Annotated in this window: 56 protein-coding genes and 1 tRNA gene; 31 read left to right on the forward strand and 26 right to left on the reverse strand. The window is 66.5% G+C overall.

Annotation, left to right across the window (positions count from 1 at the left end):
- From GSQ76_RS31590 to tatC, 11 genes are all read left to right on the forward strand, one after another.
- Positions 1–652 (forward strand): ABC transporter substrate-binding protein (locus GSQ76_RS31590; protein ID WP_254070204.1); only part of this gene is annotated, 652 nt, incomplete at its 5' end.
- A gap of 4 nt (positions 653–656) precedes the next feature.
- The gene (locus GSQ76_RS02555; protein WP_158742345.1) at positions 657–1,664 is read left to right on the forward strand and encodes an ABC transporter permease subunit; all 1,008 of its coding nucleotides are present in this window, start codon (positions 657–659) and stop codon (positions 1,662–1,664) included.
- On the forward strand, positions 1,661–2,527 hold the full coding sequence (locus GSQ76_RS02560) for an ABC transporter permease subunit (protein WP_158742346.1): 867 nt from the start codon (positions 1,661–1,663) through the stop codon (positions 2,525–2,527). The genes GSQ76_RS02555 and GSQ76_RS02560 overlap by 4 nt, the downstream gene beginning before the upstream one ends.
- On the forward strand, positions 2,524–3,528 hold the full coding sequence (locus tag GSQ76_RS02565; protein WP_158742347.1) for an ABC transporter ATP-binding protein: 1,005 nt from the start codon (positions 2,524–2,526) through the stop codon (positions 3,526–3,528). The genes GSQ76_RS02560 and GSQ76_RS02565 overlap by 4 nt, the downstream gene beginning before the upstream one ends.
- A complete protein-coding gene (locus GSQ76_RS02570; protein WP_158742348.1) occupies positions 3,525–4,475 on the forward strand; it encodes a dipeptide ABC transporter ATP-binding protein in 951 nt (316 codons plus the stop codon). The genes GSQ76_RS02565 and GSQ76_RS02570 overlap by 4 nt, the downstream gene beginning before the upstream one ends.
- Positions 4,476–4,527: 52 nt before the next feature.
- Positions 4,528–5,517 (forward strand): beta-N-acetylhexosaminidase, encoded by a 990-nt coding sequence (gene nagZ / locus GSQ76_RS02575; protein WP_158742349.1) that lies wholly within the window; start codon positions 4,528–4,530, stop codon positions 5,515–5,517.
- Entirely contained in the window at positions 5,514–6,215 is a 702-nt protein-coding gene (locus GSQ76_RS02580; protein ID WP_158742350.1) for a site-2 protease family protein, read from the forward strand. Before nagZ ends, GSQ76_RS02580 begins: the two co-directional genes overlap by 4 nt.
- Positions 6,205–6,987 (forward strand): ScpA family protein, encoded by a 783-nt coding sequence (locus GSQ76_RS02585; protein ID WP_158742351.1) that lies wholly within the window; start codon positions 6,205–6,207, stop codon positions 6,985–6,987. Before GSQ76_RS02580 ends, GSQ76_RS02585 begins: the two co-directional genes overlap by 11 nt.
- A complete protein-coding gene (scpB, locus tag GSQ76_RS02590) occupies positions 6,977–7,582 on the forward strand; it encodes an SMC-Scp complex subunit ScpB (RefSeq protein ID WP_158742352.1) in 606 nt (201 codons plus the stop codon). Before GSQ76_RS02585 ends, scpB begins: the two co-directional genes overlap by 11 nt.
- A gap of 33 nt (positions 7,583–7,615) precedes the next feature.
- Positions 7,616–8,155 carry a Sec-independent protein translocase protein TatB gene (gene tatB / locus GSQ76_RS02595; RefSeq protein ID WP_158742353.1) on the forward strand — a complete coding sequence of 180 codons (540 nt, stop codon included), beginning with the start codon at positions 7,616–7,618 and terminating at the stop codon, positions 8,153–8,155.
- Between the two features lie 63 nt (positions 8,156–8,218).
- The gene (tatC, locus tag GSQ76_RS02600) at positions 8,219–8,962 is read left to right on the forward strand and encodes a twin-arginine translocase subunit TatC (RefSeq protein ID WP_158742412.1); all 744 of its coding nucleotides are present in this window, start codon (positions 8,219–8,221) and stop codon (positions 8,960–8,962) included.
- Positions 8,963–9,007: 45 nt separating this feature from the next.
- On the opposite strand, the gene hpf is transcribed toward tatC, so the two are convergent.
- The 9 genes from hpf to GSQ76_RS02645 form a co-directional block, all read right to left on the reverse strand.
- Positions 9,008–9,595, reverse strand: coding sequence for a ribosome hibernation-promoting factor, HPF/YfiA family (hpf, locus tag GSQ76_RS02605; RefSeq protein WP_158742354.1), 588 nt, complete (start codon positions 9,593–9,595; stop codon positions 9,008–9,010).
- Positions 9,596–9,630: 35 nt separating this feature from the next.
- On the reverse strand, positions 9,631–11,121 hold the full coding sequence (gene rpoN / locus GSQ76_RS02610) for an RNA polymerase factor sigma-54 (protein WP_158742355.1): 1,491 nt from the start codon (positions 11,119–11,121) through the stop codon (positions 9,631–9,633).
- A gap of 11 nt (positions 11,122–11,132) precedes the next feature.
- Complete coding sequence (lptB, locus tag GSQ76_RS02615; RefSeq protein WP_158742356.1) at positions 11,133–11,885, reverse strand: LPS export ABC transporter ATP-binding protein; 753 nt, start codon at positions 11,883–11,885, stop codon at positions 11,133–11,135.
- Positions 11,882–12,886 (reverse strand): LptA/OstA family protein, encoded by a 1,005-nt coding sequence (locus GSQ76_RS02620; protein ID WP_158742357.1) that lies wholly within the window; start codon positions 12,884–12,886, stop codon positions 11,882–11,884. Before GSQ76_RS02620 ends, lptB begins: the two co-directional genes overlap by 4 nt.
- Entirely contained in the window at positions 12,883–13,557 is a 675-nt protein-coding gene (locus GSQ76_RS02625; RefSeq protein ID WP_158742358.1) for an LPS export ABC transporter periplasmic protein LptC, read from the reverse strand. Before GSQ76_RS02625 ends, GSQ76_RS02620 begins: the two co-directional genes overlap by 4 nt.
- Complete coding sequence (locus tag GSQ76_RS02630; RefSeq protein ID WP_158742359.1) at positions 13,554–14,531, reverse strand: SIS domain-containing protein; 978 nt, start codon at positions 14,529–14,531, stop codon at positions 13,554–13,556. Before GSQ76_RS02630 ends, GSQ76_RS02625 begins: the two co-directional genes overlap by 4 nt.
- A gap of 93 nt (positions 14,532–14,624) precedes the next feature.
- Entirely contained in the window at positions 14,625–15,275 is a 651-nt protein-coding gene (locus tag GSQ76_RS02635; protein ID WP_158742360.1) for a ribonuclease D, read from the reverse strand.
- A 51-nt stretch (positions 15,276–15,326) separates the two neighbouring features.
- Positions 15,327–15,413: transfer RNA gene (locus tag GSQ76_RS02640), tRNA-Leu, on the reverse strand.
- A 51-nt stretch (positions 15,414–15,464) separates the two neighbouring features.
- Positions 15,465–15,803 (reverse strand): hypothetical protein, encoded by a 339-nt coding sequence (locus GSQ76_RS02645; RefSeq protein WP_158742361.1) that lies wholly within the window; start codon positions 15,801–15,803, stop codon positions 15,465–15,467.
- Between the two features lie 111 nt (positions 15,804–15,914).
- Here GSQ76_RS02645 and GSQ76_RS02650 point away from each other — a divergent pair, with 111 nt between their 5' ends.
- The 4 genes from GSQ76_RS02650 (at position 15,915) to GSQ76_RS02665 (ending at position 23,765) form a co-directional block, all read left to right on the forward strand.
- The gene (locus GSQ76_RS02650; RefSeq protein ID WP_158742362.1) at positions 15,915–16,868 is read left to right on the forward strand and encodes a complex I NDUFA9 subunit family protein; all 954 of its coding nucleotides are present in this window, start codon (positions 15,915–15,917) and stop codon (positions 16,866–16,868) included.
- 164 nt (positions 16,869–17,032) lie between these two features.
- Positions 17,033–18,463, forward strand: a complete 1,431-nt coding sequence (locus GSQ76_RS02655) for an NAD(P)-dependent oxidoreductase (protein ID WP_158742363.1) — start codon at positions 17,033–17,035, stop codon at positions 18,461–18,463.
- 15 nt (positions 18,464–18,478) lie between these two features.
- Complete coding sequence (gltB, locus tag GSQ76_RS02660; protein WP_158742364.1) at positions 18,479–22,987, forward strand: glutamate synthase large subunit; 4,509 nt, start codon at positions 18,479–18,481, stop codon at positions 22,985–22,987.
- 109 nt (positions 22,988–23,096) lie between these two features.
- On the forward strand, positions 23,097–23,765 hold the full coding sequence (locus tag GSQ76_RS02665; RefSeq protein WP_158742365.1) for a glutathione S-transferase family protein: 669 nt from the start codon (positions 23,097–23,099) through the stop codon (positions 23,763–23,765).
- A gap of 9 nt (positions 23,766–23,774) precedes the next feature.
- On the opposite strand, the gene GSQ76_RS02670 is transcribed toward GSQ76_RS02665, so the two are convergent.
- A complete protein-coding gene (locus GSQ76_RS02670) occupies positions 23,775–24,176 on the reverse strand; it encodes a response regulator (RefSeq protein WP_158742366.1) in 402 nt (133 codons plus the stop codon).
- Between the two features lie 78 nt (positions 24,177–24,254).
- On the opposite strand from GSQ76_RS02670, the gene GSQ76_RS02675 reads away from it, so the two are divergent.
- Both GSQ76_RS02675 and GSQ76_RS02680 read left to right on the forward strand, forming a co-directional pair.
- On the forward strand, positions 24,255–24,758 hold the full coding sequence (locus GSQ76_RS02675) for a hypothetical protein (protein WP_158742367.1): 504 nt from the start codon (positions 24,255–24,257) through the stop codon (positions 24,756–24,758).
- A gap of 45 nt (positions 24,759–24,803) precedes the next feature.
- A complete protein-coding gene (locus tag GSQ76_RS02680; RefSeq protein WP_158742368.1) occupies positions 24,804–25,586 on the forward strand; it encodes a DUF3060 domain-containing protein in 783 nt (260 codons plus the stop codon).
- Positions 25,587–25,596: 10 nt separating this feature from the next.
- On the opposite strand, the gene GSQ76_RS02685 is transcribed toward GSQ76_RS02680, so the two are convergent.
- Complete coding sequence (locus GSQ76_RS02685) at positions 25,597–25,785, reverse strand: hypothetical protein (protein ID WP_158742369.1); 189 nt, start codon at positions 25,783–25,785, stop codon at positions 25,597–25,599.
- Between the two features lie 153 nt (positions 25,786–25,938).
- Here GSQ76_RS02685 and GSQ76_RS02690 point away from each other — a divergent pair, with 153 nt between their 5' ends.
- Together GSQ76_RS02690 and GSQ76_RS02695 are read left to right on the forward strand one after the other, a co-directional pair.
- Positions 25,939–26,910 (forward strand): PQQ-binding-like beta-propeller repeat protein, encoded by a 972-nt coding sequence (locus tag GSQ76_RS02690; protein ID WP_158742370.1) that lies wholly within the window; start codon positions 25,939–25,941, stop codon positions 26,908–26,910.
- A complete protein-coding gene (locus tag GSQ76_RS02695) occupies positions 26,910–27,881 on the forward strand; it encodes a sterol desaturase family protein (protein ID WP_335904877.1) in 972 nt (323 codons plus the stop codon). Before GSQ76_RS02690 ends, GSQ76_RS02695 begins: the two co-directional genes overlap by 1 nt.
- Here GSQ76_RS02695 and GSQ76_RS02700 read toward each other — a convergent pair.
- Complete coding sequence (locus GSQ76_RS02700; RefSeq protein WP_158742371.1) at positions 27,878–28,885, reverse strand: cysteine synthase A; 1,008 nt, start codon at positions 28,883–28,885, stop codon at positions 27,878–27,880. The genes GSQ76_RS02695 and GSQ76_RS02700 overlap by 4 nt on opposite strands.
- Before the next feature lie 39 nt (positions 28,886–28,924).
- On the opposite strand from GSQ76_RS02700, the gene GSQ76_RS02705 reads away from it, so the two are divergent.
- The gene (locus tag GSQ76_RS02705; protein WP_158742372.1) at positions 28,925–29,335 is read left to right on the forward strand and encodes a rhodanese-like domain-containing protein; all 411 of its coding nucleotides are present in this window, start codon (positions 28,925–28,927) and stop codon (positions 29,333–29,335) included.
- A gap of 8 nt (positions 29,336–29,343) precedes the next feature.
- On the opposite strand, the gene GSQ76_RS02710 is transcribed toward GSQ76_RS02705, so the two are convergent.
- The 6 genes from GSQ76_RS02710 to GSQ76_RS02735 all read right to left on the reverse strand — a co-directional run bounded on the left by GSQ76_RS02710 (position 29,344) and on the right by GSQ76_RS02735 (position 33,868).
- Positions 29,344–30,192, reverse strand: coding sequence for a DUF2272 domain-containing protein (locus tag GSQ76_RS02710; RefSeq protein ID WP_158742373.1), 849 nt, complete (start codon positions 30,190–30,192; stop codon positions 29,344–29,346).
- Positions 30,193–30,203: 11 nt separating this feature from the next.
- On the reverse strand, positions 30,204–31,295 hold the full coding sequence (gene mtnA / locus GSQ76_RS02715; RefSeq protein WP_158742374.1) for an S-methyl-5-thioribose-1-phosphate isomerase: 1,092 nt from the start codon (positions 31,293–31,295) through the stop codon (positions 30,204–30,206).
- Positions 31,296–31,304: 9 nt separating this feature from the next.
- Positions 31,305–31,790 carry a UPF0262 family protein gene (locus tag GSQ76_RS02720; protein ID WP_158742375.1) on the reverse strand — a complete coding sequence of 162 codons (486 nt, stop codon included), beginning with the start codon at positions 31,788–31,790 and terminating at the stop codon, positions 31,305–31,307.
- Positions 31,791–31,803: 13 nt separating this feature from the next.
- Positions 31,804–32,229 (reverse strand): DUF983 domain-containing protein, encoded by a 426-nt coding sequence (locus tag GSQ76_RS02725; protein WP_254070205.1) that lies wholly within the window; start codon positions 32,227–32,229, stop codon positions 31,804–31,806.
- Between the two features lie 62 nt (positions 32,230–32,291).
- Positions 32,292–33,143, reverse strand: coding sequence for a prephenate dehydratase (locus GSQ76_RS02730; RefSeq protein ID WP_158742376.1), 852 nt, complete (start codon positions 33,141–33,143; stop codon positions 32,292–32,294).
- On the reverse strand, positions 33,140–33,868 hold the full coding sequence (locus GSQ76_RS02735; RefSeq protein ID WP_158742377.1) for a 3-deoxy-manno-octulosonate cytidylyltransferase: 729 nt from the start codon (positions 33,866–33,868) through the stop codon (positions 33,140–33,142). Before GSQ76_RS02735 ends, GSQ76_RS02730 begins: the two co-directional genes overlap by 4 nt.
- A 98-nt stretch (positions 33,869–33,966) precedes the next feature.
- On the opposite strand from GSQ76_RS02735, the gene GSQ76_RS02740 reads away from it, so the two are divergent.
- From GSQ76_RS02740 to GSQ76_RS02760, 5 genes are read left to right on the forward strand one after another with little or no spacing between them, the layout of a single operon-like run.
- Positions 33,967–34,797 (forward strand): inositol monophosphatase family protein, encoded by an 831-nt coding sequence (locus GSQ76_RS02740; RefSeq protein ID WP_408836157.1) that lies wholly within the window; start codon positions 33,967–33,969, stop codon positions 34,795–34,797.
- Positions 34,794–36,599 (forward strand): extracellular solute-binding protein, encoded by a 1,806-nt coding sequence (locus GSQ76_RS02745; protein WP_158742378.1) that lies wholly within the window; start codon positions 34,794–34,796, stop codon positions 36,597–36,599. The genes GSQ76_RS02740 and GSQ76_RS02745 overlap by 4 nt, the downstream gene beginning before the upstream one ends.
- The gene (locus tag GSQ76_RS02750; protein WP_158742379.1) at positions 36,599–37,678 is read left to right on the forward strand and encodes a microcin C ABC transporter permease YejB; all 1,080 of its coding nucleotides are present in this window, start codon (positions 36,599–36,601) and stop codon (positions 37,676–37,678) included. Before GSQ76_RS02745 ends, GSQ76_RS02750 begins: the two co-directional genes overlap by 1 nt.
- Positions 37,679–37,682: 4 nt before the next feature.
- Positions 37,683–38,705 carry an ABC transporter permease gene (locus GSQ76_RS02755; protein WP_158742380.1) on the forward strand — a complete coding sequence of 341 codons (1,023 nt, stop codon included), beginning with the start codon at positions 37,683–37,685 and terminating at the stop codon, positions 38,703–38,705.
- Positions 38,702–40,264, forward strand: a complete 1,563-nt coding sequence (locus tag GSQ76_RS02760) for an ABC transporter ATP-binding protein (protein ID WP_158742381.1) — start codon at positions 38,702–38,704, stop codon at positions 40,262–40,264. Before GSQ76_RS02755 ends, GSQ76_RS02760 begins: the two co-directional genes overlap by 4 nt.
- On the opposite strand, the gene GSQ76_RS02765 is transcribed toward GSQ76_RS02760, so the two are convergent.
- From GSQ76_RS02765 to GSQ76_RS02775, 3 genes are all read right to left on the reverse strand, one after another.
- Complete coding sequence (locus GSQ76_RS02765; RefSeq protein WP_158742382.1) at positions 40,225–41,472, reverse strand: MFS transporter; 1,248 nt, start codon at positions 41,470–41,472, stop codon at positions 40,225–40,227. The genes GSQ76_RS02760 and GSQ76_RS02765 overlap by 40 nt on opposite strands.
- An 80-nt stretch (positions 41,473–41,552) precedes the next feature.
- Positions 41,553–42,863 (reverse strand): ATP-binding protein, encoded by a 1,311-nt coding sequence (locus GSQ76_RS02770; protein ID WP_158742383.1) that lies wholly within the window; start codon positions 42,861–42,863, stop codon positions 41,553–41,555.
- 38 nt (positions 42,864–42,901) lie between these two features.
- Positions 42,902–44,095, reverse strand: a complete 1,194-nt coding sequence (locus tag GSQ76_RS02775) for a penicillin-binding protein activator (protein WP_254070211.1) — start codon at positions 44,093–44,095, stop codon at positions 42,902–42,904.
- Between the two features lie 19 nt (positions 44,096–44,114).
- On the opposite strand from GSQ76_RS02775, the gene rsmI reads away from it, so the two are divergent.
- Both rsmI and GSQ76_RS02785 read left to right on the forward strand, forming a co-directional pair.
- Positions 44,115–44,999: a 16S rRNA (cytidine(1402)-2'-O)-methyltransferase gene (gene rsmI, locus GSQ76_RS02780; RefSeq protein ID WP_158742385.1), complete on the forward strand. Its 885-nt coding sequence runs from the start codon at positions 44,115–44,117 to the stop codon at positions 44,997–44,999.
- Positions 45,000–45,014: 15 nt separating this feature from the next.
- On the forward strand, positions 45,015–45,584 hold the full coding sequence (locus GSQ76_RS02785; RefSeq protein WP_158742386.1) for a DUF4337 family protein: 570 nt from the start codon (positions 45,015–45,017) through the stop codon (positions 45,582–45,584).
- Here the strand turns inward: GSQ76_RS02785 and hemW are convergent.
- On the reverse strand, positions 45,581–46,732 hold the full coding sequence (gene hemW / locus GSQ76_RS02790; protein WP_158742387.1) for a radical SAM family heme chaperone HemW: 1,152 nt from the start codon (positions 46,730–46,732) through the stop codon (positions 45,581–45,583). The two genes, GSQ76_RS02785 and hemW, sit on opposite strands and share 4 nt — an antisense overlap.
- 108 nt (positions 46,733–46,840) lie before the next feature.
- Here hemW and GSQ76_RS02795 point away from each other — a divergent pair, with 108 nt between their 5' ends.
- Positions 46,841–47,044 carry a hypothetical protein gene (locus GSQ76_RS02795; protein WP_158742388.1) on the forward strand — a complete coding sequence of 68 codons (204 nt, stop codon included), beginning with the start codon at positions 46,841–46,843 and terminating at the stop codon, positions 47,042–47,044.
- Between the two features lies 1 nt (position 47,045).
- Positions 47,046–48,437: an amidase gene (locus GSQ76_RS02800; protein WP_158742389.1), complete on the forward strand. Its 1,392-nt coding sequence runs from the start codon at positions 47,046–47,048 to the stop codon at positions 48,435–48,437.
- Positions 48,438–48,474: 37 nt separating this feature from the next.
- On the opposite strand, the gene GSQ76_RS02805 is transcribed toward GSQ76_RS02800, so the two are convergent.
- The 3 genes from GSQ76_RS02805 to GSQ76_RS02815 are packed head-to-tail and all read right to left on the reverse strand — an operon-like array spanning position 48,475 to position 51,986.
- A complete protein-coding gene (locus tag GSQ76_RS02805) occupies positions 48,475–50,106 on the reverse strand; it encodes an ABC transporter substrate-binding protein (protein WP_216850860.1) in 1,632 nt (543 codons plus the stop codon).
- Positions 50,107–50,116: 10 nt separating this feature from the next.
- Complete coding sequence (locus GSQ76_RS02810) at positions 50,117–50,755, reverse strand: RraA family protein (RefSeq protein ID WP_158742391.1); 639 nt, start codon at positions 50,753–50,755, stop codon at positions 50,117–50,119.
- A gap of 19 nt (positions 50,756–50,774) precedes the next feature.
- Positions 50,775–51,986, reverse strand: coding sequence for an FAD-binding oxidoreductase (locus tag GSQ76_RS02815; RefSeq protein ID WP_254070206.1), 1,212 nt, complete (start codon positions 51,984–51,986; stop codon positions 50,775–50,777).
- A 78-nt stretch (positions 51,987–52,064) separates the two neighbouring features.
- Here GSQ76_RS02815 and GSQ76_RS02820 point away from each other — a divergent pair, with 78 nt between their 5' ends.
- A complete protein-coding gene (locus tag GSQ76_RS02820; RefSeq protein WP_158742392.1) occupies positions 52,065–53,096 on the forward strand; it encodes an LLM class flavin-dependent oxidoreductase in 1,032 nt (343 codons plus the stop codon).
- Here the strand turns inward: GSQ76_RS02820 and GSQ76_RS02825 are convergent.
- Positions 53,093–53,503: an MmcQ/YjbR family DNA-binding protein gene (locus GSQ76_RS02825; protein ID WP_254070207.1), complete on the reverse strand. Its 411-nt coding sequence runs from the start codon at positions 53,501–53,503 to the stop codon at positions 53,093–53,095. The two genes, GSQ76_RS02820 and GSQ76_RS02825, sit on opposite strands and share 4 nt — an antisense overlap.
- Positions 53,504–53,611: 108 nt before the next feature.
- Here GSQ76_RS02825 and GSQ76_RS02830 point away from each other — a divergent pair, with 108 nt between their 5' ends.
- The gene (locus GSQ76_RS02830) at positions 53,612–55,855 is read left to right on the forward strand and encodes a helicase-related protein (protein WP_158742393.1); all 2,244 of its coding nucleotides are present in this window, start codon (positions 53,612–53,614) and stop codon (positions 55,853–55,855) included.
- The last annotated feature ends 27 nt before the right edge of the window (positions 55,856–55,882 follow it).

The following is a 55,882-nucleotide window of genomic DNA, read 5'->3' on the forward strand; positions in this document are numbered from 1 at the left end:
GGCGATCCTAGACGCGGTGTATGGCGGCGCCGGGCAGCCGGCCAAGAACCTGATCCCGCCGATCATGTGGTCCTACAACGACAGCATCCAGGACTACCCGCACGACCCCGAAGCCGCGAAGAAGCTGCTGGCCGACGCCGGCTATCCGAACGGGTTCGACACCGATTTGTGGGCGATGCCCGTGCAGCGCCCCTACAACCCCGATGCCCGCCGCATCGCCGAACTGATGCAGGCGGACCTGATGAAGATCGGCGTGCGGGCCAAGATCGTCACCTACGAGTGGGGCGAATACCGCAAGCGCGTGCAGGCCGGTGAGCACCAGATGGCCGAACTCGGCTGGAGCGGCGACAATGGTGACCCGGACAATTTCTTCACGCCTCTGGCCAGCTGCGCCGCTGCCCGGGTCGGAGGCGGCAGTGCCTCCAAATGGTGCAACAAGGATTTCGATGCATTGCTGGAGAAGGCGGTCGGCTTGTCCGACCAGGCGGAGCGGGCGAAGCTCTACGAGCAGGCGCAGGTGATCATGCACGAGGAAGCGCCGTTCTTCTTCATCGCGCATTCCGTCACCTTCCAGCCGATCCGCAAGGAGGTGACGGGCTTCGTCATGCTGCCGATCGGCTCGCAATCCTGGAACACCGTCGATCTGAACTGACGGCGTGATCCGTCACTTCGCCCGGCGGCTGGCGCTGATCGTCCCGACCTTGGTCGGCGTCACGCTGCTGGGGTTCATCCTGGTCCACGCCGTCCCGGGTGACCCGGTCGAGGTCCGCACCGGGGAACGCGGCATATCGCCCGAACGGCTGGCCTATTTCCGGCATGAACTGGGGCTGGACCAGCCGCTGTGGAAGCAATTCGCCGACTACGAGTGGCAATTGCTGCACGGCAATCTCGGCCGCTCCCTGGTGACGCAGGAGAGTGTTTGGACGGAGTTCACAACCTTCTTCCCAGCGACGCTGGAACTGGGCATCTGCGCGCTCACCTTCGCCCTGGTGATCGGCCTGCCATTGGGCGTCATCGCGGCGGTGCGGCGCGGCTCGGCACTGGATTACGGGCTGATCGGGATTTCCGTCACTGGCGCGTCCATGCCGATCTTCTGGTGGGGGCTGATGGTGATCCTGGTCTTCTCCGTGGCGCTGGGCTGGACGCCGGTGTCGGGCCGGATCGACGAGCTATATTATATCGAGCCGCATACCGGCTTCCTGCTGATCGACAGCCTGTTCTTCAGCGACGACAAGGGCGCGTTCATTTCCACGGTGCGCCACCTGATTCTGCCGACCATCGTGCTGGGCACGATTCCGCTGGCCACCATCGCGCGCATGACCCGCTCTGCCATGCTGGAGGTTTTGGGCGAGGATTACGTCCGCACGGCCCGCGCCAAGGGCCTGGCGCCAAGCCGGGTCGTGGTGGTGCATGCCCTGCGCAACGCCTTGATCCCCGTGGTGACGGTGCTGGGCCTGCAAGTCGGGGCGCTGCTGGGCGGCGCGATCCTGACGGAGACCGTATTTTCGTGGCCCGGCGTCGGTCACTGGCTGGTGGAGAGCGTGCAGCGCCGTGATTACAACGTGTTACAGGGGGGCACGCTGCTGATCGCGATCCTGGTGATGCTGGTGAATCTGGGCGTGGACGTGCTGTACGGCGTGCTGAACCCGAGGCTGCGGCGATGAGCGGCACCATCGCCCGCCGCCCGCCACGCTTTATGCTGGCGCGCCGCCTGCTGGAAAATCGCGGTGCAATCGCCGGGCTAGTGGTGATGGTGGTGCTGATCCTGCTGGCCATCGCCGCCCCCCTGGTGGCGCCGCACGGCCCGGCGGAGCAGTTCCGCGACTCCTTCCTCGCCCCGCCGTTCGAACAGGCGACCTTCCCACTGGGCACCGACAGCTTGGGCCGCGATATCCTGACGCGGCTGATCTACGGTGCCCGCCTGTCGCTGGTGATCGGCGCGGTGGTGGTGGCGCTATCGCTCTCTGTCGGCACGTTGTTGGGACTGGCGGCCGCCTTTGCTGGCGGCATCACCGACGTGGTGATCATGCGGCTGATGGACGTGCTGCTGGTGTTCCCCTCGCTGCTGCTGGCCATCGTGGTGGTGGCGATCCTCGGCCCAGGGCTCACCAACGCGATGCTCGCGGTCGCAGTGGTGCTGTTACCCGCCTATGTGCGGCTGGCGCGTGCCGCGGCGCTGGGGGAACTGGCGCGCGAATACGTCATCGCTACCCGCTCCGCCGGGGCAGGGGTGGGGCGGCTGATGCTGCTGGTGGTGCTGCCCAACTGCCTTGCCCCACTGATCGTGCAGGCCACGCTCGGCTTTTCATCCGCGATCCTGGATGCTGCCGCGCTCGGCTTCCTGGGCCTGGGTGCGCAACCGCCGACGCCGGAATGGGGCACGATGCTGGCGGATGCGCTGCAATTCTATCAGCGGGCCTGGTGGCTGCTGGCCTTCCCGGGCATCTCGATCCTGGTGACGGTGATGGCGTTCAACCTGCTGGGCGACGGCCTGCGCGACGCGCTCGACCCAAAGTTGCGCCGATGAGCAGCCTGCTGGACGTGCGCGACCTCTCCGTCGCCTTCGACACTGCGGCAGGCCGGTTCAACGCCGTGCAATCGGTCGACCTCACGGTGGCGTCGGGTGAAGTGTTGTGCGTCGTCGGTGAATCTGGTTCGGGCAAAAGCGTGTCAGTGCTGGCGGTGATGGGGCTGCTGCCCCCCACCGGCCGGGTGACCTCGCAAGAAATCCGGTTTCGCGGCGAGGACCTGCGCACCGCAACCCCACGCGCCCGCCGCCGCCTGATCGGGCGGGACGTGGCGATGGTGTTTCAGGAGCCGACATCGTCCCTGAACCCCTGCTACACGATTGGCTGGCAGATCGGCGAGGCACTGCGCGTCCACGGCGCCACTGCGCCCAGCCAAGTGCGCCGCCGGGTGCTGGATCTGCTGGGCCAGGTGGGCGTGCCGGCGCCGGAGCAGCGGATGCGGTCCTTCCCCCACCAACTATCGGGCGGCCTGAACCAGCGTGTGATGATCGCCATGGCCATCGCCTGCGACCCGGCCCTACTGATCGCGGACGAACCGACTACGGCGCTGGACGTGACGGTGCAGCAGGGCGTGTTGGACCTGTTGGTCGGCCTACAACGCGACCGCGGCATGGGCCTGGTGCTGATCACCCACGACATGGGCGTCGTCGCCCAAACCGCGCAACGCGTGCAGGTCATGTACGCCGGCCAGGTAATGGAGGAGCAGCCGGCCGACCCGCTATTTGCCCATCCGCGCCACCCCTACACCGCCGCCCTGTTGGACGCGCTGCCCGAACGGGCGGAGGGCAAGCTGCGTTTGCCGACCATTCCCGGCATGGTGCCGGGCATCGACGACCGCCCCGGCGGCTGTCTGTTCGCGCCACGCTGCCGCTTCACCACGCCAAAATGCACCGCCGACCGGCCGGCGCTGCGACCGGTGAACGGCGCCAAGGTCCGTTGCCACTACCCCCTGGACGACGCCGGGCAGCCGACCGGCTGGACCCTTGGAGGCTCTACATGAGCGTCCTGGCCGCCGACAACGTCACCCGCCATTACAAGATCGGTGGCCGCCACGTGTTGAAGGCAGTGGATGGCGTGTCGTTCGAACTGCTTGCAGGGCGTACCTTGGCGGTGGTGGGCGAATCGGGCTGCGGCAAATCCACGCTCGCCCGGCTGTGCGCGCTGATGGAGCCGCCGACCGCCGGCGCCATCTCCATCGCCGGCAAACCCACCGCCGCCAACCAGTCGCTGCAACTGCAGAACCAGATGGTGTTTCAGAACCCGTACGGGTCGCTGAACCCCCGCCGCACGATCGGCGCCATCCTGGTGGAACCGCTGACCATCAACAATCGCGGCAGCAAGCCCGAGCGTATCGCCGCCGCCCGGCGCATGCTGGACCGCGTCGGTTTACGGCCGGAGGCGTTCGATCGCTACCCGCATATGTTCAGCGGCGGCCAGCGCCAGCGCGTCGCCATCGCCCGCGCCCTGATGTTGAGCCCGGCGGTGGTGACGGCGGACGAACCGGTCAGCGCGCTGGACGTGTCGGTGCAGGCGCAGGTGCTAAACCTGATGCGCGACCTGCAGGACGAGTTGGGCATCGCCTATCTGTTCATCAGCCACGACATCTCCGTCGTGCGGCACATGGCCCAAGACGTCTTGGTCATGTATTGCGGCCGGCCGGCGGAGCAGGGGCTGCGCGGCGAAGTATTGGACCGGCCGCTGCACCCGTATACGCGGATGCTGCTGTCCTCCACCCCGTTCGTGGACCCGGCGCGTCGCCGGATGACGATGCCGGTGCGGGGGGAGCTACCGTCTCCGATCGACCCACCGCCGGGCTGTGCCTTCAACACCCGCTGCCCCTACGCCGCCGACCGATGCACGGTGGAGCGCCCGGCGCTGCGTTCGGTGGAAAGCCGCCTGGTCGCCTGCCACTTCGCGGAGAAGATTGCGACCGAGGCGCCGATTTAGTGCGCGCTCGGGTAGCCTTGGCGCGATCCACCGTCCCGCTTATACGCGGCACATGAAAGCGGCCATTATCGGTATAGCTGGGCCGGAGCTGAATGCGGCCGAAATCGCCCTGATTCGGCAGCATCGCCCCGCCGGCGTGATCCTGTTCGGCCGCAACGTGGTCGACCCGCAGCAGCTTGCCGCGCTCACGGGCCATCTCGCCCGAGTGCTGCCGCCACTAGCCGTCATCATGGTCGACCAGGAGGGGGGGCGCGTCGCCCGCATGCGCCCGCCGCACTGGCTGGGCCACCCGGCCGCCGGCGTGCTGGGCGCGCTGCAAGCCATTAACCGCCCGGCCGGGCTGCGGGCCGCCTGGCTGACCGGCGCACTGATCGGCATGGAAGCCGCTGCCGCCGGGTTCGACGTCGTATGCGCCCCGGTGCTGGACCTGGCCGTGCCCGGCGCCAGCAATGTCGTGGGCGACCGTTCCTATTCCTCCGACCCGGCCATTGTGGGGGAGATGGCGGCAACCGTCGCCGCCGGCATGCTGGCGGCTGGGGTGCAGCCGGTTGGCAAGCACTGCCCCGGCCATGGGCGTGCCACCGTGGACAGCCACGCTGGCCTGCCGCTTCTGCCGGATATCGACGAAGCCGATCTGGTGCCGTTCGCTCGCTGCGCCCATCTGCCATGGATGATGACTGCCCACATCGTCTACGAGGCCGCTGACCCTAGTCATCCGGCCACCCAATCGCCCACCATCATCGCCGAGGTTATCCGCGACCGGCTGGGCTATGGCGGGCTGTTGGTCAGCGACGATCTGGCGATGGGCGCGCTCACTGGCTCCCCCGCTGAGCGCGCGATCGGCGCGCTGGCCGCCGGGTGCGACCTGGCGCTGCATTGCTCAGGCGTGCTGGAAGATAGTGCGGGCGTGCTGGAGGCATGCGCCGAACCGACCGAGGCGGCGCTCGGCCGCATGCGCACCGCATTGTTCCTGGCCGACCGGTCCCGCCAGGCGCTGGACCCATCCGCGATGCTGGCGGAGCGGGATGCGCTGCTGGCATGACATCCACCTGGATCGATATCGGGCTAACGGTGGTGGCCGCCATCGGCGCCATCACCCTGCACGAGGCGGCACACGGTTTCGCCGCCTGGGCGCTGGGTGACGACACCGCGAAGCTGGCAGGGCGGCTGTCGCTGAATCCACTGCGCCACGTCGATCGCGTCGGTACCATCCTGCTGCCTGGCTTCCTGATGATCGCGCAATTGCTGACCATTCGGCATGTCGCGTTCATGTTCGGCTGGGCCAAGCCCGTGCCGGTGAACGCATTCCGGTTCCGTCACCCGCGGCAGGACATGGCGTTGGTGGCCGCCGCCGGGCCGATCATGAACTTCCTGCTCGCATGGCTGGCCGCGCTGGCCCTGCACATCACCGATACCTGGACCGGGCTGGCCGGGGATGTGGCAGTGAACTTCCTCTACATGTTCATTCTCACCAATTTGGCGCTCGGTCTGTTCAACCTGCTGCCAATCCCGCCGATGGATGGCGGCCGCATCGTCATCGGCGTGCTGCCGCTGCGCCTGGCCGCCGCCTGGGCGCGCGTGGAGCGGGCAGGGATCATCCTGGTGCTGCTGGGCGTATTCCTGCTGCCACAGATCCTGCGTTCGTTCGGGATCGAGTTCGACCCGGTCGGCTCCGCGCTGAACACCGCCATTCCCCGCGCCATGGATCTGGTGCTGCGCCTGGCGGGCCATGACTCCTGAGCCCACCCCGGAGACGCTGCCCGAATCACTCCCCGAATCGCTGCGGCTGGATGTGCAGTTGGATGGGTTCGAGGGACCGCTGGACCTGCTGCTCGAGTTAGCCCGGGCGCAGAAGGTCGACATGACCAAGATCTCGATCCTGCGCCTGGTGGAGCAGTTCTTGATCGCGGTCGACGGCGCTCGGCGTGTGCGCCTGGAACTGGCTGCCGACTGGCTAGTGATGGCGGCGTGGCTGACTTGGCTGAAATCCCGCCTGCTGCTGCCCGATGACGTGCCGGAGGCAGAGGAGGGGCTGGAGGCGGCGGAGGTTCTGGCGGCTCGGCTGCTGGCCCTGCAACGCGTGCGCGCTGCCGCAGCCTGGCTGAACGACCGGCCGCAACTGGGCCGCGACGTCTGGGCTCGGCCATACTCGGAGAATTTCACCGATATCGACCGGTCCGGCCTGGCCGCCGACACCGCCGGGCTGCTGCGCGGCTACCTGGCGGCGATGCGCCGTGGTGGCGGGCGGCGCACCTACACCCCGGCCGCGTTACCGCTGTGGAGCGTGCAGGATGCGCTGGCCCGCCTCGGGGCGATGATCGGGCGCATCCCCGAATGGACGGTGCTGGAGCAGTTTTTGCCGGAGGCGACGTCGGACCCGCTGGCCCGGCGGGCTGCCACGGCATCGACCTTGCTGGCAGGATTGGAACTGGCGCGCGACGGCCGCGCGCGCATTCGGCAAGATACGGCGTTCGGCCCGATCTTGTTCGCAGGAGCGATGGATGGTGGATGAGGAACAATTGCGCCTGGCGGAGGCCCTGGTATTCGCCAGTGCCGACCCGGTGCCGGCCCGCGCGTTGCAGCAATTGCTGCCGCCCGATTCCGATGCGGAGGCGATACTGGCCGCGTTGCGCGACCGCTGCACCGGCCGCGGTGTGATGCTGGTGGAGGTTGCGGGCGGCTGGCAGTTCCGCACTGCGCCGGACCTGGCGCCGATGCTGCGCAAGGTGGTCACGCAACCCCGCCGCCTGCCGCGCGCCGCCATGGAGACGCTGGCCATCATCGCCTACCACCAACCGGTCACCCGGCCGGAGATCGAGGAGATGCGTGGCACCAGCCTGTCGCAGCAAACCATGGATGCGCTGCTGGAGGCAGGGTTGATCGCCGCTGGCGGCCGCCGCGAAGTGCCGGGCCGTCCGACGTTGTGGGGCACCACGCCTGCCTTCCTTGCCCAGTTCGGCCTGCGCGACCTGCGCGACCTGCCGAAGCGGGAGGACCTGTTGGTCGAGCCCCCGCCCGTCGTCCCCGTTCCCATGCAGGAAGCCGCCGAACCGGAGGTCGAGATCGACCCGGCGGGCGCCACCGCGGATTTCCCACCCCGGGATTGACGTGCTAGAGCCGGGTTAAGAGGTGCGGCTGCTATGTTTGATTTTGCCTGGTCCGAAATCGCTCTGGTCGGCGTCGTGGCGCTGGTCCTGATCGGGCCAAAGGACATGCCGATCGCCCTGAAGGCCATCACCGGCATGGTGAAGAAGGCACGGCGGATGGCTGCCGAATTCCAGACCCATGTCGACGACATGGTGCGCGATGCCGACCTGACGGAGGTGCGCGACCAGTTTCGCCAAATCCGCAGCCTGGATATTCGCGGCACCATTGCCCGCGCCGTGGATAGCGATGGCAGCATCCGCAACGCATTAAAGGACCCGATGCGCGACCCACCGCCGGTGGTCACGACGCCGGTCGACACTCTGCCGGAACACAGCATCGCCGCGCCGGAGCCGGAACCCGCAACGTACGAATATCCTACCCCATCCGAGCCCGCGATCACCGCGCTGCCCTATTCCAATGCCCCGGCGTTCATTCCGCCGGCGGATGCGGTGCCGCCGGTGCCAGCCCCCGCTTTCATCCCACCCGAAGCCGCAAAGCACGGAGCGGCAAAGCCGCATTCGTTCGGCGTCTGATCCGGGTTGTCAGGAAACTCCTCAGTGGCCGACGAGACGGAAGACACGATCAACGACACTCCGATGCCGCTGCTTGCGCATCTGGTGGAGCTCCGCAAACGCCTGATGTGGTCGGGCGCAGCGCTCGCAGTTTCCTTTGTGATTTGCTACCATTTTTCGACGGATATCTACTCGTTCTTGGCGCGGCCGCTGGCCGACATCCTGGAAAGCCGCAGCGGCTCCGATCGCCGGCTGATCTATACGGCGCTGTACGAGGCGTTCTTCACCTATATCCGCGTCGCCTTCTTCGGCGGGGCTTTCCTTGCCTTCCCGGTGATCGCCTCGCAGGTTTACATGTTCGTCGCGCCGGGCTTGTATCGCAGCGAGAAACGCGCGTTCCTGCCGTTCCTCATCGCGTCCCCGATCCTTTTCGTGATGGGCGCGGCGCTGGCGTACTATTTCATCTTTCCGGTGGCGTGGCGCTTCTTCTTGTCGTTCGAAACGCCAACCGGCGCGGGTGGTTTGCCGATCGAATTGCAGGCCAAGGTCAGCGAATACCTGGACCTGGTGATGAAGCTGATCTTCGCGTTTGGCCTGGCGTTTCAATTGCCAGTATTGCTGACCTTGCTGGCCAAGGTCGGCATCGTGTCATCCAAATCGCTGCGGAAAATGCGGCGCTACGCCTATGTCGGGATGTTCGTGGTCGCCGCGATCCTGACGCCGCCGGACATCATCACCCAGTGCGGCCTGGCACTGCCGTTGATCGGGCTGTATGAAATTTCGATCTTCGCCGCGGGCTTGGTCGAAACCAAGCCGGTCGAAGTCTAGACCGCCAAGCCCTCCCCCGCGGGCGCGGGAGAGGGCGGCGGTAGGTCAGGCGGTTTTGGTCGCCGGGTCGATCCAGCCGATATGGCCGTCGGTGCGACGATAGACCACGTTCAGCTGGCCGGTGGTGCTGTTGTGGAACATCATCACCTGCTGGTCTGCGAGGTCCAGCCGCATCACCGCCTCACTCACGCTCAGATGGTCGATCGTGGTTGCGGTCTCCGCGATGACGGTAGCGAAGGCCTGGGTATGACCGTCCGGCGGGGTGGCGACCGCCTCATCCTCCTGGCGGAGGATATACTGGCGGGCGGCCTGTGGGCGTTCACGGTTGGCGAGGTCGCGAGCGTGCTCGTTCACCCGGCGTCGATAGCGCCGCAGACGTTTGGCAATGTGCTCCGCCGCGTCATCGAACGCGCTATTGGCGTCGGCTGCTTCGCCTTCGCCGCGAAGCGTCAAGCCGCGCCCGGCGTGCACGTTGATGTCACAGGTGAAAAACGATCGAGCCCGGCTGAACGTAACATTGGCCTCGAGCGCACCATCGAAATACTTTCCGGCGATCGTATCGAGCCCATCGGATACGCGGGTACGCAGCGCGTCCGATAGGTCGACCTGCTTGCCAGAAACCGTGATCTGCATTCGCATTGCCTCCGTTGTTGACGGGAGACGCTTGCTCAGGCTGGCAACGCCTTTTCCCGTTTGCGCTGCACAGAACTTGGTATGCGCAGCGCATCCCGGTATTTGGCCACTGTTCTTCGTGCGATGTCCACGCCTTCGCGACGGAGGGCCGCCACGATGGCGTCATCCGACAGGACGTCTTCCGCCGCCTCCGCGTCCACCATGCTGCGGATGCGTTGCCGTACGGCCTCGGCGCTGTGGCTCTCGCCACTGGTTCCGGCGATGGCAGTTGTGAAAAAGTATTTAAGCTCGAACGTGCCACGAGGTGTCGCAATATACTTGTTTGCGGTGACCCGGCTGACCGTACTTTCGTGCATTTCCACGGCATCTGCGATGTCGCGCAGGATCAGCGGACGCAAATAGGCGACGCCATGGTGAAAGAACGCATCCTGCCGGCGGACGATCTCTGCCGAAACTTTAAGGATTGTTTGCGCTCGCTGCTGCAGCGATTTCACGAGCCAGTTGGCGGAGGAAAGCTGCTCGCCGAGGAAAACCTTGTCCTCCCGCTTGGCGCGCGTGATGATCCGGGCGTGAAAACCCTGGTTCACTAAAACGCGAGGCATGGTTTCCGGGTTCAATTCCAACAGCCACTCGCTGCCTTCCTCGGTTTTGATCGGCGCGCGACGCATCAGAACGTCCGGCAGGATGGCCGCGACAGGTCCGCTCTCGAACGCCGCGCCAGGCTTCGGATCCAGCATGCGGATCTCGGCGATCATGTCCGACAGATCCTCGGAGTCCACGTCGCAGAGCTCGCGCAGGCGGCGCAGGTCGCGCTTTGCCAAAAGGTCCAGATTGTCCAGCAGCGCCTGCATCGCCGGGTCCAGCCGGTTCTTGTCGGCAAGCTGGGCGGATAGGCATTCCCGCAGGTCGCGGCAGAACAGCCCAGCCGGGTCGAAACGCTGCATCCGGCCGCGCACCTGTTCTACCCGCGCGGGCTCGATCCCCAGCGCATCCGCCAGCGTGGCGCTGTCGACGGCGACGCGGCCCGCCGGGTCCAGCAGGGCGATCAGGTGGGCGCCGATCATGCAGTCGACCGGGTCGGTGAAGCTGAGGCGAAGTTGTTGGCTGAGATATTCGCGTAGCGATCGCGGCGCTTCCGCCAGGTCGTCCATCCCGCGGTCGTCGCCATCGAAGCCACGACCGCTGCCGCCATCGCGACTGAACGCAGCGGCGCCGTCGCTCAGGCTGCCGGCGTCGTAGCTATTCGAATGGTCCGCTTCGGCCGCGTCCGGCAGTTTTTCGCGCCGCAGCAGGTCGGCCGTGTCCATATTGTCCAGCGCTTCGACCCGTTGGTCCGGCGCCGGGCGCTCCGGCGTGCTGTCGCCCTTGTCGTCGCGTTCCAGGAGGGGGTTTCGCTCCAGCTCCTCCTCGATATAGGCCGCAACCTCGATATTAGAAAACTGCAACAACTTGATGGCCTGCCGCAGCTGCGGCGTCATCACCAGTGATTGCGATTGCCTAAATTCGAGCCGCGGACCGATCGCCATGGGTCTGGAGCCTAAAGACTAAATCTTTCCCCAAGGTACACGCGCCGCACGTCTTCGTGCTGCACGACCTCCTGGGGTCGGCCTTCCATCAGCAGCTGGCCGTCATGCATGATGTAGGCGCGATCGATGATCTCCAGCGTTTCGCGCACGTTGTGGTCGGTGATCAGCACGCCGATGCCGCGATCCTTCAGATGCCCGACCAGGTCACGGATTTCGCCGACCGCGATCGGGTCGATGCCAGCCAATGGCTCGTCCAGCAGGATATAGCCGGGCTGCGTGGCCAGGGCGCGGGCGATCTCGACCCGGCGACGCTCACCACCCGACAGCGCCAGGGCAGGGGTGCGGCGCAGATGGCCGATGCCGAATTCGGCCAGCAACTCGTCCAGCATGGTGTCGCGCTTGTCGCCATCCGGTTCCACCACTTCCAACGCGGCCATGATGTTGCCCTCCACGGTCAATCCGCGAAACACGCTGGCCTCCTGCGGCAGGTAGCCGATGCCCAACCGGGCGCGGCGATACATCGGCAGATTGGTGATGTCGTGCCCATCGAGGCTGATCGAGCCGGTATCCGGCCGTACCAGCCCCACGATCATGTAGAAGGTGGTGGTCTTGCCGGCGCCGTTCGGCCCCAGCAGGCCAACCGCCTCCCCACGGCGCACGTTCACCGAGACGTTCCGAACCACGGGACGCTTCTTGTAGGTCTTGCCGACCCCGTTCGCCGTCAAGCCGGCGCCGCCGTCGATCACCCGTAAAGACCCACTCACTTCGTTTTGTCTCCTGGCTTTGCCGTTTTGGGAGCACCGGGAGGTGCCCCGGCGTCATTTGGCACGACCAGGCCCTCGACCCGCTGGCCGGGGTTCCGCGATAGGGTGGACACGCCGGTGCGCAGGTTGATGACGGCCTGGTCGCCGTTCAACTGGTTCTGCCCGCGCGTCAGATGGACGTTGCCCGCCAGCCGCGCGATACCGGTGTCCGGCACGTAGACGCCCTTATCGGCCTTGATGATTTCGGTCGCGGTCCGCACTTCCACGTGCCCGAACGCATCGACCCGTTGCAACTTGCCGCTGGCGCCGCCCAGCGGATCGGCGCCGGGCTTGGCTGCGGGCGCGACGACTTTCTGCACCGGTGCAGCGGTCGGGGGTGCATTCGGGTCGGCGGTGTAGCCCACCAAAACATCCGCCGTCAGCCGCCGTCCGTCGCTAGTGTTCACCACGGCATTGCCGCGCCCGACCGCCATGTGCTTCTGCGACCAGTATTCCAGCGTGTCGCGAGCGGACATGGTTTGCTGCGGGGTCACGATATGCAAGTCGTGCCCGGTCATTACCAAGACAGACTGGTCGATGTCGTAGATCGCCTTGTCGCCGAATGCCTGGTCGGTGGGGGTGTAGATGTGGACCTTGCCCACGGCCTCCAACCGGTAGATCTCGTTATTGCCAGTATCCGGCGTGGCGCTTGCCCCCGCGGCTCCGGGCGCGGGGGCCGCAGGATTTGGCGCAGCGCCCAGTGTGGCGGCAGCGCCCGGCGCTGGCGGTGTCCCGGTGCCAGCCTTCTTGCGGTAATGCGCGATCAACTGGTCGGCCGTCACCGTCACGGTGCCACGCACTGCCTTGGCGTCGCCCTTGGCGACGATGATCTGCTCGTCCTGATGCCACTCCATCCCATCACGGGACGTGACTTCGACTGGACCACCCTTGGTCATGTCGATGCCCTGCGCGTGTCCGGCAACGGGCGCAAGCAGCAGGGCGGCGAGAAGAAGCTTCCTCATGGATGCGATCCGTTCAGCAAAAGGCGCGACTTGCCGTCGAATTGGATGATGTTGCCCTTATCCACCAGCGTGAACCCGCCCTGCGCGTCCAGCGTCCCGAATGGACCCTCGGCATGGGTCGGAACGCTGCTGCTCGCCACGCCCGCCTTCAAATCCATCGCCACCGACTGGGTCTGCATGGTCACGCCGCTATCGCGATACAGCGTCACGTTCCCAGACATATCCATCAACCCGGCATGCTGGATGTAGACGCCGTTTTCCGACTGCGCATACGTCCACGATCCGTTTTCGCTCACCACATCGCCCTTCGGCGCCACCAGGTTGATCCGTTCCGTCCCAGCCTGCAGCGCCTGATCGGCGGTCACGGTGTAGGGGCGGTTGCGCAGATCGACGCCGTGATACCGCACGTTCAGCAGCTTGCCCGCCTGCATGTCCGCCGACAGGCCACCCTTGTGGATGCTGATGCGCGCAGAGTCGAACTGGCGGGCAAGTTCGGGCCACGCCGCGATGCTGCCCAGCAGCAGCACTGCGGCCACCGGTAACAGCCGCTTCGCCCAGATGATCGTGCGTCGGTTGCCGACCAATTGCCGCTCGGTCGGGGCGGCGCGAATCCGAGGCGCCGTTGCCTCCAGGCGATCGGGCCCGCGACGTGGCAGCGGGGCCACGGTCATGCCACACCTGCCCGCAGCAGATCGTGCACGTGCAAGACGCCCAGCGGCGCACCCGCGGCGTCGACGACGAACAGGCTGGTAATCCGGCGCTCCCCCTCATTCATCAGCCAGAGTGCATCGGCGGCCAGGGCGTCGGCCCGGATCGTGCGTGGCTTGGCGGTCATCACCGCGCGCACCGGCTGGTCCAGCAGGTCCGGGCCCATTGCGCGCCGCAAATCGCCATCGGTCACGATGCCGACCAGCACACCGTGCTCTACCACGCCGACACAGCCGAACCCCTTGCCGGTCATCAGCAGCAGGGCCTGCTGCATGGGTGTGCCTGGCTCGGCAAGCGGAACGGCATCGCCCTCGTGCATCAACTCGCCAACCCGGCGCAGTTGCGCGCCCAACCGGCCACCCGGGTGAAACGCGCGGAAATCGGTCGCGGTGAAGCCACGCCGGGTCAACAACACCACCGCCAGCGCGTCGCCCAAGGCCATCTGCATTGTGGTGCTGGTGGTGGGGGCGGAGGTGACGGCACATGCCTCGGGCGCAGCCGGCAGCAGCAGCACGACATCGGCCGCCTGCGCCAGCGTGGACTGCGCGCGCCCGGTGATGGCGATCAGCGGCAGGCGGAAGCGGTGGGCGTGGGCGACCAGATCGGCCAGTTCAGTGGTTTCCCCGCTATTGGAGAACAGCAGCAGCGCGTCCGCCGGCTGCACCATGCCAAGGTCACCATGCGACGCTTCCGCCGGGTGAACGAAGAACGCCGGGCTGCCAGTCGACGCCAGGGTGGCCGCCGTTTTGCGGGCGACGTGGCCGGACTTGCCCATCCCCGACACGGCGATCCGCCCGGTGCAATCCGACAGCAGTAGCACCGCGCGATCGAACGAGCCATCCAGGGAGGCAGCGAGTGCGCGCAGTCCAGCAGCCTCGGTTCCGAGGACGGAGCGGGCGACATCAAGGTCGGTGCTGGAAGCTACGACGGCGCTCATGCAGCAAAGGTATGGCCAGACGAGCATGTCCGGTCAATGCGCGTGTGTAATTCTGGACTAGTTGACATACAAAAATCATGCCAGCAACGCAGCTTAGTGCGAAAAGATGTCCGGCTCGTCATAGCCCATTGCGTCCAGCGTGGTGCGGGTGGGCAAGAAGGCGAAGCACGCCTCGGCAAGCTCGAACCGGTGCTCGCGCCGTAGGAGTGCCTCCAGCTTGGCCCAGAGTGCATGCAGATGCAGCACGTCCGACGCAGCGTAGGCCAGTTGCTCCGGCGTCAATTCCAGTGCGCCCCAATCGGAGGTCTGCTGCTGCTTGCTGATGTCGACACCCAGCAATTCCCGGCACAGATCGCGCAGCCCATGCCGTTCGGTGAAGGTGCGCACCAGTTTGGCGGCAATCTTGGTGCAGCGGATCGGCGTGACGGGGATACCCAGTGTCTTCTGCAAAATTCCCACATCGAAGCGAGCAAAATGCATCAGTTTGACCACGGTCGGGTCGGAAAGGAGTTGCTTCAGGTTGGGGCAATCGGCGCCGGTACCGCCCAGCGATGGTGGGATGATCTGCACCAGATGCGCGGTGCCGTCGCCGGCCGATAGCTGAACCAGGCATAAACGATCACGGTGCCAATTCAGCCCCATCGTCTCGGTATCGACGGCCACGGCCGGGCCGAAGCTGATCCCTAGCGGGAGGTCGCCCTTATGCAGATGTATCGTGGCGTTGGGCTGGAACTGCGTGGCCACTGCATCTCGCGATTTCGGCGCCGAACCCCTCTACTGCGGGTTCGGCGCGGGTGGTGCCCAGGAAAAGACTCGAACTTTCACGTCCTTTCGGACACAGGTACCTGAAACCTGCGCGTCTACCAATTCCGCCACCTGGGCATGCACTCGCCGTGCAGTGGAGCGGCGATGTAGCGGCCGGGTCGGGGTGCGTCAATGGGCATTCGACGCCAATGCCGTCCAATACTGCCATGCGAAGCCGGCAGCCCCAATTGCGGCCAGCGCCAGGCCGCAGCGGCCGAAGAACCGAAGCGGCGCGAGGTTGGCCTCCCGCTCGGCAAACAGCGCCGCGCGGTCCTCCGGTCGGTGTGGGGTGCCCCCGCTGCGCGACTCTGCCAGCGCAGCCCGGGTGCAGATCATAGCGGTGGCGCCGCCGAGGATGACCAGGCCGAGAAAACCGAGCACGTCCGCCATGACGATGGCGAGCGCGAAGAGCAAGGCGAACACGCCCCAGGCCACGGCATTGCCAACGCGGTGCGCGGATATCTTCATCAGGCAAAGGCTACGATTCCCGGCGATATGCATCAATCACGCGTGCAGGGCGGCTTGAGGGATGGGCCTGCGCCGCATATGGGTGAGTGACGGATTGGAGAGGATGATTTCATGACGGCGACGCGCAGCGTAGCGACCGTGTTCGGCGGGACCGGGTTTCTTGGGCGCTACGTCGTCAAGCGGCTGGCCAATGCGGGCTACGTCACCCGCGTGGCCGTGCGCGACCCCGAAGGCGCGATGTTCCTCAAGCCGATGGGCCGCGTGGGCCAGGTCGTCCCGATGTTCTCCTCCCTCGGGCAGGAGGCGACGATCGCCCGCGCCGTCGAGGCTGCCGAACTGGTCGTGAACCTGATCGGCATGTTGGCCGAGCGGAAGGCCGGCGACTTCCAGCGCATCCAGGCCGAAGGCGCCGGGCGCATCGCTAGACTGGCTGCCGCAGCGGGTGCCAAGCGCATGGTGCAGATCTCTGCCATTGGCGCCGATACCGCCAGCCCCAGCATCTATGCGCGGACCAAGGCGGAGGGGGAGCAATCGGTTCTGGCCGCAATGCCGTCCGCCACCATTCTTCGGCCATCGCTGGTGTTCGGGATGGAGGACAAGTTTTTCAATCGCTTTGCCGCCATGGCAAGCGTGCTGCCCTTCATGCCGGTCATTTCCGGCGATACCGAGATGCAGCCGGTCTATGTCGGCGACGTGTCGGACGCGGTGATGGCCGGGCTGACGCTGGATAGCGCTCCCGGCAAGACCTACGAACTCGGCGGACCGCAGATTTGGACGTTCCGCGAAATCCTCGCCTATATTCTGAAGGAGACCCGGCGTAACCGCCGGCTGGTAAATATTCCCATGGGCATGGCCCGGTTCCAGGCGTCGATTGCGGAGAAAATCCCGACGAAGCCGTTCACCCGGGATCAATTGCTGATGCTCTCGCGCAACAATGTGGTATCCGCCGACATGCCGGGCCTGCCGCAACTCGGGATCGTTCCGACGCCACTCGAACTGGTCGTGCCCGAATATCTCAACCGCTATCGTCCCGGGGGCGGTAAGCTGGAGAGAATTCCCGCATAAGGCCGATCCGGACCAAATATTATGCGTTTCGCGCAAGCCTGCATTGCGATGGACTTGAATCGCGGTTAATATAGGCAGTAAGGCTGTCCTATCTGCTAGTTTTACCCTCGCAATGGCTAAATTGTGGCCGTATATGCGTCGAAGCCCCGGAGGGAACCGACGCTATGGCCGACCGCATGCTGCAATTCGTCCGCCTGCCACAGCAGACGCCCGAGAAGCGTGCCGCGCCGGAGCGTCGGGAGGATTTCGCCGAGATCTATCGTCGCTTCGACCCGGCGGCCGCCAGCGCGCAGGCCAGCCGGTGCAGCCAGTGTGGCATTCCGTTCTGCTCGATCCACTGCCCGCTCTCCAACAACATCCCAGACTGGCTGAAGCTGACGGCCGAGGGGCGGTTGGAGGAGGCATACGAGGTTAGCTCCGCCACCAACAACTTTCCGGAGATTTGCGGCCGCATCTGCCCGCAGGACCGGCTGTGTGAGGGCAACTGCGTGATCGAGAAGGGCTTCGAGAGCGTCACGATCGGCGCCGTGGAGCGCCACATCACCGACACCGCCTTTGCCAATGGCTGGGTCAAGCCGCTTCGCCCGAAGCATGAGCGGCCGCAATCCGTCGGCATCATCGGCGCCGGGCCGGGCGGCCTGGCCGCGGCCGAGATGCTGCGCGCCAAGGGCTACGAGGTGCATGTCTACGACCGCTACGACCGCGTCGGCGGCCTGATGATCTACGGCATCCCCGGTTTCAAGCTGGAGAAGGAGATCGTCATCCGCCGCTGGAAGCTGCTGGAAGCAGGCGGCATCAAATTCCACCTCGGCGTCGGGGTGGGCGAGGGGATCGCCTGGAACGAATTGCGCGCCCGGCACGACACGATCCTGATCGCCACCGGCGTCTATAACTCGCGTGACATCGGCGGCCCCGGCGCCGGGCTGGGCGGGATCGTGAAGGCGCTGGATTACCTCACCACGTCCAATCGTCAGGGCCTCGGCGACAGCGTGCCCGACTATAACAGCGGTGCGATGAATGCCGCCGGCAAGCACGTGGTGGTGATCGGCGGGGGTGACACGGCGATGGATTGCGTGCGGACCGCCGTCCGGCAGGGTGCCGCCTCCGTCAAGTGCCTCTATCGGCGCGACCAGGCCAACATGCCAGGCTCCACCCGCGAGGTGAAGAATGCGCAGGAGGAGGGGGTCGAGTTCGTATGGCTCTCTGCGCCCGAGGCGTTCCTGGGCGACGACACGGTCACCGGCGTGCGCGTGCAGCGGATGCGGCTGGGGATGCCGGACGCATCCGGGCGCCAATCGGTCGAGCCGTCGGGTGAACGCTTCACGGTCGAGGCGGATCTGGTCATCAAGGCGCTGGGCTTCGATCCGGAGGAATTGCCGCTTCTATGGGGCGTGCCGGATCTGGAAGTCAGTCGCTGGGGAACGCTGGCGGTCGATCACCGCACGCAGATGACCAACCTGCCCGGCGTGTTCGCCGCCGGCGACATCGTGCGTGGCGCGAGCCTTGTGGTGTGGGCGATCAAGGATGGCCGCGACGCCGCTGCCAAGATGCACGACTACATGCAGCAGGCGGCGCTGGCCGTCGCTGCGGAATAAGTGGGGAGCCTTAGGATGGACCATATCGCCGATTGGAACGCCAACGCCGCCCTGCTGCACGAGACCTATCGACCGGAAGACGAGCACGCCAATTGCGGCGTCGGCCTGGTCGCGGCCCTGGATGGCCGCGCCCGGCGCGACGTGGTGCAGGCCGGCATCGATGCGCTACGTGCCGTCTGGCACCGCGGCGCCGTGGATGCGGACGGCAAGACCGGCGACGGCGCCGGCATCCACATCGAGATCCCGCAGGATTTCTTCGCCGCCGTCATCAAGAGCGGTGGCGCCGCCCTGCCGGACCGGCGCATCGCCGTCGGCCAGGTCTTCCTGCCCAAGACCGACCTGGCCGCGCAGGAGCGTTGCCGCCAGATCGTCGAAACCGAGATCCTGAATTTCGGCCACACCATCCATGGCTGGCGCCAGGTGCCGATCGACGTCGCCTGCATCGGTGAGAAGGCCAACGCCACCCGGCCCGAGATCGAGCAGATCATGGTCCGCAACGGCACCGGCGCCGATGACGCGCTGTTCGAGCGGGACCTATACGTCATCCGCCGCCGGATCGAGAAGCAGGCGATCGCGGCGCAGATCAGCGAGCTGTACATCTGCTCCCTGTCCTGCCGGTCGATTATCTACAAGGGCATGTTCCTGGCGGAGAACCTGACCGACTTCTATCCAGACCTGCTGGATGAGCGGTTCGTCAGCCGGTTCGCGATCTATCACCAGCGCTATTCCACCAACACCTTCCCCACCTGGCGGCTGGCGCAGCCGTTCCGCATGCTGGCGCATAACGGTGAGATCAACACGATCAGCGGCAACATCAACTGGATGAAGAGCCACGAGACCCGGCTGTCCGAAGCCTCGCTGGACCCGTATATCGAGGACATCAAGCCTGTCATCCAGGCCGGCAGCAGCGACACCGCCGCGCTGGACAGCGCGTTCGAACTGCTGGTGCGCGCCGGGCGCGATGCGCCGATGGCCAAGGCGCTGCTGATCCCCGCCTCCATCAGTGTCGACGCGACGATGAAGCAGTCGCACAAGGAGATGTTCCTCTACTGCAACGCGGTGATGGAGCCGTGGGACGGCCCGGCAGCCGTGGCCGCCACCGACGGTCGCTGGATGGTCGCCGGGTTGGACCGCAATGGCCTGCGCCCGCTGCGTTACAGCCTTACGCATACCGGGCTGCTTGTCGTCGGGTCCGAGGCCGGGATGGTGCAATTCGACGAGCGGGACATTCGCGCTAAGGGTCGCGTCGGTCCAGGCCAGTCCATCGCGGTCGACCTGGATAGCGGCCAATTCTTCTCCGACGAGGAGGTGAAGGACATGCTGTCCAGCCGCCAGGATTACGGCGCCTGGATCAAGCGGATCACCGAGATCGACCAGATCGTCAAATCCCATGCACCCGAGCCGACGATGTTTGCGGGCGACATCCTGCGCCGTCGCCAACTCGCCGTCGGGCTGACGCTGGAGGAGCTGGAGCTGATCCTGCACCCGATGGTGGAGGATTCGGCTGAAGCCGTGGGCTCGATGGGTGACGACACGCCGCTGGCCGTGCTGTCGGAGAAGTATCGCGGCCTGCACCACTATTTCCGCCAGGCGTTCAGCCAGGTGACCAACCCGCCGATCGACAGTTTGCGCGAGGCGCGGGTGATGTCGCTGAAGACGCGGCTGGGCAACCTTGGCAACGTGCTGGACGAGGCGAGCGAGCAGTGCGACCTGCTGCAGTTGGAAAGCCCGGTGCTGTCCAATGCCGAGTTCGCAGCCATGCGCGACTTCATGGGCAAGAACGCCTGCGTCATCGACTGCACGGTGGCCGTGGCGGACGGCGCGATCGACCTGCGCGCCGGGTTGGAGCGGATCCGGCGGGAGGCGGAGGAGGGGGTGCGCGCTGGCTGCACCCACATCATCGCCACGGACGAGCATCAGGGCGCCGACCGGGCCGCTATCCCGATGATCCTGGCGACTGCGGCGATCCATACCCACCTGGTCCGCTCGTCCCTGCGCACCTTTACCAGCCTGAACGTGCGCGCTGCCGAGTGTATCGACGTGCATTCCTTCGCAGTGCTGATCGGCGTCGGTGCGACCACGATCAACGCCTATCTTGCCCAGGAAAGCATCGCCGACCGCCATCGCCGGGGCCTGTTCGGCGCCATCTCGATGGACGAGGCGGTGAAGCACTACAAGAAGGCGGTCGATAAGGGGCTGCTGAAGGTCATGTCCAAGATGGGCATCTCCGTCGTGTCGTCCTATCGCGGCGGCTATAACTTTGAGGCGATCGGCCTGTCGCGGGCGTTGGTGGCGGAGTTCTTCCCCGGCATGCAGTCCCGCATCAGCGGCATCGGCATGCCCGGCATCGCCCGGTCCGTCCTGGCGCTGCACAACACGGCCTGGGGGGAGGACGCGGTGACACTGCCGGTGGGTGGCATCTACAAGATGCGGCGCAAGGGGGAGGCACATGCCTTCGACGGCACGCTCATTCACACGCTGCAGACCGCCGTCGCCAATGACAGTTTCCAGACCTACATGCGCTACAGCGAGGCGGTACGTCGCCAGCCCCCGGTGGCCTTGCGCGACCTGCTGGACTTCACCGAAGGCCACAAGGCCATTCCGGTGGAGGACGTGGAAAGCATCACCGAGATCCGCAAGCATCTTATCGCGCCCGGTATCTCCCTGGGCGCGCTGAGCCCGGAGGCGCATGAGACGCTGGCGATCGCGATGAACCGCATCGGTGCCCGTTCCGACAGCGGCGAGGGCGGTGAGGATGCGGAGCGCTACAAGCCCCGCGCCAATGGCGACAACGCCAATTCCGCCATCAAGCAGGTGTCCTCCGGCCGCTTCGGCGTCACCGCGGAATATCTGAACGCCTGCACCGAGATCGAGATCAAGGTCGCCCAGGGCGCCAAGCCCGGCGAGGGCGGCCAGTTGCCCGGCTTCAAGGTGACCGAACTGATCGCCAAACTGCGGCATTCGACGCCGGGTGTGACGCTGATCAGCCCGCCGCCACACCACGACATCTACTCGATCGAGGATCTGGCCCAGCTCATCTACGACCTGAAGCAGATCAACCCCAATGCGACGGTCTGCGTGAAGCTGGTGGCGCGTTCCGGCATCGGCACGATTGCGGCCGGCGTGGCAAAGGCGAAGGCGGACGCGATCCTGATCTCCGGCCATTCCGGCGGCACGGGTGCGGCGCCGCAGACAAGCGTGAAGTATGTCGGCGCGCCCTGGGAAATGGGGCTGACCGAGGCGCACCAGGTGCTGATGCTGAACCGGCTGCGCCACCGGGTGAAGCTGCGCACCGATGGCGGCATCAAGACGGGGCGCGACGTGGTGATCGCGGCCATGCTGGGCGCCGAGGAATTCGGCATCGGCACCGCCAGCCTGGTCGCCATGGGCTGCATCATGGTCCGCCAGTGCCACAGCAACACCTGCCCCGTCGGCGTCTGCTCCCAGGACCCGGCGATGCGCGCCAAGTTCGAGGGTACGCCGGAGAAGGTGATCAACCTGTTCTCCTTCGTGGCGGAGGAGGTGCGCAACATCCTGGCCAGCTTGGGCGTGCGCCGCCTGCGCGACGTCATCGGGCGCACCGAATACCTGCGCCAGGTCAGCCGTGGTGCGGAGTGGCTGGACGACCTCGACCTGAACCCCCTGCTGGTGCAGGCGGACCCGGGCGGCCACGAGCGGTATTGCACCGAGGGCCGCAACGAGGTGCCGGAGACGTTGGACGCGCAGATGATCGCCGACGCGGCGCCGCTGTTCGAGCGGGGCGAGAAGATGCAGTTGCAATACAACGTCCGCAACACGCATCGCGCGATCGGGACCAAGCTTTCCCACCGCATCACCAAGCAATACGGCATGGCCACGCTGCAACCCGGCCACATCACCGTGCGGCTACGTGGCTCGGCCGGCCAGTCGCTGGGTGCCTTCGCGGTTCAGGGCCTGAAGCTGGAAGTGCTGGGCGACGCCAACGACTACGTGGGCAAGGGCCTGTCCGGCGCCACCATCGCGGTGCGGCCGGCGCCGTCCTCCACGCTGATCAGCCAGAACAACACCATCATTGGCAATACGGTGTTGTATGGCGCCACGGCCGGCAATCTATATGCGGCCGGGCAGGCGGGGGAGCGGTTCGCGGTCCGCAACTCTGGAGCCATGGCGGTGATCGAGGGCTGCGGCTCGAATTGCTGCGAGTACATGACGGGTGGCGTCGTCGTGGTGCTTGGCGCGGTTGGTGACAATTTCGGCGCCGGGTTCACCGGTGGCATGGCGTTCATCCTGGATACGGACGACATGTTCGATAAGCGTGTGAACCCGGAAAGCCTCACCTGGCAGCGCATCGCCCACCCGCATTGGGAGGGCGTGGTCCGCGGCCTGGTAGAGGCGCATGTGCGCGAAACCAACAGCCGCTATGCCGCCGGGCTGCTGCATGATTGGGAAAATACGATCGCCCGCATGTGGCAGGTGGTGCCGAAGGGGTACGCCCAATACCTTCCGGTGGCGCTGGACGCCTCGGTGGTGGAAAAACGCGCCTAATTATTTAATATCGGCGGCGCCCGAAATGGTTCGGGCGCCCCCGAGATCCCAAAACATGACGCGAAGTGTGGATTGGCGCGACACGGCGCGAGTGTCATAACGGCACGTCATGCGCCTACTCTACCATCTCCCACTATCGCCCTATTCCCGCAAAGTGCGCCTCGCGCTGGCGGAAAAGCGTCTCGGCTTCGAAATGCGGGTCGAAAAGCCGTGGGAGCGACGACCCGAATATCTGGAACTGAACCCCTCCGGCTCCGTCCCGACCCTGGTCGAGGAAAATGGCCTGGCGATCCCGGATTCGTCAGTCATCTGCGAGTATCTGGAGGAAGCCTACCCTGACACTCCGCTGCTGGGCCATACGCTGGCCGAGCGGGTAGAGGTGCGGCGGCTGGTGGCGTGGCTAGACGGCAAATTCTCCCAAGAAGTCACGCGCTACCTGTATGGCGAAAAGATCATCAAGCGCCTGTCCGGCACCGGCCATCCGGATGCAAGCGCGCTCCGCGTCGGCTTCATCAACCTCAAGAGCCATCTGAGCTACATCGGCTACCTCGCCGAAACGCGGAAATGGCTGGCTGGCAATGCCCTGTCGCTGGCAGATTTGGCAGCCGCTGGCCACCTGGCGACGTTGGATTTTTGCGGCGACGTCGATTGGGCGGGGGTGCCCGCGGCGCGCGAATGGTATGCCCGCATGAAGTCCCGCCCGTCCTTCCGCCCGATCCTGGCGGATCGCGTGCCCGGCGTGATCCCGCCGGCGCACTACGCCGATCTGGACTTCTAGTCGGCCACTCTAGTCGGCGAGCATCTTCCGCACCGCAGCGCAGATCTCCGATGGAAGATACGGCTTGGAGATGTTCATCTCCTTGGCTCCGGTCGCATTCGGCTCGCTATCGTCGGGCCTGCCGGACATGAAGATCACCGGCAGCATCGGCCGGGTTTCGCGCGCTCGGCGCACCAGGGCGCGGCCATCTAGGGCACCTGGCAACTGAATGTCGGTGAGCAGCACCGCAACGTCAGGGCTTGTGTCCAGTATGGCGATTGCCTCATCCCCCGACTCGGCCTCAAGAACCTCGTATCCCTCATCGGCGAGGACTTCCGAGAGTGTCAGGCGGATCAGGAACTCATCTTCGACGACGAGGATGCGCCGGCCGGTTGATACGGCGGCGTCGGGGGTGGAATTTGTTGACGACATGGGACTCCAACGCTTGAGGGACAGTTTCGTTCTGACAGCGAGTGGTGTGGCGCCATCATTTGGGTCATTGTAACAGCTATGCGTCGCTTTCGCGCGGCCACCATGGTGATGGTTCCAGCCGCAATCCTGGTTGTGCTGGTCCAGGATGTCGTCTGGCCGTTAGGCCGCGCCGCGGGCCACCGTATTGCAGCATGGCGCCTGTTGGCTCCCTTGCGTCGGTGGGTTGCGGCGTTGCCCGCAGCGGCGGCGCTGCCATTGTTTCTGGTGCCCGAATTGTGCAGCCGCTGCGGCACGCTGGTGTCGGCTTGGCTGCTGCTGCAGGGCGATGGCTGGCGGGCGCTGGCAGTCTACGCCGGGTCGAAGCTGTTCGCCGGGGCGACCGCGTTGTGGATTTACACGGCGTGCCGGCCGGCCCTGCTGCGGGTGCGGGCGTTCCGGGCAATCCATGATGCGATCGGCGAGTTCCGACGCGCTGCTGTGGCGCGCGCCCGGCGGCGGGCGCCCCGCGCCGGGCGGTTCGCAGCCTTGCTACGGCGAACCCGAGCCCGCAACCTGGCCCGGCGTACGCCAACGCCACCCTAACGGATTCTTTCCCACTTCATGTCCAGGCAGTAGAGTCGGCGCAGGATGGCGGATCGGGCAATCGGCATGGGACGGCTTGGCTGGCGCTATGGTGCCTTCATCGGCGTGTTGATGGGGGCAGTCCCCGCCGCGGCGCACGCCGCCGACCTACTATTCCAGGCAGAGGCGCAAACCTTGACCGGAACCTGCACTCGCCAGGCTGTGCGGCTGGAGGGCAACCACAACACCGTCACACTCACCGGACCCTGTGGCTCCCTGCTGGTCAAGGGGTTGGCCAACACGGTCCGCCTGGCGATCGTCGCCGGCGGCAGCATCCGGGTGGAGGGCGGCGACAACCGTCTGCACTACAGCAGCGCAGGCAGCGGCCCGGTGATCGAGACATTCGGCCCCAACAACGAGGTCATCGCCGACGGCGAAACCCACGCCGCAGTGCCACCGCCACCGCCGCCAGCACCGAACCCCATCTCCGCGGCGCCGCCAAAGCCCGCGCCGCCGTCCGTCCCGCCGGCTTCGGCTGCGGCCAAACCGTTGGGCGCGCTGGAGTTAACCGGCGACGATACCCATCGGATGGTGGATTGCGCCGGGCGGGACGCGATCGTCACCGGTAATCGCAGCGCCTACATCATCAGCGGCAGCTGTAAATCCCTGTCCGTAACGGGCGATTTGATCACGGTGCAGGCACTTATGCGGCCCGGCGCACGCATCAGGATCGACGGGCGCGGCAGCGTCGTCTCGTGGGCGACCCAGGGTCGCGGCAAAGCCCCGGATTCCATCGTGCACGGCGCCGGCAGCCGGGTTCAGCGGGCGTTGCCCGGCGGCAATCTGTAGACCAGCTCGGCTATTCCACCTCGTGCTGGGGCGCCAGCAAGAACAGCAACGCGACCCCGGCAGCCACCAAGGCAATCAGCCCCAGCGGAAATGAGAACGTCGCGCAAGCCACGACCAGGCCGAACACGACCGCCAGCTTCGTGCCAAGCAGCACGATCGCCACCGAAAGCAGCACCAGAACGATCAGGGCGGTGTTCATCCATGCCTCCCCCGTTGCGATAGCAGACTGAACTTTTCTGCCTGTGGAATGCAAGGGTTTCGTTCGGGCCTGGCGCGCTCATATCTGGCGTGGAATCATTCCCACCCGGCGAAAGTTCCGTGATAGGAACCCGGCGGAAGTCATGGATAGAACATGAAGAAACTCCTTCTCGCCCTGTCTCTGGTGTCCGGCGGCCTGCTGCCCGGTCTTGCGGCTGCGCGTCCGCTGGCGTTCGTCATCAACTCCGCCGAGGCCTCGGTGAGCATGATCGACATGGACACCAAGGAGGAGGTCAAGCGCATCCCCGTCCTGCGCGAGCCGCACCACATGGCGCTGACGCCGGATGGCAAGTCGCTACTGATTGGCGACACCGCTGGGAATGCCGTGTTCTTCCTGGACCCCGTGACCGGGGACGTGCAGCGCCGGGCGACCATCAGCGACCCGTATCAGCTGCAGTATAGCCCGGACAGCAAGTGGATGGTGGTGGCCGGTCTGGCCCGCAATCAGATTGACATCTATGACGCCGCGACCCTGACATTGGCGCACCGGATTCCCGCGTCCTCGATGCCGAGCCATATCAATTTCTCGCCCGATTCCTCGGTGACCTATGTCAGCCTGCAGGGAACCGACGCATTGATGGCGATTGACGTTCACACCGGCGCGGTGCTGTGGAACACCAAGATCGGCAAAAGCCCCGCGGGCGTGCTGTGGCTGGATGGCAAGATCCTGGTCGGGATCATGGGTGCCGACTACGTCGCCGTGGTGAACCCGGCCAATGGCGCGGTGGAACGTAAGATCGTCACCGCCAAGGGCGCCCATAACCTGTTCATCTCCCCGGATTCTCACACGCTGTATGTGTGCAATCGGGTCGATGGCAGTATCTCCGTCCTGGACCCGAAGACGCTGGCCGTCCGCGGCCGCATCGCGATGTCCGGCGGCCCCGATGACATGGATTTCGCGCCCGACGGAAAGATCTGGGTCACCCGCCGCTGGGCGCACACCGTGGCATTGCTGGACCCGGCGACCGGCCAGTTCACCACGATCGAGACAGGTCGCTCGCCGCACGGCATTTGGCTGAACACCCATCCGAACCAACCTGCACCGACGCGGGTGAGTGCGAAATAGTGGACCCGTTCGACACTGCGGCGGGTTGGCTGCAGGAACACTTTGTCATCCCGCTGCTGTACCAGCTGGACATGATGCAGTGGGAGGATGTGGGCTACGGCTGGGCGCTGTTCGCCGTCTACGGCGTGGCCCAAGTGTTCATCACCCTGGCGATCTGCCTACCGCTCGAGCGGTGGCGCCCGGTGGAAACCTGGCCCGACGCGAAGGCGGTCACCATCGATGTGGTCTACACCCTCATCAACCGTATCGGCGTGCTGCCGCTCGTGACCTTCGTGCTGTTCTACCAGGTGCAGGTGTGGCTAACCGGCACGTTGACCGACCACGGCATCGTTCCGCCCACGCTGGAACTGCTGATCCCCGGCTTGCTTGGCCATCAGATCCTCACCTTCGTGCTGTACGCGATCATCTTGGATTTCGGCGAGTATTGGCGTCATCGGCTGAGCCATATGTTCGGCTGGTGGTGGGCGCTGCACTCTCTGCATCATGCCCAGCGGCAGATGACGTTCTGGTCCGATGACCGCAATCACGTGATCGACGAGGTGATCTCGTTCCTGTGGTCCGCCGCGATCGCGTTGCTCATCGGCATCCCGCCGCTCCAATTCCCGCTGCTGATCCTGGTGCTGCGCTTCCTGGAAAGCCTCAGCCATGCCAACGCCCGGGTGTCCTTCGGCCGCGCAGGGAATCGCGTGTTGATCTCCCCGCGTTTCCATCGTGCGCATCACGGCGTGCTCGCTGCCGGGCAACAGAGCTGCAACTACGGCGCGATCCTGCCGGTCTGGGACATCGTGTTCCGCACCGCCGATTTCGGTCGCGAATACGTCCGCACCGGCGACCCATCTGGCGAGGAAGCGCTGCACACCGGCACCTGGTGGCAGCAGCAGAGCGCGGGCTGGCGGCGAATGGTGGCTATGCTGCGGCGCAAGCGCTCCAAGTCGGCGCGTTCCCGGGCGGGAACCGACCTGGCGGCCTAGGCTAGCCAGGCGGGGACTGGCAGTTCTTTGCTGCGTAGGAACTCCGGGTTGAACAGCTTGGATTGATACCGCGCGCCGCCATCGCACAGAATGGTGACGACGGTGTGCCCCGGGCCCATCGCCCGGGCCACCCGGATCGCTGCGGCCACGTTCAGTCCGGCCGAGCCTCCGATCGACAGCCCTTCGTGCTGCAGCAGGTCGAACACCTGCTCCAATGCTTCGGGATCCGGGATGCGGACGGCGTCGTCGATCGGCATGTCCTTCAGGTTTGCGGTGACCCGGCCCTGGCCGATCCCTTCGGTCACCGAACTGCCGGCGGATTTCAGTTCGCCTGTTTTCACCCAGTCATACAGTGCGCTGCCATCGGGGTCGGCCAGCACGATCCGCACATCCGGCCGCTCCGCCTTCAGCGCCAGCGCCACCCCGGCCAGCGTGCCGCCCGACCCGCAGGAGCATGTGAACGCATCCACCTTGCCGCCGGTCTGCTGCCAGATTTCCGGCCCCGTGGTGGTGCGATGGCCCTCGCGGTTGGCGACGTTATCGAATTGGTTTGCCCAGACTGCGCCCAAATCCTGCGCCAGCCGCTCGGAATAGCGAACGTAGTTACCGGGGTCGGAATAGGGTTTTGCTGGCACCAGGCGCAAATCGGCACCGATCATGCGCAGGAAGTCGATCTTCTCCCGGCTCTGCGTGTCCGGCATCACGATGACGCTGCGATAGCCGCGGGCGTTCGCCACCAGGGTCAGCCCGATGCCGGTATTCCCCGCCGTGCCCTCTACGATGGTGCCGCCCGGCGTCAATACGCCGCGGGCCTCTGCATCGGTGATGATGGCCAAGGCGGCGCGGTCCTTCACCGAGCCGCCGGGATTCATGAACTCCGCCTTGCCCAGGATGGTGCAGCCTGTCGCCTCCGACGCGCGGCGTAGCAGGATCAGCGGGGTGTTGCCGATCGACGCCTCCATCCCGCTGGTGAAATGCGGTGCCTCATTTGTGCTTTGCGTCATGCTAGGGCACCTTCCGCGCCAATCCGAGGAGTGAGGAACATGGTGGACAACGTCGCGCCGAAACAGGTGTGGGAGGCGCTGGTCAGCGATGCCCACGCCAAGTTGGTGGATGTGCGCACCGATATGGAATGGGCGCAGATTGGCGTGCCCGATCTGGACGGGGCCGGCAAGACGCCGACGCTGATTTCCTGGCAGGTCGCGCCGACCATGCAGGTGAACGCCGGGTTCGTGGACGATCTGAAATCAGCGGGGCTCACGCCGGAAGACCATATCTATTTTCTATGCCGCAGCGGCGTTCGCTCGCTGGCGGCGGCGCATGCAGCCCAGGCGGCGGGTTTTCCGCACGTCTACAACATCGCCGACGGCTTCGAGGGACCTCCGAACGGCCAAGGCATCCGCGGTGAAGTCGCCGGCTGGCAAGCCGACGAACTGCCATGGAAGCAGAACTGACCCCGGCGCTATTGGTCGTACAGCACCCGTAGCACCACGAACCACGGGTAGCGCGTATCCACGACGCCGGTCGCCGGGTCGGAGATCATGCCGGTCGGCGTGGTGGGAATATGCTTTTCGGTGACGCTGTCGTCCACGTTGCCGCCGATCACCGTTAACTGGCCGGGCGACACGGCGACGACGATGTCGCAATGCCCGGGGAAGGATGTGGTCGGCAGATCGTCATAGGTCAGCGCCCGGCTGCCGCCACGGCCCAGGCAGATCAGATCGCCCTGTTGCGGCGCATACGCTTCCGGCCGTTCTGCCACCACCACGCCCGACCCGGCGCCGCCGGCATTCGCCTGCTCCTTAGCGGCGTTGATGTAGACAGCGTGGGCGGCGCCATAGGGAAACCGCTCCCCAGCGCCCGCGATACGCATGATGTACGAAATGAAGGCGGCCGACCACGGGTAGTTGGCGTCGTGGGTGAACACCGTTCCATTGCCGTCATGCTCGCCGGTCCAGTATGCGGTGACGGAGCCGCTATCTTGGCTTTCCCACCAATATTCGCCGACGCGCTGCCACATGCCAGGAAACCGCTCGGGCTTGTCCGCTAGTGGAGTCGGCGGCCGCCCTTCCGGCGAGGCGTCATCCACCGGCGAGCCCCACAAGCGCCATTCCCGCAGCGCGATCGCCACCGCGTCCGCGCGTCCGAACGGGGCGTAGTTGAGGCGGGAAAACGGGGGCACCTGCCCGAACCCGGCCGCGGGTACCTGCGGCACGGAGGGGGAGGTGACCAACGCCGACTTGGGCGGGGTGGCGGAGCAGGCGGCAAGGAGACTTGCGGCCACCAGGGCCGGGACCAGACGAAGCATCATCAATGCGGGACTCAGACTTGTTCGGGAAAGAGGGAGGCGAGGCCTGCGGCACTAGCGTCGCAACGCCCGCGCTCGGTCACGATGCCTGTGACCAGCCGGGCAGGCGTGACATCGAAGGCCGGGTTGGCAGCGGGGCTACCCGTGGGGGCAGTGCGCACGGTGGCCACCTTGCCGTCCAGGCCGCGGCCGGTCACGGTGGTGACCTCGGCGGCGTCCCGCTCCTCGATCTCGATCTCGGCCAAGCCGTCCGAGACGGTCCAGTCGATGGTGGAGGAAGGGCAGGCGACCCAGAACGGCACGTCGTTATCTTTCGCCGCCAAGGCCTTCAGGTAGGTGCCGATCTTGTTGGCGACGTCCCCTGTCCGGGTGACGCGATCGGTGCCGACGATCACCAGGTCTACGTTGCCGTGCTGCATCAGATGGCCGCCGGCGTTGTCGGCGATCACCGTGTGCTTCACACCGTGCCGCCCCAATTCCCAGGCGGTGAGGAAGGCGCCCTGGTTGCGTGGCCGGGTCTCGTCGACCCAGACCTCGACTGGGATGTGTTGCTCATGCGCCATGTAGATCGGCGCCAGCGCGGTGCCCCAATCGACCGTGGCCAGCCAGCCGGCGTTGCAATGCGTCAGCACCCGGGCTGGGCGGCCGGTACGTTCATGCACCTCGCGGATCAAGCCCACGCCGTGCTCGCCGATGGCGTGGTTCTGCGCAACGTCTTCCTCCGCGATCAACCCGGCCTCCTCGTAGGCAACGCGCTGGCGGTCCGCGAAGCCGGTATTCCGCAGCCGGGTCAGCATGCGGTTGGTGGCCCAGCGCAGGTTGACGGCGGTCGGCCGGGTCGCATTCAGCGTCTCGGCCGCACGTTCCATCGCGTCGGTAGAGCAATCGTTGCGGATCGCCAGGGCCAAACCATACGCCGCGACCGCGCCGATTAGCGGTGCGCCACGGATCTGCATGGTGCGGATGGCGTGCGCCGCCTCCGACAGGGTGGTCAGCCGCAGAAAGTCCAGCGACCAAGGCAGTTTGGTCTGGTCGATGATCCGGACCGACCATCCATCGGACGGCTCCAGCCAGACGGAGCGATAGGGTGTGCCGTCGATCTTCACGAAAGCCTCTCAGATACGCTGGTGGAGAACGCACACCAGAGTGAATAGGCGGCGTGCAGTTTCGAAATCGATGGTCACCTTGCCGTCCAGCCGCTCGACCATCAGGGTGGCGCCTTCGTTGTGCAGCCCGCGGCGACCCATGTCGATGGCCTGGATGCGATCGGCGCGGCCCTCTTCCATCGCCATGACGTGGCTGTCGACCAGCATCTGGTAGTCCTTCACCAGGCCGCGGAACGGGCCCATGGCCAGGGCGATGGAATGCAGCGGCGTGTCCGCCAGATCGCGGACGTCGAACACCAATCGTCCTTCCTGCACCGACAGATGCAGGACGTAAGGGCCAGGATGATGTGCCAGGGCAAATCGGTTCTCGGCCGCCAAGTCGTTGGTGGCCTGAACGCGGTCGGCCTCCTGGATTGGTGACAAGCGTGTCAGCGCCTCCCCATCCAGCACGACGCTGTCGATCCGGTCGCAGGCTGCTATGTCGGCTCCGCTCACGCGTCGGCCCCGATCACTCGCCAGCGGGCTTCATCAGGCCGAGTTTCAGCATCAGACCGAGCGTGGCACCCTTGATCGGCCTTAGCAGCCCCATCGACATCACCACGGTGGTCGGCAGCCAGATGGCGGCTTGCACCCAATAGGGCGGGTCGTAGGCCTGGTAGACCAGGAACATCGCTGTAATCACCACGTGCGCGACGATGAACACGGTGAAATATGGCGGCGCGTCATCGGCGCGAACCTCGCCCAGCGGCGCTCCGCACACGGCGCATTCCGGCACCACGCGCAGATAGCCGATGAAGGCGTGCGTTTTGCCGCAGGCCGGGCACAAACCACGCGCACCGCGCCCCATGGCCACCAGCAGCGGCGGGACGGGCCAGGGCGGTACTTCCGGGGAGCGGTTCGGTTGCCACCGGGTCGGGACTTGGGTGTCGGGCATGATAGCGGCCTCAGGCAGGTGGGCAGCCCGCAACATATAGGTCATTCCGGCGCGTAATGCGATTAGTCATCCTCGACAGTTTTGCGTTGCAGCCGCCGCACGGCACCGGGATAGACCCCCAGGATGCGTAGCTCCTTCGAGAAGAAGGCCAGTTCCTCCAACGCGCGCGCCACGTTCGGGTGGTCCGGATGGCCCTCCACGTCGCACAGGAACTGTGTGGCGGTGAACTCGCCGGCAAGCATGTAGCTTTCCAGCTTCGTCATGTTCACGCCGTTGGTGGCAAACCCACCCAGGGATTTATACAGCGCGGCTGGCACGTTGCGGACGTGAAAGATGAACGTCGTCAACGTGTTGGGTGCATCTGGCGTATGCGGCCCGGCATCGCGCGAGGTGATGTAGAACCGGGTCGTATTGTCCCGCGAATCCTCCACATTGGCGCGCAGGATGGTCAGCCCATACATCTCCGCCGCCAGTGAGGACGCGATCGCCGCGTCCTCCTTCGTGCCGCGCGCTGCGATCATCTGCGCCGCCCCGGCAGTGTCCGCCTCGATCACCGCCTGCACGCCCAGTTCGCGCACGATCTTGCGCACCTGGCCGAGCGCCACGGCATGGGAGTGGACGCGCTTGATGTCGCCGATGGTGGCGCCGGGCACGCCCAGCAGGCAGTGCTCCACGCGCTGGAAATGTTCGCCCACGATGTGCAGGCCGCTGCCCGGCAGCAGGGAGTGGATGTCCGGCACCCGGCCGGCCAGGCTGTTCTCGCACGGCAGCATAGCCAGTTCGGCGATGCCGTTGCGCACCGCATCGATCGCCTGTTCGAACGTGTCGCAGGGCAGGGTGGTGCGGCCCGGCAGCGCCGCCCGGCAAGCGAGGTCGGAATAGGCGCCGGGGCGGCCCTGGAACGAGACGGTCATGCCATTAGCGCCCGGGCGCGGGCCAGATCGGCGGGCGTGTCGACCCCGAACGGGCCGTGTTCCACCCGCGTGCAAGCGATCCGCATTCCAGCCTCCAGCGCGCGGAGTTGCTCCAGGCTTTCCCGCCGCTCCAGCGGGCTTTCGGGTAACGCCACGAATCGGGCCAGCGCGGTGCGGCGGAATGCGTAGATGCCGATGTGGTGCCATAGCGGCCCGTCGCCGGAGGGCACGCGGGCGCGGGAGAAATAGAGCGCCTGCGACACGGCGCGCCCCCGCTCGAACACGCAGGCGGCCTTCACGAAGGAGGGGTTGGCCGCCTCCTCCTCCGACTCGATGGGGGCGACCAGGGTCGCGATGTCGATCGACGGATCCGCGAGCGGACCGATCACGGCGCGCAGGGCCGCTGGGTCCAGTGTCGGCGTGTCGCCCTGCACGTTCACCACCACGTCATGCCGGGCCTGCGGGTCCAATTCGCCCAACGCCGCATGCACCCGGTCGGAGCCGGAGGGCAGCGACGGGTCGGTCATGACGGCGGTACCGCCGGCCTTGCGCACCGCCTCGGCGATTTCGGGGTCGGCGCAGGCAACCGCGACGGGGCCGATCCCCGCCTCCTGCGCACGGTGCATCACGTGCACGATCATGGGCAGGCCAACGATATCGGCCAGCGGCTTGCCGGGCAGCCGGGTGGAAGCCATGCGCGCGGGAATGATGATGATGGGGTTCAACGGCGACACTCGAGGGTCTGAGGGACAGGTTTGCAAACGGGGCTGTCCAGCTTAGGTATGGAGCCTATGGCGCGCAAACCGCGCTGAACGCAACGGAGTTGCCCGATGGCGAACGGCCAGTCCACCCCGCAGCCCCGGTCGTCCAGATAGACCTCGATCTCGCCCTCGCCGCGGCAACGGCGGCGGCGGACGTGGCCGGGGCCGCCATCCGCCCGTGGTTCCGCGCCGGCATCGCCGCGGAGATGAAGGGCGACGAAAGCCCCGTCACCCTGGCGGACCAGCAGGCGGAGGCGGTGATGCGGGCCCTGCTCGCCGAACGCTTCCCGGACCACGCCGTGTTGGGTGAGGAGGCCGGAGAGGATCGGCCAGGCGCCCGGTTCCGCTGGGTGCTGGACCCGATCGACGGCACGCGCGCCTTCATCACCGGGCGCCCGCAATTCGGCACGCTGGTGGCGCTGCTGGATGGCGACACGCCGATACTGGGCGTCATCGATCAATGTATCACCGGGGAGCGCTGGATCGGCGTGGCCGGCCGCCCCACCGAGTTCCGCGGGTCCTACGGCCGCGCCGGCTGCCGCCCGTGCGCCAGCTTGGCGGAGGCGGAGTTGAGCTGCACCTCCCCCGCCATCTTCACGACGACGGAGCAGCCGCGCTGGAACCAACTGTCCCGCCACGTGCGCCGGGTATCCTGGGGCGGCGACTGCTACGCCTACGGCTTGCTGGCGCTGGGCCAGCTCGACATCGTGGCGGAGGCGACGCTGAAGATCTGGGACTGGGCCGCCCTGGTGCCCGTGATCTCCGGCGCTGGCGGCAGTATCACCGACTGGAACGGCATGCCGCTACGCCCCGATGGCGATGGCACCGTGCTCGCCCTGGGTGACCCGGCGTTGCTGCAACCCGCCCTCCTCGCCCTGAAGGACGCACTATGAGACTGGCTGCCTGGCTCGCCGCCGCTGCCCTGTTCGCCACGCCTGCGTTGGCGGAGCCGACCTATGGCCTGTCCCTGCTAGGAAAGCCGCAACTACCCGCCGATTTCAGCCATTTCCCGGACGCCAACCCGGATGCACCGAAGGGCGGCGTAGTGGCGCTGGCCGCGATCGGCAGTTTCGACAGCCTCAACCCGTTCGTCATCCGCGGCAGCCCGGCGGGCAGCATCATGCGGGTGTGGGACACGCTGCTGGCGGATAACGTGGACGAGCCGTCCGCCATGTACGCGCACCTGGCGCAATCGGTGGATGTAGCGGCGGACCATAAATCCGTCACCTTCGTATTGCGGCCGGAGGCCAAGTTCAGCGACGGCACGCCCGTGCTGGCATCGGATGTGGTGTGGTCCTTCGATACGCTGCGGGAGAAGGGGCGACCATTCTATCGCAGTTACTGGGCCGACGTGTCCGACGTGCAGGCAACGGCGGAGCGCACCGTCACGTTCCACTTCAAGACCGACCAGAACCACGAACTGCCTATGATTCTGGGCCAGCTTCCCGTCCTGCCGGAGCATTGGTGGAAGGGCCGCGATTTCTCCGCCCCGCTGAGCGACGCACCGGTGGGCAGCGGCCCCTACACCGTCAGCGCGATTTCGATGGGCAGTTCCATCACCTATAAGCGGGTGGCGAATTGGTGGGCGGAAAATCTGCCGACCGGCCGCGGGCTGAACAATTTCGACACCCTCCGCTACGAATACTTCCGCGACCCGACCGTGGCATTCGAGGCGTTCAAGGCCGGGCAGGTGGATTTCCGCACCGAGAACTCGGCCAAGAATTGGGCCACCTCGTATGACTTTCCGGCGCTGGAAAAGGGCCTGGTGAAGAAAGAATCGCTGCCCCAGCATCTGCCCACGGGCATGCAGGCCTTCGCCATGAACACCCGCCGCGGTGTGTTCAGCGACCGCCGTGTGCGGCAGGCGATGAACGAATTGTTCGACTTCCAGTGGATGAACAAGAACCTGTTTTACGGCCAATACACCCGAACGAACAGTTACTTCAGCAACAGCGAATACGCCTCGTTTGGCGTCCTCCAGGGCGCAGAACTCGCCCTGCTGGAACCGTTCCGCGCCAAGCTGCCGCCGGAGGTGTTCAGCACCCCCTTTACCCTGCCAGTGACCGATGGGTCGGGTAACAACCGCGAAGGCGTGCGCCGGGCCTATGACCTGTTGAAGGACGCCGGATGGACGGTGAAGGACCGCAAGCTCGTCAACGCCGCTGGGCAGCAGATGAGCTTCGAGATCTTGCTGCCAGACGCGGCGTTCGAACGTGTCGGTTTGCCCTACGCGCAGTGGCTTGGCCGATTGGGAATCGACGCACGCATCCGCACCGTCGACGCCGCACAGTTCCAGAAGCGGATGGACGACGTGGATTTCGACATGGCCGAAGCCTCGGTCGGCGAAAGCGAATCGCTCGGCAACGAGCAGGTGGATTTCTGGAACTGCGATAGCGGCAAGCAGAAGGGCACGCAGAACCTGTCCGGCGTGTGTGACCCGGCGGTGGATTCGTTGGTCAACGGCATCGTCGGCGCCAAGACGCACGGCGACATGGTGACGGCGGCACACGCGCTGGATCGTGTGTTGCTGTGGGGCTGGTACATGGTGCCGCAATGGTATCTGCGGGAAGTCCACGTCGCCTATTGGAACCGCTTCGGCCACCCCGACAAGCCGGTCCGCACCGGGCTGGACTTTGCAGCCTGGTGGGTTGACCCGGCGCTCGCGAAAACAACGGACGCAGCGCGCGGGCACTGATGGGCGCCTATCTGCTGCGGCGGCTATTGTTGGTGATCCCGACGCTATTCGGGATCATCACCATCAACTTCGCCGTCGTCCAATTCGCCCCCGGCGGCCCGGTGGAACAGATGCTGGCGGAATTGCGCGGCCAGACGCAGACGTTGAGCCGTCTGACCGGTGGTGGATCCGAAGTCACGCAACCCAGCGATTCCAGCAGCGGCTATCGCGGTCGGCGCGGCCTGGACCCGCAGACGGTGGCGCAGGTGCAGAAGATGTTCGGCTTCGACAAGCCGCCGTTGACCCGGTATTTCGAGATGATCGGATCATACCTGCGTTTCGACTTCGGCCGCTCCTTCTTCCGCGACGATACGGTGCTGCATCTGGTGCTGCAGAAAATGCCGGTCAGCGTCTCGATCGGCCTGTGGTCCACGCTGCTGATCTACCTGGTGTCGATCCCGCTCGGCATTGCCAAGGCAGTGCGCGACGGCACGCGGTTCGACGTCGCCACCAGCGCGGCCGTGCTGGTGGGCTACGCCATCCCCGGCTTCCTATTCGCCATCCTGCTGGTGGTGCTGTTTGCCGGTGGCTCGTTCGTTGATTGGTTTCCGCTGCGGGGACTCACGACGGAGGGTAGCGCCACCTGGCCCTGGTCGCAGCGCATCGCCGACTACGCCTGGCACATGGTGCTGCCCACCATCGCCCTGGTGGCTGGCGGATTCGCCAGCCTCACAATCCTGACCAAGAACTGCTTTCTGGACGAAATCGGCAAGCAATACGTGCTGACCGCGCGGGCGAAGGGCGCAGGCGAGCAGCGCGTGCTGTACGGCCATGTGTTCCGCAACGCGATGCTACTGATCGTGGCCGGCTTTCCCGCAGCCTTCATCGGCATCCTATTCTCCTCGGCCTTGTTGGTGGAGATCGTGTTTTCGCTGGACGGTTTAGGGCTGCTGGGCTTCGACAGTGCGATCCGGCGGGATTACCCGGTGATGTTTGGCACGCTGTACATGTTCACGTTGATCGGGTTGCTGCTGCAGATCGTCGGCGACATGATGTACACCCTGGTCGACCCCCGCATCGATTTCGAGCGCCGGGGCTAGTCGCGTGACACCGCTGAACCAGCGCCGGATGGCGATCTTCCGCTCGCACCGCCGGGGCTGGTGGTCGCTATGGATTTTCCTAATCCTGTTCGTCGTCTGCGCGGGGGCGGAGTTCGTGGCCAACGATCGCCCGCTACTCATCCGCTACGACGGCCATTGGTTCGTGCCCGTGCTGCAGGATTATAGCGAGGACGCGTTCGGCCCGGATTTCCTGCCGATCGACATCGATTACTCCGATCCGGACCTGGTGAAGGCGATCCAGGACAAGGGCTGGATGGTGTGGCCAGCGATCCCGTACTCGTACAACACCATCGTCAAGAACCTCCCATCCCCGGCGCCCACACCGCCGTCGTGGCGCAACCTGCTGGGCACGGACGACCAGGCCCGGGACGTCCTGGCGCGCGTGATCTACGGCTTCCGGATTTCCGTGCTTTTCGGCTTCACGCTCACCATCGTGTCGTCGGTGTTGGGGATCATGGCCGGGGCGGTGCAGGGCTTCTATGGCGGGCTGACGGATCTGCTGTTCCAGCGCTTCATCGAAATCTGGTCGGGCATGCCGACGCTGTTCCTGCTGATCATCCTCGCTTCCATCATCACGCCGACTTTTTGGGTGCTGCTGCTGTTTCAACTCGCCTTCGCCTGGATGGGGCTGACGGGCGTGGTGCGCGCTGAATTCCTGCGCGGCCGCAATCTGGACTACGTGCGCGCTGCTCGGGCGCTGGGCGTGCGCGACACCGCGATCATGTGGCGCCACATCCTGCCGAACGCGCTGGTGGCGACATTGACCTTCTTGCCGTTCAGCCTGTCCGGCAGCGTGACGGTATTGGCCAGCCTGGACTTTCTCGGCTTCGGCTTGCCGCCGGGTTCGCCGTCGCTGGGGGAGTTGGTGAACCAGGGCAAGAACAACCTGCAGGCGCCGTGGTTGGGCATTTCCGCCTTCGTCGTGTTGGGCGGGATCCTGGTGCTGCTGATCTTCATCGGCGAGGCCGTGCGCGACGCCTTCGACCCCCGCAAGCAACTGCGATGACCATCCTCTCAGTCACCGATCTGACGGTGCAATTCGGCCCAAAGCCGGTGGTGGACCATGTGTCGTTCACCGTCGCCCGTGGCGAGACGGTGGCGCTGGTGGGCGAAAGCGGCTCTGGCAAGTCGCTGACCGCGCTGGCCGTGCTGCGGTTGCTACCGCCGGGCGCCGCACCGTCCGGTCAGGTGGTCCTGGATGGCACCGACATGACCACCGCGCCGCCCGATAAACTGCGGGCGATGCGCGGCGCCACGGCCGGGATGATCTTTCAGGAGCCCATGACCAGCCTGAATCCGCTGCATCGCATCGGCCGCCAGGTGGGGGAGGCGATGGCCCTGCACGGCCGCAAGCCGACCCGCGCCGCCATCGTCGCCCTGCTCGATTCCTGCGGCTTCCCGGACGCGGCGAAGCGGCTGGACGCCTTGCCGCACCAGCTATCGGGCGGCCAGCGGCAACGTGTGATGATCGCCATGGCGCTGGCGAACGACCCGGCGTTACTGATCGCGGACGAGCCCACCACCGCGCTGGACGTCACCATCCAGGCGCAGATCCTGGACCTGCTCGCGGCACAGAAAGCCAAGCGTGGCCTGGCGCTGCTGCTCATCAGTCACGATCTGGGCGTGGTGCGCCGTTATGCCGACCGCGTCTGCGTGATGAAGGACGGCTGCATCGTGGAACAGGGCGTGGCCGCCGAGGTGTTCGCGAACCCGGTTCATCCCTACACGCGGATGCTGGTCGACTCCGAACCCTCGGGCCGGCCGAATCCACTAGCCCCAGATGCGCCGATCTTGACGCAAGCCGACGACATCTCGGTCGACTTCACTACCAAGCGCGGGCTGTTGCGCCGGTCTAGCGCCAGCCTGCGCGCGTTGGACCACGTCTCGCTCAGCATCCGCGCCGGGGAGACATTGGGGCTGGTCGGGGAGAGCGGGTCCGGCAAGTCCACGATGGGGCTGGCGCTGCTGCGGCTGGTGCCCGCTGCCGGGCGAGTGATCTTCGCCGGGCAGGATCTGCAATCCCTGTCCGCGACCGATCTGCGGCACCGACGGGCACAGATGCAGATCGTGTTTCAGGACCCCTATGGCAGCCTGTCGCCCCGAATGGCAGTGGGCGAGCTCATCGCCGAGGGACTGATGGTGCACGAGCGGCTGGGCGCCAAGGCCCGCGCCGATCGGGTGGCGACCGCATTGATAGAGGTCGGGCTGCCAGCCGATTCCATCCGCCGCTACCCGCACGAGTTCAGCGGCGGCCAACGCCAACGCATCGCCATCGCCCGGGCACTGGTGCTGCAACCGCGTCTGCTGGTGCTGGACGAACCGACCTCCGCGCTCGACCGCTCCGTTCAGGCGCAGATCGTGGCGTTGCTGCGTGATCTGCAACGGCGGCACGGCCTGGCCTATCTGTTCATCAGCCACGATCTGGCGGTGGTGCGCGCCCTGGCCCATCGCGTGATGGTATTGCGCGCCGGCCGAGTCGTGGAGGAAGGCGATTCCGACACGGTGTTCTCGGCCCCACGCGAGCCCTACACCCGCGCGTTGATGGCCGCAGCCTTCTCGCCCTGAGAATCCTTGGGCGCATCTGAAGCAGGCTTTTCGTCCCGTAACTGGATGGTGCACAGCAGAGCGATCCCGGCCAGCGGCACAACGCCCAGCATCGTATATGCGCTGGTCCATCCCATGCGCACCACCACGAACCCGGCCGCCGACGCGGACACGGCGGAAGCCAGTGACTGGATGGTTCCCAGTGCCCCCATCGCCGTCTGGGTGCGGCCGCCGCCATAGGTCAGGTCCGCCACCGCCGCGGCGCCCGCCACGCTCATGATGCCGGCGCCCACGCCATCCAGCACCTCGATCGCCACGAGGGCCCACGGGCTGTGCGACAACGCCGCCAGCGCGCCGCGCGCGGGCACCACGGCGCAGGCGGTGATCAGCAGGATGCGCCGGCCGAACTTGTCGGCCAGCCGGCCCGCTGCCCAGGACACCGGCACCATCACCGCCTGCGCCACAACCACCAGGACCGCCAGCCACTGGGTCGCATCGTGCTTGCCTTCCAGCGATACGCGCTGGGCAAGGAGCGGCAGCACGGCGGCACTGCCGAAATTGAACAACCCAACCGACAGGATGACGATCAGCAGCCGGTGATTGCGCAGCAGGGCGCGAGTGCTGCCGCGCTTGTCGCCCTTTTTGCGCCGCTCGCGCCCGGCCATCCTGGTATGGTCCATCGCGTCGCGCGGATAGAACGCCAGCGCAATCAGCATCCCCGTGGCCATGACGCCCAGGATCGCGATCGACGAACTGGCCCCGATGATGAAGGCGGCCGACCAAATCAGCACGGCGGCAACGACATTGCCGGTGTGGGTTGCGGCCTGGTTGATGCCTTGCTGCCGGGGGAAGCCGTCTTTTCCGATAGTCGCCATCGTCAGCGCCGTCAGTGCCGGGGCACCCAGCGCGCCGCCGGTAGCGACCACGACCTGCGCCAGCAGAATCGGCCACAGCCCATGCACGACGAACATCGCCAGCGTGCCGCCCATGATCAATAGGCACGTGAAGGCCAGCATCAGCCGCGGCCGGCCCAAGCGGTCGATCAGCGCGCCGGCCGGGATCGCCATCAGCATCCCGGCCACCAACCCGGCGGACAGCACCAGCCCGATCTGGTCGGGCGGCCACTTCTCCGCCTCCGACAGCCAGGTGGACAGGAACGGACCCATCCCACCGCCGACATCGGCCATGAAGAAGTTGATGACCGGCAGCCCGATCGAGGGGGACATCATAGCGGCAGGACAGTCGGTTTTTGATTCATTAGACGCCGTAAAAAGCCGTAGATCGGGGTGAAATTAGGGCGCGCTGTCGTTTAGGAAGTGGCGGGCAACCAGACTGTGAAGGTCGATCCGGCGCCTTCCTGGCTGTCGATCGCCAACTGGCCGCGGTGTCGGTTGACGATATGCTTCACGATCGCCAGCCCCAGCCCAGTGCCGCCCACCGCACGCGACCGACCCTTATCAACGCGATAAAACCGCTCTGTCAGGCGGGGCAGGTGTTCGCGCGCGATGCCAGCGCCATCATCCGTTATCGCGACGGTGACGCCGGGCCGGGACGGCCAGCGTCCGCCGGGGGCCGTTGGGGCCGCGACCACGCGAACGCTGCCGCCCTCGCGTCCGTACTTGATCGCGTTGTCCATCAGGTTCTGGAACACTTGGCCCAACTGGTCGTCGTCGCCGGCCACCAAGGGCAGATCCTCCGGCAGGTCCAGCGCCAGTTGCACGCCCCGGCGCACAACCTTCGGCTCGAACGAGGCGGCGGTGAAGCGAAGCAGCTCGTTCAGATCAACGGCTTCGGTGGGGGCGTTGTGCTCCGTCAGTTCGATGCGCGACAGGCTCAGCAGATCGTCGATCAAGCGGCTCATGCGACCGCCTTGGTCGGCCATAATCTCCAGGAAGCGCGCTTGGGCGGGCGGGTCGTCCTTCGCCGGGCCACGCAGCGTATCGACGAAGCCGATCAGGCTGGCCAGCGGGGTGCGCAATTCGTGGCTGGCATTGGCGACGAAATCGGCCCGGGTGCGCTCCAGCGCCCGTTCCCGCGTGCGGTCGGACAGCACGGCAGCGAACTGGCCGCCAGCCAGGTGGAACACAGTGACGTGTAACTCCCGCTCCACCGGGACCGGCAGGAACAGATCCGCTTCCTGCGAGGCGCTGGTCGCCGTGGCGCGGTCGATGGCGTTGCGCAGGCCCGGATGGCGCAGCACCGCAGCCATCTCCCCCCCAAAAGCAGCGCGGGCAGCGGCGTTGGCGCGGGTGACGTTGCGCTCGGTGCCCAAGACGATCAGCGGGTCGGGCAGGTTCTCGATCAGGGATTCTTCGGTGCGCAGGGTTTGCAACAGCGCCTCCGACCGACGGGCATACAGATCCACCACGCGGTCGATATCGCCCTTCAGCCGGGCGCGCTGGCCTGGTTTGCCAACCAGCCCATCGGCCGCACTGCGCACCTCTTGACCAATCTCCCAATGCTCCCGCGCGCGCCAGGCAGCGAAGCCGAGTGCGGCTGCCGCATTCAGACTGCCAGCGGCGATGGCGGGGACGATGCCCAATGCCCCCTCGCTCACCAGCGCCACCAGTCCGACCAGCGAGGGCGTGGCCAGGATGGCGGCGATCGCCAGCATGGTCATGCCCGTGCCTCGCGCCCGTGCCTCGTCCCCGTGACCGTTTAGCTGCCGCCGGAAATGCTGGCGGGGGCCGGGTCAACGATGCGTGCCCCGCCCGGGCCAACTGCGAACACCGCTAGCCCGCGGGTGACCTGGCCATCCGGCCGCAGCGCGAACAGGCCATCCACGCCGCGGAACCCGGCGGTTTGCGTGATGGTCGTCAGATTACCGGCGGCGACGCGGGCCAGTTGGGCGGCGTCATACGCGATGTCCACCAGGCCCGGCGGCGCCGCGCCATACTTGGCCGTGTAGGCCTGCTGGAAATTGGTGCGGTAGGACGGGTCGGGCGCGGCATACCACGCGCCGGTCAACGCACCCAGATTGGCGGCGTCGCGGGCCCAGGTGGCCGGGCCGATCACCTGCACGTCGGGTGCGGTGATCCCGTAGGTCGATAGCGACGACGCAGCCTTGCCCAGCGCCGCCCCGGCCTCGGCCAACATCAGCGCGTCGAACGGGGCGGGTGGCATTGGCAATTGCAGCGCCGGGTCGGCCGGGGCAGTCGGGTCGATCTGGGTGGACGGATCCGGCGCGGGCGGATGGCGGTTGCTGAAATCGGACACGTCGCGCAACGCCGCATCCAGCCGCGCCGCCTGGCCGTCCGGGTAGCGCTTGATCGTGGGTGGCGGGTCGCCCACGGCCTGGGCACCTCGGGTCAACCCGTCGACCAGGGCGTTGCCGAAGATGTTGTCGGGCAGCACGGCGGCGACACGGGTCTTACCCGCCTGCGACAGGGACCTCATCAGCCGCTCCACCTGCTGCTGTGGCGTAATCCCCAGCGCCCACACGCCGGGACGCCCCTGCTGCCGGTCTGACGTGAATGCCAGCACCGGCACGCCATTGGCGACCGAGGCGACCGCCGCGGTCTCCTGCGCGGTCAGCGGGCCGACGATGATGCCATCCCCGGCGGCGACCGCAGCCTGCGCCGCCATCGTCGCGCCGGTGGGAGTGCCGAGCGTGTCGTGCACGTCCGGTTGCGGACCGTCGGGGCCGAGCGCAAGTTGCACGGCGCGCAGCAGGTCCCGGCCCAAATTCGCCGTCGGCCCGGTCAGCGGCACCAGCACCGCGATCTTGGTGTTGACCGGCGCGGGCGGCGCGGCCACTCCCGTCACCGGTGGCGCGCCGTTCGGCGGCGGGACGCACCCGGCCAACGCGGCGGCACATACGAGAGAGAGAGCGGAAACTGGGAATGCGCGCATCGTCACAATCTGGACTCCGATGACCCTCGAATCGACCGACCTAGACGAGCAGCCGCCCAGCCCGGCAAGTGGGAGCCTTGTGCTGGTTTCCACGCCGATCGGCAACCTCGGGGATGTGAGCCAACGCGCATTGGAGGCACTACGGTCAGCCAATACCGTGTTGTGCGAAGACACGCGGGTGACGGCGCGGCTGCTATCCGCCTACGGCATCAGCGTCGCAACCGCCCCGCTGCACGAGCATAACGAGGATTCGCGTATCCCCGGCATTCTGGAGGCGGTGCGCGCCGGCAAGCGAATCGTGCTGGTGTCGGACGCAGGCACCCCTGTGGTGAGTGACCCAGGGTTTCGCCTGGTGCGCGCGGCGATCGGCGCCGGGCTGGCGGTGGGCGCGGTGCCGGGGCCGAATGCCGCGGTGATGGCGCTGGTGCTGAGCGGATTGCCGCCGCAGCCCTTCATGTTCATCGGCTTTCCGCCGCCGCGCTCCGCCGCCCGCATCGCCGCGTTCAGCCAGTTGCGCGCGGCCGAGCGGGCGGGACTAGACGCCACGCTGCTGTGGCATGAGGCGCCGCATCGCCTGGCGGAGATGCTGGCCGACCTGCACAGCGTGTTCGGCAATCGCCCGGCGGCCGTGGCACGCGAATTGACCAAACGGTTCGAGGAAGTGCGCCGCGCCCCGCTCGCCGACCTGGCGACCTATTACGCGCAGGAGCCAGCGCGGGGGGAGATCACCGTCCTGGTCGGACCGCCGCCGCCCGAGTCGCAAGACGCGGAGAATCTGGATGCGCAATTGCTGGCCGCCCTGGCCAGTAGCAGCGTGAAGGACGCCGCCGCCCTGGTCGCGGGGTCCACCGGTTTGCCGCGGCGGGTGGTCTATGCCCGTGCCCTCGAATTAAGCCGGGGATGATGCTACGGGGCCGGTATGAGTGACATCGCCCAAGAGACGCTGGAGCGTCACGAGCATCTGAAGCACCACCCGGAGGATTCGCACGGCAAGCGGGCGGCGCTGATCATCGGCGTTTTGGCTGCGACCCTGGCGATCTGCGAGATGGCGGAGCGGAGTTCGCAGAACAGCTACCTTGCCCACCATATCGGCGCCAGCAACGAGTATGCGTTCTACCAGGCGCGCCAGAATCGCTCCCTGGTGCTGAACCAGACGGCGACGATCCTGAACGCGCTGCCATCGCCGACGCCTGAATCGCAGAAGATCGCCACGGCGGCGGATGCGGAGGCCAAGCGCCTGATCGAAGACAGCGACCGCGGCAATGGCGCCAAGCAGATCCAGGCCCGCGCGGCGGCGGAAACCGCCCAGCGCGACCACGCGCTGCATCGCTACGAGTGGTTCGAGATCGTGACCAGCGGCCTGCAGATCGCCATCGTGCTCGCCAGCGTCTCGGTGGTGACCGGGCTTGCCAGCGTGCTGTTGCTGGGTGCCGGGCTAGGGGTTGCCGCGGCGGCGCTGGCGGCCCTCGTCACGTTCGGGGTCGTCTAGCGTAGCAGGGCCGGCAGCAGCGCATCCAGCCGGACCCTGCCCTCGGCGGTAGCGATCAGCCTCTCGGGCGTGTGGACGACGTAACCTTCGTCCTGCGCCATCGCCAGGACTTCCGGGTCTAGCGCGTCTAGCAGGGCCATGCCGGTCCGGCGGGCAAATCGGGCAGCGTCCACGCCCTCGTGCAGACGCAAGCCCATCAGCAGCATTTCGCGGGCGCGATCGGGTTGGCTCACGATCTCCTCGGCGGTGCTGCCGTGGCCGTCGCGCTCGACGCGGTCAGCCCATGGCTCTGGCGCGCGATGGCGGCGGGTGGCGACCAGGTCGTGGCCCAATGTCACCCGGCCATGCGCGCCCGGGCCGATGCCGACGTAATCGCCATAGCGCCAATAGGCGAGGTTGTGCCGGCTCTCCGCACCCGGCGCGGCGTAGTTGGAGATTTCATACTGTCGTAACCCGTGCGCCTGCGCAGCCGCGGCGGTGGCCTCGTACAGCGCTGCGGCGTCATCCTCGCCGGGCAATACCAATTCGCCCCGGCGGTGTAACGCTTCGAACGCAGTGCCGGGCTCGATCGTGAGTTGGTAGAGCGACAAATGGTCCGCCGCCAAATCCAGCGCGCGGTGTAACTCCGCCTGCCAAGCGGTGAGGGATTGATGCGGCCGGGCGTAGATGAGGTCGAAGGACAGGCGGGGGAAAGTTCGTCGCGCCAGTTCCAGCCCGGCCACCGCCTGCGCGGCGGAATGCTGGCGGCCCAGCATGCGGAGCGATTCGTCCTCCAGGCTCTGGACCCCCAAAGACGCGCGATTGATGCCGGCGTCGCGGAAGGCGGCAAGGCGGCCAGCCTCCACACTGGTGGGATTGGCCTCCAGCGTGATCTCCAGGCCCGGCGCCGCGTCGAACAGGCGTTGTGCGTCGGCGATGAGAAGTGCGGCGGTCTCCGGCTCCATCAGGCTGGGCGTGCCACCGCCGAAGAAGATGGAACCGAGCGGGCGGCGCCCCAGCCGGGCGGCCTCCCACGCCAACTCCGTTCGCAAGGCCGCAGCGAAGCGGGCCTGCGGAATGCGATCGCGAACATGGCTGTTGAAGTCGCAATACGGGCATTTGGCCAGGCAGAACGGCCAGTGGATGTAGAGGGCGAGGGGGTCGGTCACGCCCCTCTATATAGGAACTTGCACGGCATTGGTGCAGGAGCGGCGTGTGGGGTGGGCAAGCCGGGGTCGTCGTCCTAGGGTTTTGCAGTTGCACAACGGAGAGCCCGCATGCCCTACGCCCCCGAAGCCTTGGCGGCTGAGTTCGACATGTTCATGACCCGCGCCGGGCTCACTGTGTCAGCCGAGCGCCGGGCGCAGGTGCTGCCGGCCTATGCCGAATTGCGCGAGCAGGTCGATCTGCTGCGCGGCCCCCGCACCGCCGCCGCCGAGCCGTCCAACGTGTTTCGCCTCACCAAGCTGGGAGCCGCCTGAGATGAGCGAGTCGATCGCCGTCCTCGGCCGCAAGCTGCGGGCGAAGGAAACCACCGCCGTGGCGCTGACCCAGGCGGCGCTGGATGCCGTGGCCGCGAAGGACGCTGCGCTGCACAGCTTCGTGCTGGTGACACCGGAGCGCGCGATGGCCGAAGCCAAGGCCGCTGATGCCGCTTTTGCCGCGGGCAAGGATTTGGGGCCGATGCAAGGCGTGCCCTACGCGCTGAAGGATATCTACGACACCGCCAACATCCGCACGACCTGTCATTCGAAACTGCTGATCGACAACATCCCCGCCGCGGATTGCGTGGTGGCGGAGAAGCTGACGGCGGGCGGCGGCGTGATGATCGGCAAGCTGGCGACGCATGAGTTTGCGATCGGCGGGCCGTCCTTCGACCTGCCATTCCCGCCCGCGCGCAATCCGTGGAATTCGGCGCATATCACCGGCGGTTCGTCCTCCGGATCTGGCGCCGCGGTGGCGGCCGGTTTGGTGCGCATGGCGATGGGGTCGGACACGGGCGGCTCGATCCGTGGTCCGGCGGCGTATTGCGGCACGGTGGGAATGAAGGCGACCTATGGCCGGGTCAGCCGCCGCGGGGTGTTCCCGCTGTCATACACGCTGGACCATACCGGGCCGCTGACGCGCAGCGTGGAGGACGCGGCGATTACGCTGCAGGTCATCGCCGGCTACGACAAGCTCGATCCGGCGAGTGCGAACGAACCCGTGGACGATTACCTGTCGGGGCTGGAGGGCGGTGTCGCCGGGATGCGGTTCGGCGTCCCGCGTGCGTTCTTCGCCACGGCACTGGCAACCACGCCGGACATGCTGGCCGCCTTCGACGCGACGTGTGACGCGCTACGGGCGGCGGGTGCGGTGGTCGAAGACATCGTGCTGCCGGACTACGCGCTGTTCGCCGCCTGCGGCCGCATCATCCTGTCGGCAGAGGCGTACGCGATCCACGAGAAGGATATGCAAACACGTATGGGTGACTATGGTGAATTCACCCAGCAGCGCTTCCTGCTCGGCGCCACCATCACTTCCGCCGATCTGGTGCAGGCATTCCGCGTGCGTCGCGAACTGACGGATGCCGTGAATGGGGCACTGGGCCAATACGACGCGTTGCTGACGGCATCTGCCCTGGCGGTGGCGCCCGCCTTCGACGCCATTCCCGACCCGGCGAAGAACGCAATCGCGCCGATGCAGACCATCCCGTTCAACGTCACCGGCCACCCGGCGATGAGCGTGCCGACGGGCAAGGGCGCGGGAGGTCTGCCCGTGTCGCTGCAGATCGTAGGACGCCCCTTCGACGAGGCAACAGTCTTCCGCATCGGCCGCACGATCGAGAAACACACCGGCTGGGACGGCCCTGCTGGCGTGCCGCCGGGGATGTAACTGTCGTAGGGTGGGCCGCAACCGGCCCACCCTACGACTAGCCCACCGAGATGGGCGTCAGGTCCTGGAACCAGGATTGCGCCTGCACGAAGCCCTTCACCTTCGGCGCCAGTGCCCGCGGATTCAAATCATGCGCCGCGAACAGGAACAGCGCCTGGTCGACGATGCGTTCGTGGATGGTCCGCAGCAGCGCGTCTTGCTTCGCCGGGTCGAAGGTTTGATACACTTCCTCGAACCGTGCATCGAACCACGGGTCGCTGAAATACCCCCAATTCACCCCGGTCGGCGCCACCAGGCTGGACTTCAGCAGCCGGATGAACGCGTTGTACGGGTCGAACGCAGCGTAGGAGAAATTGATCGCCGTCACCCCGCGCGCCGTAGGTGACTTCGCCCCGGCGTGCCAAACGTCGATCAGCGAATTCCAGTCCAGCACCTCGAAATCGATCTCGATGCCGATTTCCTTCAGGTTCTGCTGCAGGAATTCGTTCATCGACAGCGGCTGCATCTGGCCGGAACCAGACGTCGAAATCCCCACCTTCGTCCGAAGCGGCTTGGCGGGGCTGAACCCGGCCTCCGCCATCAGCTTCTTCGCGGCATCCACGTCGTATGTCAGTTTGAACGACGGATTGCCGAGCCACGGATTGCCCGTCGGCACCAGGCCCGTGCCCTCCAGCATCAGGCCGCCCAGCAACTCCTTCAGCCCGGCGCGGTCGATGCCAAGGTTTGCGGCCTTACGCACGCGGATATCGCGCCACGGTGAACTCTCCAGCATGGAGAAATGCCAGGTCCAGTTATGCGGATACGGGTTGGTGTAGATCTGCATCTTGGCCGCCTTCAGGCTGTCGATCGCATCGGGCGGCGGCGCCTCGATAAAATCCACCTGGCCGGAGCGGATAGCGGCGACGCGCGTGTTGGATTCCGGCGCCGGCACCAGGACGAGCTGGGCGCATTTCGGCACCCGGTCCTTATTCCAATAGCCATCGAAGCGGCTGAGCACGGCCCGCTCACGTAGCTTGAAACTATCCAGCTTCCACGGCCCGGTGCCGACGGCCTTGTCCAGGAACGCGTTCCAGTCCTTCCCCGCAGCCTCCCACGCGGCCTTGTGCGTGATGCCGACCCAGGTGACGCCGAATGGAATGGTGCTGTCGACGATGCTGGTTTCCATCCAGAACCCGTGATCGCCATCGGTGCCCCAATTCACCAGCGTCGGAATGCGCAGCCCCACCTGGGCGGCGGCGCGCGGGTCGAACCAGGCGGCGTCCTTGCGGAAGGCGCGGTCGAAGGAGAACACGACGTCCTCCGGCGTCAGCGTCTTGCCGTCATGGAACTTCACACCCTCGCGCAGGGTGAAGCTCCAGCGTTTCAGGTTTGCTGGGTCGGCCGACCATTTGGTGGCCAGACACGGGATGAGGCCGGATGCCTGGTCGGAATGCGACAGATCCCAGGCGACCAATTGGTCATACAGCGTGATGCCCATGAAGCGCTGGCCCTCGGCACCCTGGTCGGGGCAGCCATTGGGCAGCGGTACGGCAGCCGCCGTCATGCCGACGCGCAACACGCCGCCGGGAGCTTGGGCCTGCGCCAGGTCCCACCCAATGGCGGAGGGCGCGATGGCAAGTGGAACCGCGGCTGCGGCGGTGCGCAGGAAGTCGCGCCTGGATGTGGTCATGGGGAGTTTCCTATTGCTTGCCATAGCCGCCGGTGTAGCGGCCCTCACGAATGCTTTGCAGCGTATCCGCCTCCTTCGCCTCCTGCTTGCGCACGGCGATCAGCAATTCCGCCGCGTCGCTTTGCGGGAAGGCGACGATGCCGTCCTCGTCGCCGACGATGATGTCGCCGGGCTCCACCACCATGCCGCCGATGGTGACGGGCACGTTGATCTCGCCGGGGCCGTTCTTGTAGGGGCCAAGGTGGATCGCGGCGCGGGCGTAGACCGGGAAGTCACCCGCCGCGATGGCACCGACGTCACGGATGGCACCATCGATCACCATCCCGGCGGCGCCCCGATGGATGGCGATCGTCATCATGATCTCCCCGATCAGCGCACGGCTGACGTCGCCGCCGCCATCCACCACGACCACGTCGCCGGGTCGCACCAGGGCCAGGGCCTCGTGGATCGCCAGGTTGTCGCCGCCGCGGGTGCGCACGGTCAGCGCCGTGCCGACCATGACGCCGCCCTTGTGGAACGGCCGTAGCCCGGGGGAGCCGGGCAGGCGGGATAGATTGTCGCTGATGATGGCGGTTTGCGCCGTCTTGAACTCCGCAATCAGCGCGGGGTCGGCGAGGGGCGCGCTCGGGTTGCGTCGTTGTCCAATCATATCGGTCTCACCTTTGGTGTTAGTAGACATGTTCTTCGATTGCCAGATTGGCCGCGATCCGCTCGTACGCGAAGGGCCGCAGGTCGATGGAGCGTGATTCGCCATACAGGATGATCTCGCTGGCACCGGCCCCGGCGGCCGGCGAGTGCATCATGCCATGACCGCTGAAGCCGCAGGCGAAGATGAAGTTCGCGACGGCCGGGTGGCGGCCAATAATGCCGCTATGGTCGAACAGATTGTATTCGTACAGCCCGGCCCAACTCCGTAGCAGGCGCAATTGCTCGAACCCGGGGATGCGGTGGGCGAGGGCAGGCCAGATCAGGTCGTCGAACAGGGCATGATCGACCTCCAGGCTGAAATCATCTGCCGCGTTTTCCGTCAGGGGCGTGACGGTGGCGAGGTAGTATTGACCCTCCGGCCGCATGGCCATGCCGCTGGTGTCGAAGATGAAAGGGCCGTGCGGGATTTTAAGCGGGCTGTCGAACACGAACACGCAGCGCCGCCGCGGCTCCACTGGCAGGTCCAATCCGGCCATCTCTGCGATGCCTTTGCTCCACGCACCAGCGGCGTTGACCACGGTGCCGCAGGCAAGCCGATCACCATGCCCCAACCGCACCGCAACCGCACGGCCGAACTCCATGTCGATGCCGGTCACGCGATCGGCGATGTAGTCGACCCCCTGCGCGCGTGCCTTGCGCCGAAATGCCTGCAGAAGACCGGGACCGTCGAACCAGCCCTCCTTTACCGGTCCATACGAGCCAATGCCTAGATCATCCACGTTCAACCAAGGGTGGCGGCGACGCATCTCGTTCGGGGTGAGCAACTCCGTCTCGATCCCGCAGGCGCGCTGCGCGGCGTTCTTCGCCTCAAAACCGGCAATGTGCTCGGGCGTGCCGAGGATCAGGTAGCCCGGCTCCCGTAACGAGATGTCGGCGCTGTGGTCGTCTACCTCCAGGATGGTCGCCGCGTTGCGCAGGAACTCGATGCTGTAGGCGGACATGCGGATGTTCGGCTGTGTGCCGAATTGCTGCCGGATGGAGCTGGTGGATAGCGAGGAGGAGGCAGTGGTGTAGGTCGGATCCCGCTCGACCACCGCGATGCTGCCGCGAAAATCCGGGTTGGCAGACAGATGATAGGCGACCGAACTGCCAATGACCCCGCCGCCGATGATGACGACGTCGTACGAACCCTGCATGATTCCCCGCTCCGGCTGCCCGAACAACAGAAGCATATTTCATGCCCGGTGGCGGTGCGCCGCGTGACGGGTTACTCACGGATGAAGCAGATACTCGCAGGAGAGCCGGGTCGCATGGAGTTCGCGCTATTCAACCTGATGTCGCAGCACAGCGCGGACGACGTGCCGGCGGCGATCCTGACCAACGCGGTGGACCAGGTTCGCCTGGCCGATGATCTAGGCTTCGACGTCGCCTGGTTCGCCGAGCACCATTTCTCCAGCCACTCCGTCTGCGCCTCCCCGCTGATGATGGCGGCAGCCTGCGCCAGCGTGACAAAGCGCATCCGGCTGGGGCCGGCGGTGGTGGTGCTGCCGCTGCACCATCCGCTGCGGGTGGTGCAGGAGGTCGGGATGCTCGACGCGCTCAGCGGTGGCCGGGTCGTGCTGGGGCTAGGCACTGGCCACCAGCCGCACGAATTCCGCACCTACGGCGTGCCGATCCACGAGCGTGTGGCGATCCTGGAAGAAGGCTGGGATATCGTCGAGCAGGGGCTGACGCAGGGTAAAGTGGCCCATACCGGAACCTATTTCAGCATCCCGTCCACCCCCATCGTCGGGCTGAAGCAGGTCGCTGGCATGCCGCCGACCTATCTTGCTGGCGGCGACGCCCACCTGCTGCGCCGCGCTGCGCGGAAGGGAACGACCCCATTGGTGAGCCAAGGGTTCAAGCTACCGGAAGCGATGTCCCGCGCCCGCGCCCTGGTGGACGAAAGCTTTGCCGAGGGCGGCTGGCAGGGCCGCGCCCCGCTGGGCCTGCAGCGTTACATCTTCATCACCGACGACCCGGCCGAGGCCCGTATCGCCGCCCAGGGCGTGCTGCGGATGGCCCGCACCGCACTGAGCCTGCGCGACGAAATCCCCCCGCGCGAGGGCGCCTGGCTGCGCTCCGTCCCTTTCGAGACGGAACCGACGCTGGACTGGCTGCTGGAGCATTCCCCGATCGGCCCGGCCAGCAAAGTGGCCGACATCCTGGCGCGCGACATCGCCCTGCTGCACCCGACGCATATGAGCCTCTATATGGGGTTTACGCCGTTCCCGCAGCCTCGGGTGATGACCGCGATCGAGCGGTTCGGGACGGAGGTTCTACCGTTGCTGAAGGGCACCTAGCCCGGCGCATCGATCCGCGCAGCCAGCCGCTTTGGCGCGACCAGCCGGTAGCTGCGTCGGACCAGGCTTTCGACCTCCGCCCAGTCTGGTTTCTGATCGAGCCACATCGCAACCCAACCCTTCGGCCCAAGATAAGGCGGTGCAAAGAAACGCGCCGGGTCGGTGGTGACGAGGATCCGCTGGCTCCCTGGCGGCGCCTTCAACCACACGGCGGGACGGCCGTCGCGATGGCTGACCATGGCGAAAATCTTCTCCCGCACCCGAAAGTTCGGCGCCTCCCACGTCTCCCGCTCCGTCGCATCGGGCAGGGCAAGACAGATAGGGCGGAGGCGGTCGATCGGGGGCATGTGGCCGAGCATGCCGGAAGGCAGGGCGGTCGGGGAGGGCGTGAAGCGGCACGCCTGCATTTGGGCCGGCTGTTTCAGTCATTCGCACTGGGATCGTCCTCGCAGGGCGGGGCCTTGCCCCCCGACCAGGCCTGTCCTGTTCGCCGCGCTGCGGGCATATGTCGCGGCATGAGTGAAGCCCCCCGATTGCAGCCCCTCGTTCAGCGTCTGCTCGGCCTTGCCCGGGTGAGCGGCGACGTGCCCGCCACGCCGGCCGACGCCGAAGCGGCGGCGGAGGCGCTGCTTGCCACCGGGCCAGTCAGCGATGAAACCGCACTCGACACGCTGCGCGCCACCATCGCCGTGCGCTTGGCCGCAAGCAATCGCGGCGACGTCGATGCGACCTTCGCCGCGGCAGCCGAGGCGGTCGAGGCGCTGACCGGCCACCCGCCAGGCATTCCGGCAATCCAGGAGATCGCGAACCTGGTTGCGACGGCAACCGGGCTTGATCCCGCTGCCGCCAAGGCGCTCCGCCAGCGGCTGGTCGCGACCGAACGCAGCCGCCGCGGTGCGGCCCGGCTGGCGCGGGAGCGAGCCCGTGAGATCCAGCAGGCCGAGGAGCGGCGCCTCAGTGAATGGGAGGGCGAACTGGTCGGCCCCGAGGCGCTCCCCGGCCTGCTCGGTGCGCCCCGCAAGCTGATCGAACGGTGGATTGCGGAGGGCTTGATCCCGGTCGCGCGCAGCACTGCGGTGCACCGCGGCGGCAGGATGGTCGAGGATTTGGAGTTCCATCCCGACCAGATCACCCCCCTGCTGTCCAAGGTGGCGAGCTGGACCACGCGGAATGCCGAGCCCCGGCGGTCCCGCATCTCGAACGGGGTGATTGCCCGCCGCGCCGGGCTCGACCGCTACGCCGCGCATTTCGCCGAGGCGCGTGCGCTCGACCGGCGCATCACCGTGGTGATCGGCCCAACCAATTCCGGCAAATCGCACTACGCGCTGGATCGGCTGGCCGCGGCGGAAAGTGGGGCGGCCCTGGTGCCGCTGCGCCTGCTGGCGCTGGAGTTTCAGGACGCGCTGGCGGCGCGCGGGGTGCTGGCCAGCCTCATGACAGGGGAGGAGCGCCAGGTATTTCCCGGCGCCAAGCACGTCGCCTGCACCGTGGAGATGGCGCATACCAGCCGGACCGTGGATGTGGCCGTGATCGACGAGGCGCAGATGCTGGGCGACCCCGACCGCGGCGCCGCCTGGACTGCGGCGATCATGGGCATCCCTGCTCACGAGGTGATCGTGCTCGGGGCACCGGACTGCCTGCCGCTGGTGCGCCGCATCGCCGAACTTTGCGACGAGCCGATGGAGGTCATCCGGCTGGAACGCAAGAGCCCCTTACGGGTCGCCTCGGAGCCGGTCGGACTGGCCTCGGTGACTGATGCGGATGCCCTGGTCGCGTTCTCGCGCCGGGAGATCTTCGCGCTGCGCGAGCAACTCGTGGCGCATGGGCGCACGGTCGCGGTGATCTACGGTGCGCTCGGCCCCGAAGTGCGGCGCGCCGAGAGCCGGCGCTTCCGCGACGGCGAGGCGCCAACCCTGGTCGCCACGGACGCGATCGGCATGGGGTTGAACCTGCCGATCCGCCGGGTCGTGTTCTCGACCCTGGTGAAATGGGACGGCCGGCAGGAGCGCTCGTTAACCCCGGCCGAGGTGCGCCAGATCGGCGGTCGCGCCGGGCGCTACGGACAGCACGAGGAGGGTGTCGTCGCCGTGCTCGCCGGCGGTGGCGACCCGGCCCGGCTCCGCTCCCTGATGGGCACCGAGCCCGCACCGCCCACCGACCTGCGGCCGCAGGTGTCGCCGGACCGGCGGATCGTGGCGGCGGTGGCCGAGGAACTCGGGACCAACAGCCTGTTGGAAACGCTGCGCCGCATCCGGGGCGCCGTACTGCGGCCCAATGACCCCAACTACCGGCTGGCCGATTTGGAAACCCAGATGGAGATCGCGGCCGTCATGGATGGCGCCGAACTGCCGTTGCTCGACCGCTGGACCTACGCGCTCTGCCCGATCGACGTGCGCGATGCCGGGATCGACCGCCTACTGCGCTGGGGGCTGGAGCACGCGGCTGGCGAGAGCGTTCGCGTGCCCACGGCCGGCCACCTGCCGGCACCGCACCGGGCCGACCAGGCGGCGCTGGAACGGGCGGAGAAGGTCGCCAAGCGCCTGGTCGCCTGGCGCTGGCTGTCGCAGCACTTCCCCGACAGCTACGCCGACACCGAGTTCGCCGGCACGGAGCGAAAGCGGTTGGACGGGTTCATCGAGGCCGTGCTGCAGCAGCAGGCGATCGGCCGCAGCCACCGGGGTGGCAAGCGGCCACCGAAAGCGACCGAACAACCGGCCAGTGGCGATAAGATACGTGGAAGGAGCCGCTACCGACCCTGAGCGGTCTATCGCGTCCGGTCATCAAGC

It is taken from the genome of Acidisphaera sp. L21 (assembly GCF_009765685.1).
Lineage (GTDB): Bacteria > Pseudomonadota > Alphaproteobacteria > Acetobacterales > Acetobacteraceae > LMUY01.

Coding starts and splice junctions, on each gene's coding strand:
- GSQ76_RS02560 (WP_158742346.1), top strand. CDS start 1,661: ATGAGCGGCACCATCGCCCGCCGCCCGCCACGCTTTATGCTGGCGCGC.
- GSQ76_RS02565 (WP_158742347.1), top strand. CDS start 2,524: ATGAGCAGCCTGCTGGACGTGCGCGACCTCTCCGTCGCCTTCGACACT.
- GSQ76_RS02570 (WP_158742348.1), top strand. CDS start 3,525: ATGAGCGTCCTGGCCGCCGACAACGTCACCCGCCATTACAAGATCGGT.
- nagZ (WP_158742349.1), top strand. CDS start 4,528: ATGAAAGCGGCCATTATCGGTATAGCTGGGCCGGAGCTGAATGCGGCC.
- GSQ76_RS02580 (WP_158742350.1), top strand. CDS start 5,514: ATGACATCCACCTGGATCGATATCGGGCTAACGGTGGTGGCCGCCATC.
- GSQ76_RS02585 (WP_158742351.1), top strand. CDS start 6,205: ATGACTCCTGAGCCCACCCCGGAGACGCTGCCCGAATCACTCCCCGAA.
- scpB (WP_158742352.1), top strand. CDS start 6,977: ATGGTGGATGAGGAACAATTGCGCCTGGCGGAGGCCCTGGTATTCGCC.
- tatB (WP_158742353.1), top strand. CDS start 7,616: ATGTTTGATTTTGCCTGGTCCGAAATCGCTCTGGTCGGCGTCGTGGCG.
- tatC (WP_158742412.1), top strand. CDS start 8,219: ATGCCGCTGCTTGCGCATCTGGTGGAGCTCCGCAAACGCCTGATGTGG.
- hpf (WP_158742354.1), bottom strand. CDS start 9,595: ATGCAGATCACGGTTTCTGGCAAGCAGGTCGACCTATCGGACGCGCTG.
- rpoN (WP_158742355.1), bottom strand. CDS start 11,121: ATGGCGATCGGTCCGCGGCTCGAATTTAGGCAATCGCAATCACTGGTG.
- GSQ76_RS02620 (WP_158742357.1), bottom strand. CDS start 12,886: ATGAGGAAGCTTCTTCTCGCCGCCCTGCTGCTTGCGCCCGTTGCCGGA.
- GSQ76_RS02625 (WP_158742358.1), bottom strand. CDS start 13,557: ATGACCGTGGCCCCGCTGCCACGTCGCGGGCCCGATCGCCTGGAGGCA.
- GSQ76_RS02630 (WP_158742359.1), bottom strand. CDS start 14,531: ATGAGCGCCGTCGTAGCTTCCAGCACCGACCTTGATGTCGCCCGCTCC.
- GSQ76_RS02645 (WP_158742361.1), bottom strand. CDS start 15,803: ATGAAGATATCCGCGCACCGCGTTGGCAATGCCGTGGCCTGGGGCGTG.
- GSQ76_RS02650 (WP_158742362.1), top strand. CDS start 15,915: ATGACGGCGACGCGCAGCGTAGCGACCGTGTTCGGCGGGACCGGGTTT.
- GSQ76_RS02655 (WP_158742363.1), top strand. CDS start 17,033: ATGGCCGACCGCATGCTGCAATTCGTCCGCCTGCCACAGCAGACGCCC.
- gltB (WP_158742364.1), top strand. CDS start 18,479: ATGGACCATATCGCCGATTGGAACGCCAACGCCGCCCTGCTGCACGAG.
- GSQ76_RS02665 (WP_158742365.1), top strand. CDS start 23,097: ATGCGCCTACTCTACCATCTCCCACTATCGCCCTATTCCCGCAAAGTG.
- GSQ76_RS02670 (WP_158742366.1), bottom strand. CDS start 24,176: ATGTCGTCAACAAATTCCACCCCCGACGCCGCCGTATCAACCGGCCGG.
- GSQ76_RS02675 (WP_158742367.1), top strand. CDS start 24,255: ATGCGTCGCTTTCGCGCGGCCACCATGGTGATGGTTCCAGCCGCAATC.
- GSQ76_RS02680 (WP_158742368.1), top strand. CDS start 24,804: ATGGCGGATCGGGCAATCGGCATGGGACGGCTTGGCTGGCGCTATGGT.
- GSQ76_RS02685 (WP_158742369.1), bottom strand. CDS start 25,785: ATGAACACCGCCCTGATCGTTCTGGTGCTGCTTTCGGTGGCGATCGTG.
- GSQ76_RS02690 (WP_158742370.1), top strand. CDS start 25,939: ATGAAGAAACTCCTTCTCGCCCTGTCTCTGGTGTCCGGCGGCCTGCTG.
- GSQ76_RS02700 (WP_158742371.1), bottom strand. CDS start 28,885: ATGACGCAAAGCACAAATGAGGCACCGCATTTCACCAGCGGGATGGAG.
- GSQ76_RS02705 (WP_158742372.1), top strand. CDS start 28,925: ATGGTGGACAACGTCGCGCCGAAACAGGTGTGGGAGGCGCTGGTCAGC.
- GSQ76_RS02710 (WP_158742373.1), bottom strand. CDS start 30,192: ATGATGCTTCGTCTGGTCCCGGCCCTGGTGGCCGCAAGTCTCCTTGCC.
- GSQ76_RS02725 (WP_254070205.1), bottom strand. CDS start 32,229: ATGCCCGACACCCAAGTCCCGACCCGGTGGCAACCGAACCGCTCCCCG.
- GSQ76_RS02730 (WP_158742376.1), bottom strand. CDS start 33,143: ATGACCGTCTCGTTCCAGGGCCGCCCCGGCGCCTATTCCGACCTCGCT.
- GSQ76_RS02745 (WP_158742378.1), top strand. CDS start 34,794: ATGAGACTGGCTGCCTGGCTCGCCGCCGCTGCCCTGTTCGCCACGCCT.
- GSQ76_RS02750 (WP_158742379.1), top strand. CDS start 36,599: ATGGGCGCCTATCTGCTGCGGCGGCTATTGTTGGTGATCCCGACGCTA.
- GSQ76_RS02760 (WP_158742381.1), top strand. CDS start 38,702: ATGACCATCCTCTCAGTCACCGATCTGACGGTGCAATTCGGCCCAAAG.
- GSQ76_RS02765 (WP_158742382.1), bottom strand. CDS start 41,472: ATGATGTCCCCCTCGATCGGGCTGCCGGTCATCAACTTCTTCATGGCC.
- GSQ76_RS02770 (WP_158742383.1), bottom strand. CDS start 42,863: ATGACCATGCTGGCGATCGCCGCCATCCTGGCCACGCCCTCGCTGGTC.
- GSQ76_RS02775 (WP_254070211.1), bottom strand. CDS start 44,095: ATGCGCGCATTCCCAGTTTCCGCTCTCTCTCTCGTATGTGCCGCCGCG.
- rsmI (WP_158742385.1), top strand. CDS start 44,115: ATGACCCTCGAATCGACCGACCTAGACGAGCAGCCGCCCAGCCCGGCA.
- GSQ76_RS02785 (WP_158742386.1), top strand. CDS start 45,015: ATGAGTGACATCGCCCAAGAGACGCTGGAGCGTCACGAGCATCTGAAG.
- GSQ76_RS02795 (WP_158742388.1), top strand. CDS start 46,841: ATGCCCTACGCCCCCGAAGCCTTGGCGGCTGAGTTCGACATGTTCATG.
- GSQ76_RS02800 (WP_158742389.1), top strand. CDS start 47,046: ATGAGCGAGTCGATCGCCGTCCTCGGCCGCAAGCTGCGGGCGAAGGAA.
- GSQ76_RS02805 (WP_216850860.1), bottom strand. CDS start 50,106: ATGACCACATCCAGGCGCGACTTCCTGCGCACCGCCGCAGCCGCGGTT.
- GSQ76_RS02810 (WP_158742391.1), bottom strand. CDS start 50,755: ATGATTGGACAACGACGCAACCCGAGCGCGCCCCTCGCCGACCCCGCG.
- GSQ76_RS02815 (WP_254070206.1), bottom strand. CDS start 51,986: ATGCTTCTGTTGTTCGGGCAGCCGGAGCGGGGAATCATGCAGGGTTCG.
- GSQ76_RS02820 (WP_158742392.1), top strand. CDS start 52,065: ATGGAGTTCGCGCTATTCAACCTGATGTCGCAGCACAGCGCGGACGAC.
- GSQ76_RS02825 (WP_254070207.1), bottom strand. CDS start 53,503: ATGCAGGCGTGCCGCTTCACGCCCTCCCCGACCGCCCTGCCTTCCGGC.
- GSQ76_RS02830 (WP_158742393.1), top strand. CDS start 53,612: ATGAGTGAAGCCCCCCGATTGCAGCCCCTCGTTCAGCGTCTGCTCGGC.